At 45.5% G+C, this 57,671-nt stretch carries 54 protein-coding genes (1 of these 54 running past the window's edge); 36 read left to right on the plus strand and 18 right to left on the minus strand.

Annotation, left to right across the window (positions count from 1 at the left end; translation table 11 throughout):
- The 3 genes from I5M27_RS16830 to I5M27_RS16840 form a co-directional block, all read right to left on the minus strand.
- Positions 1-3,185: HAMP domain-containing protein (locus tag I5M27_RS16830; RefSeq protein ID WP_200507521.1), on the minus strand; the 3,185-nt coding region annotated here is incomplete at its 3' end.
- A 157-nt stretch (positions 3,186-3,342) separates the two neighbouring features.
- On the minus strand, positions 3,343-4,092 hold the full coding sequence (locus I5M27_RS16835) for a ParA family protein (RefSeq protein WP_200507522.1): 750 nt from the start codon (positions 4,090-4,092) through the stop codon (positions 3,343-3,345).
- A 224-nt stretch (positions 4,093-4,316) separates the two neighbouring features.
- A complete protein-coding gene (locus tag I5M27_RS16840) occupies positions 4,317-4,811 on the minus strand; it encodes a SixA phosphatase family protein (RefSeq protein WP_200507524.1) in 495 nt (164 codons plus the stop codon).
- 159 nt (positions 4,812-4,970) lie between these two features.
- Between I5M27_RS16840 and topA the strand changes: the two genes are divergently transcribed.
- The 7 genes from topA (at position 4,971) to I5M27_RS16875 (ending at position 12,467) form a co-directional block, all read left to right on the plus strand.
- Positions 4,971-7,424, plus strand: coding sequence for a type I DNA topoisomerase (gene topA / locus I5M27_RS16845; RefSeq protein ID WP_200507525.1), 2,454 nt, complete (start codon positions 4,971-4,973; stop codon positions 7,422-7,424).
- A gap of 244 nt (positions 7,425-7,668) precedes the next feature.
- On the plus strand, positions 7,669-8,277 hold the full coding sequence (locus I5M27_RS16850) for a hypothetical protein (protein WP_200507527.1): 609 nt from the start codon (positions 7,669-7,671) through the stop codon (positions 8,275-8,277).
- Positions 8,278-8,339: 62 nt separating this feature from the next.
- Positions 8,340-9,278 (plus strand): WG repeat-containing protein, encoded by a 939-nt coding sequence (locus tag I5M27_RS16855; protein WP_200507528.1) that lies wholly within the window; start codon positions 8,340-8,342, stop codon positions 9,276-9,278.
- 519 nt (positions 9,279-9,797) lie between these two features.
- Positions 9,798-10,685 (plus strand): DMT family transporter, encoded by an 888-nt coding sequence (locus I5M27_RS16860; protein ID WP_200507530.1) that lies wholly within the window; start codon positions 9,798-9,800, stop codon positions 10,683-10,685.
- Between the two features lie 82 nt (positions 10,686-10,767).
- Positions 10,768-11,247 carry an META domain-containing protein gene (locus tag I5M27_RS16865; protein ID WP_200507531.1) on the plus strand — a complete coding sequence of 160 codons (480 nt, stop codon included), beginning with the start codon at positions 10,768-10,770 and terminating at the stop codon, positions 11,245-11,247.
- A 196-nt stretch (positions 11,248-11,443) separates the two neighbouring features.
- Positions 11,444-12,142 (plus strand): SIR2 family NAD-dependent protein deacylase, encoded by a 699-nt coding sequence (locus tag I5M27_RS16870; protein ID WP_200507533.1) that lies wholly within the window; start codon positions 11,444-11,446, stop codon positions 12,140-12,142.
- A gap of 112 nt (positions 12,143-12,254) precedes the next feature.
- Positions 12,255-12,467 carry a KTSC domain-containing protein gene (locus I5M27_RS16875; RefSeq protein WP_200507535.1) on the plus strand — a complete coding sequence of 71 codons (213 nt, stop codon included), beginning with the start codon at positions 12,255-12,257 and terminating at the stop codon, positions 12,465-12,467.
- Between the two features lie 33 nt (positions 12,468-12,500).
- Here I5M27_RS16875 and I5M27_RS18845 read toward each other — a convergent pair whose 3' ends face one another.
- The 4 genes from I5M27_RS18845 to I5M27_RS16895 all read right to left on the minus strand — a co-directional run bounded on the left by I5M27_RS18845 (position 12,501) and on the right by I5M27_RS16895 (position 16,169).
- Complete coding sequence (locus I5M27_RS18845; protein WP_200507536.1) at positions 12,501-13,571, minus strand: acyl-CoA dehydrogenase family protein; 1,071 nt, start codon at positions 13,569-13,571, stop codon at positions 12,501-12,503.
- A gap of 94 nt (positions 13,572-13,665) precedes the next feature.
- A complete protein-coding gene (locus tag I5M27_RS16885) occupies positions 13,666-14,316 on the minus strand; it encodes a hypothetical protein (protein ID WP_200507538.1) in 651 nt (216 codons plus the stop codon).
- Between the two features lie 19 nt (positions 14,317-14,335).
- Positions 14,336-15,061 carry a VIT1/CCC1 transporter family protein gene (locus I5M27_RS16890; RefSeq protein WP_200507540.1) on the minus strand — a complete coding sequence of 242 codons (726 nt, stop codon included), beginning with the start codon at positions 15,059-15,061 and terminating at the stop codon, positions 14,336-14,338.
- Between the two features lie 25 nt (positions 15,062-15,086).
- The gene (locus I5M27_RS16895; RefSeq protein ID WP_200507542.1) at positions 15,087-16,169 is read right to left on the minus strand and encodes an o-succinylbenzoate synthase; all 1,083 of its coding nucleotides are present in this window, start codon (positions 16,167-16,169) and stop codon (positions 15,087-15,089) included.
- Between the two features lie 155 nt (positions 16,170-16,324).
- On the opposite strand from I5M27_RS16895, the gene egtB reads away from it, so the two are divergent.
- The 5 genes from egtB (at position 16,325) to I5M27_RS16920 (ending at position 21,798) form a co-directional block, all read left to right on the plus strand.
- Positions 16,325-17,590, plus strand: a complete 1,266-nt coding sequence (gene egtB, locus I5M27_RS16900; protein WP_234462577.1) for an ergothioneine biosynthesis protein EgtB — start codon at positions 16,325-16,327, stop codon at positions 17,588-17,590.
- Positions 17,591-17,602: 12 nt separating this feature from the next.
- A complete protein-coding gene (gene egtD / locus I5M27_RS16905; protein WP_200507545.1) occupies positions 17,603-18,610 on the plus strand; it encodes an L-histidine N(alpha)-methyltransferase in 1,008 nt (335 codons plus the stop codon).
- Between the two features lie 5 nt (positions 18,611-18,615).
- Positions 18,616-19,722 carry a pyridoxal phosphate-dependent aminotransferase gene (locus tag I5M27_RS16910; protein WP_200507547.1) on the plus strand — a complete coding sequence of 369 codons (1,107 nt, stop codon included), beginning with the start codon at positions 18,616-18,618 and terminating at the stop codon, positions 19,720-19,722.
- Positions 19,723-19,850: 128 nt separating this feature from the next.
- Positions 19,851-21,185, plus strand: coding sequence for an MATE family efflux transporter (locus tag I5M27_RS16915; protein WP_200507549.1), 1,335 nt, complete (start codon positions 19,851-19,853; stop codon positions 21,183-21,185).
- 61 nt (positions 21,186-21,246) lie between these two features.
- Positions 21,247-21,798 (plus strand): DUF922 domain-containing protein, encoded by a 552-nt coding sequence (locus I5M27_RS16920; RefSeq protein WP_200507550.1) that lies wholly within the window; start codon positions 21,247-21,249, stop codon positions 21,796-21,798.
- A gap of 503 nt (positions 21,799-22,301) precedes the next feature.
- Here the strand turns inward: I5M27_RS16920 and I5M27_RS16925 are convergent.
- Positions 22,302-22,784 (minus strand): YqhA family protein, encoded by a 483-nt coding sequence (locus I5M27_RS16925; RefSeq protein ID WP_200507552.1) that lies wholly within the window; start codon positions 22,782-22,784, stop codon positions 22,302-22,304.
- Between the two features lie 702 nt (positions 22,785-23,486).
- Between I5M27_RS16925 and I5M27_RS16930 the strand changes: the two genes are divergently transcribed.
- The 7 genes from I5M27_RS16930 to I5M27_RS16960 all read left to right on the plus strand — a co-directional run bounded on the left by I5M27_RS16930 (position 23,487) and on the right by I5M27_RS16960 (position 31,093).
- Complete coding sequence (locus tag I5M27_RS16930) at positions 23,487-24,344, plus strand: DUF2092 domain-containing protein (RefSeq protein ID WP_200507553.1); 858 nt, start codon at positions 23,487-23,489, stop codon at positions 24,342-24,344.
- A gap of 12 nt (positions 24,345-24,356) precedes the next feature.
- A complete protein-coding gene (locus tag I5M27_RS16935; protein ID WP_200507554.1) occupies positions 24,357-24,734 on the plus strand; it encodes a hypothetical protein in 378 nt (125 codons plus the stop codon).
- Positions 24,735-24,784: 50 nt separating this feature from the next.
- The gene (locus I5M27_RS16940) at positions 24,785-25,156 is read left to right on the plus strand and encodes a hypothetical protein (RefSeq protein ID WP_200507555.1); all 372 of its coding nucleotides are present in this window, start codon (positions 24,785-24,787) and stop codon (positions 25,154-25,156) included.
- Between the two features lie 336 nt (positions 25,157-25,492).
- Positions 25,493-26,713 carry a DcaP family trimeric outer membrane transporter gene (locus tag I5M27_RS16945; RefSeq protein WP_200507556.1) on the plus strand — a complete coding sequence of 407 codons (1,221 nt, stop codon included), beginning with the start codon at positions 25,493-25,495 and terminating at the stop codon, positions 26,711-26,713.
- A gap of 169 nt (positions 26,714-26,882) precedes the next feature.
- On the plus strand, positions 26,883-28,430 hold the full coding sequence (locus I5M27_RS16950; protein WP_234462578.1) for an aspartate ammonia-lyase: 1,548 nt from the start codon (positions 26,883-26,885) through the stop codon (positions 28,428-28,430).
- A 23-nt stretch (positions 28,431-28,453) separates the two neighbouring features.
- The gene (locus tag I5M27_RS16955; RefSeq protein ID WP_200507557.1) at positions 28,454-29,587 is read left to right on the plus strand and encodes a type II asparaginase; all 1,134 of its coding nucleotides are present in this window, start codon (positions 28,454-28,456) and stop codon (positions 29,585-29,587) included.
- 105 nt (positions 29,588-29,692) lie between these two features.
- Positions 29,693-31,093, plus strand: coding sequence for an SLC13 family permease (locus I5M27_RS16960; protein WP_200507558.1), 1,401 nt, complete (start codon positions 29,693-29,695; stop codon positions 31,091-31,093).
- 159 nt (positions 31,094-31,252) lie between these two features.
- Here I5M27_RS16960 and I5M27_RS16965 read toward each other — a convergent pair whose 3' ends face one another.
- Entirely contained in the window at positions 31,253-32,506 is a 1,254-nt protein-coding gene (locus tag I5M27_RS16965; protein WP_200507559.1) for an OprO/OprP family phosphate-selective porin, read from the minus strand.
- A gap of 646 nt (positions 32,507-33,152) precedes the next feature.
- Between I5M27_RS16965 and glsA the strand changes: the two genes are divergently transcribed.
- From glsA to I5M27_RS17000, 7 genes are all read left to right on the plus strand, one after another.
- On the plus strand, positions 33,153-34,220 hold the full coding sequence (gene glsA, locus I5M27_RS16970) for a glutaminase A (RefSeq protein ID WP_200507560.1): 1,068 nt from the start codon (positions 33,153-33,155) through the stop codon (positions 34,218-34,220).
- 93 nt (positions 34,221-34,313) lie between these two features.
- Complete coding sequence (locus tag I5M27_RS16975) at positions 34,314-35,633, plus strand: hypothetical protein (RefSeq protein WP_200507561.1); 1,320 nt, start codon at positions 34,314-34,316, stop codon at positions 35,631-35,633.
- 48 nt (positions 35,634-35,681) lie between these two features.
- On the plus strand, positions 35,682-36,836 hold the full coding sequence (locus I5M27_RS16980; protein WP_200507562.1) for an amidohydrolase family protein: 1,155 nt from the start codon (positions 35,682-35,684) through the stop codon (positions 36,834-36,836).
- Between the two features lie 63 nt (positions 36,837-36,899).
- A complete protein-coding gene (locus tag I5M27_RS16985; RefSeq protein ID WP_200507563.1) occupies positions 36,900-38,207 on the plus strand; it encodes a hypothetical protein in 1,308 nt (435 codons plus the stop codon).
- 244 nt (positions 38,208-38,451) lie between these two features.
- Positions 38,452-39,243 carry a bestrophin-like domain gene (locus I5M27_RS16990; protein WP_200507564.1) on the plus strand — a complete coding sequence of 264 codons (792 nt, stop codon included), beginning with the start codon at positions 38,452-38,454 and terminating at the stop codon, positions 39,241-39,243.
- 73 nt (positions 39,244-39,316) lie between these two features.
- The gene (locus I5M27_RS16995; RefSeq protein ID WP_200507565.1) at positions 39,317-40,108 is read left to right on the plus strand and encodes a bestrophin-like domain; all 792 of its coding nucleotides are present in this window, start codon (positions 39,317-39,319) and stop codon (positions 40,106-40,108) included.
- Between the two features lie 61 nt (positions 40,109-40,169).
- On the plus strand, positions 40,170-41,027 hold the full coding sequence (locus tag I5M27_RS17000; protein WP_234462579.1) for a bile acid:sodium symporter family protein: 858 nt from the start codon (positions 40,170-40,172) through the stop codon (positions 41,025-41,027).
- A 258-nt stretch (positions 41,028-41,285) separates the two neighbouring features.
- Here I5M27_RS17000 and I5M27_RS17005 read toward each other — a convergent pair whose 3' ends face one another.
- From I5M27_RS17005 to I5M27_RS17020, 4 genes are all read right to left on the minus strand, one after another.
- Positions 41,286-42,137: a cyanophycinase gene (locus I5M27_RS17005; RefSeq protein WP_200507567.1), complete on the minus strand. Its 852-nt coding sequence runs from the start codon at positions 42,135-42,137 to the stop codon at positions 41,286-41,288.
- 320 nt (positions 42,138-42,457) lie between these two features.
- Positions 42,458-43,225, minus strand: coding sequence for a hypothetical protein (locus I5M27_RS17010; protein WP_200507569.1), 768 nt, complete (start codon positions 43,223-43,225; stop codon positions 42,458-42,460).
- Between the two features lie 62 nt (positions 43,226-43,287).
- Positions 43,288-43,584: a Crp/Fnr family transcriptional regulator gene (locus I5M27_RS17015; protein ID WP_200507571.1), complete on the minus strand. Its 297-nt coding sequence runs from the start codon at positions 43,582-43,584 to the stop codon at positions 43,288-43,290.
- A 958-nt stretch (positions 43,585-44,542) separates the two neighbouring features.
- Positions 44,543-46,093, minus strand: a complete 1,551-nt coding sequence (locus I5M27_RS17020; protein WP_200507573.1) for an FAD-dependent oxidoreductase — start codon at positions 46,091-46,093, stop codon at positions 44,543-44,545.
- Between the two features lie 156 nt (positions 46,094-46,249).
- Here I5M27_RS17020 and I5M27_RS17025 point away from each other — a divergent pair, with 156 nt between their 5' ends.
- On the plus strand, positions 46,250-46,585 hold the full coding sequence (locus tag I5M27_RS17025) for a tRNA-binding protein (protein ID WP_200507575.1): 336 nt from the start codon (positions 46,250-46,252) through the stop codon (positions 46,583-46,585).
- Between the two features lie 10 nt (positions 46,586-46,595).
- Here I5M27_RS17025 and I5M27_RS17030 read toward each other — a convergent pair whose 3' ends face one another.
- Positions 46,596-47,066: a DUF4296 domain-containing protein gene (locus tag I5M27_RS17030; RefSeq protein WP_200507577.1), complete on the minus strand. Its 471-nt coding sequence runs from the start codon at positions 47,064-47,066 to the stop codon at positions 46,596-46,598.
- A 76-nt stretch (positions 47,067-47,142) separates the two neighbouring features.
- Between I5M27_RS17030 and I5M27_RS17035 the strand changes: the two genes are divergently transcribed.
- The 6 genes from I5M27_RS17035 to I5M27_RS17060 all read left to right on the plus strand — a co-directional run bounded on the left by I5M27_RS17035 (position 47,143) and on the right by I5M27_RS17060 (position 51,947).
- Positions 47,143-48,021 carry a DUF58 domain-containing protein gene (locus tag I5M27_RS17035; protein ID WP_200507579.1) on the plus strand — a complete coding sequence of 293 codons (879 nt, stop codon included), beginning with the start codon at positions 47,143-47,145 and terminating at the stop codon, positions 48,019-48,021.
- Positions 48,014-48,922 carry a hypothetical protein gene (locus tag I5M27_RS17040; protein ID WP_200507581.1) on the plus strand — a complete coding sequence of 303 codons (909 nt, stop codon included), beginning with the start codon at positions 48,014-48,016 and terminating at the stop codon, positions 48,920-48,922. Before I5M27_RS17035 ends, I5M27_RS17040 begins: the two co-directional genes overlap by 8 nt.
- Positions 48,912-49,955: a VWA domain-containing protein gene (locus I5M27_RS17045; RefSeq protein ID WP_317193617.1), complete on the plus strand. Its 1,044-nt coding sequence runs from the start codon at positions 48,912-48,914 to the stop codon at positions 49,953-49,955. Before I5M27_RS17040 ends, I5M27_RS17045 begins: the two co-directional genes overlap by 11 nt.
- 63 nt (positions 49,956-50,018) lie before the next feature.
- The gene (locus tag I5M27_RS17050; RefSeq protein WP_200507585.1) at positions 50,019-50,579 is read left to right on the plus strand and encodes a hypothetical protein; all 561 of its coding nucleotides are present in this window, start codon (positions 50,019-50,021) and stop codon (positions 50,577-50,579) included.
- A gap of 54 nt (positions 50,580-50,633) precedes the next feature.
- A complete protein-coding gene (locus tag I5M27_RS17055; RefSeq protein ID WP_200507587.1) occupies positions 50,634-51,317 on the plus strand; it encodes a YggS family pyridoxal phosphate-dependent enzyme in 684 nt (227 codons plus the stop codon).
- Positions 51,318-51,569: 252 nt separating this feature from the next.
- On the plus strand, positions 51,570-51,947 hold the full coding sequence (locus I5M27_RS17060; RefSeq protein WP_200507589.1) for a DUF423 domain-containing protein: 378 nt from the start codon (positions 51,570-51,572) through the stop codon (positions 51,945-51,947).
- 86 nt (positions 51,948-52,033) lie between these two features.
- On the opposite strand, the gene I5M27_RS17065 is transcribed toward I5M27_RS17060, so the two are convergent.
- The 3 genes from I5M27_RS17065 to I5M27_RS17075 form a co-directional block, all read right to left on the minus strand.
- Positions 52,034-52,573, minus strand: coding sequence for a DUF1573 domain-containing protein (locus I5M27_RS17065; RefSeq protein ID WP_200507591.1), 540 nt, complete (start codon positions 52,571-52,573; stop codon positions 52,034-52,036).
- A 100-nt stretch (positions 52,574-52,673) separates the two neighbouring features.
- A complete protein-coding gene (locus I5M27_RS17070; protein ID WP_200507593.1) occupies positions 52,674-54,077 on the minus strand; it encodes an ATP-dependent DNA helicase in 1,404 nt (467 codons plus the stop codon).
- A gap of 271 nt (positions 54,078-54,348) precedes the next feature.
- Entirely contained in the window at positions 54,349-54,801 is a 453-nt protein-coding gene (locus I5M27_RS17075; RefSeq protein WP_200507595.1) for a PaaI family thioesterase, read from the minus strand.
- Positions 54,802-54,839: 38 nt separating this feature from the next.
- Here I5M27_RS17075 and I5M27_RS17080 point away from each other — a divergent pair, with 38 nt between their 5' ends.
- The 3 genes from I5M27_RS17080 (at position 54,840) to coaD (ending at position 57,560) form a co-directional block, all read left to right on the plus strand.
- Positions 54,840-55,313: an NUDIX domain-containing protein gene (locus I5M27_RS17080; RefSeq protein ID WP_200507596.1), complete on the plus strand. Its 474-nt coding sequence runs from the start codon at positions 54,840-54,842 to the stop codon at positions 55,311-55,313.
- A 202-nt stretch (positions 55,314-55,515) separates the two neighbouring features.
- The gene (locus I5M27_RS17085) at positions 55,516-56,403 is read left to right on the plus strand and encodes a DUF3822 family protein (protein WP_200507598.1); all 888 of its coding nucleotides are present in this window, start codon (positions 55,516-55,518) and stop codon (positions 56,401-56,403) included.
- A 668-nt stretch (positions 56,404-57,071) separates the two neighbouring features.
- On the plus strand, positions 57,072-57,560 hold the full coding sequence (gene coaD, locus I5M27_RS17090; protein ID WP_200507600.1) for a pantetheine-phosphate adenylyltransferase: 489 nt from the start codon (positions 57,072-57,074) through the stop codon (positions 57,558-57,560).
- Here the strand turns inward: coaD and I5M27_RS17095 are convergent.
- Positions 57,505-57,671 carry the 3' end of an NUDIX hydrolase gene (locus I5M27_RS17095; protein WP_200507602.1) on the minus strand. Its footprint extends 514 nt past the window's final position, so only the last 167 of its 681 coding nucleotides appear in the window; the start codon falls outside the window, past its right edge — the gene reads right to left on this strand; it ends in the stop codon at positions 57,505-57,507. The genes coaD and I5M27_RS17095 overlap by 56 nt on opposite strands.

A 57,671-nucleotide genomic window follows, 5' to 3' on the forward strand; every position in this document is an offset into this window, starting at 1 on the left:
ATGATGTTGATCACATCTTTGATCTGGAGGATCTCGCCTTTTACATCTACCGTAATTTTCTGGGTTAAGTCGCCGTTGGCAATCGCAGTCGCCACTTTGGATACGTCGCGCAGCTGAACCGTTAAGTTACCGGCCATCGCGTTTACGTTATCGGTCAGGTCTTTCCAGGTACCGGCCACGCCGCTTACTTCCGCCTGGCCGCCCAGCTTACCTTCCGAACCTACCTCACGCGCAACGCGGGTTACTTCCGAAGCAAAAGAACTCAGCTGATCTACCATGATGTTGATCACATCTTTGATCTGGAGGATCTCGCCTTTTACATCTACCGTAATTTTCTGGGTTAAGTCGCCGTTAGCAATCGCAGTCGCTACTTTGGAAACGTCGCGCAGCTGAACCGTTAAGTTACCGGCCATCGCGTTTACGTTATCGGTCAGGTCCTTCCAGGTACCGGCCACGCCGCTTACTTCCGCCTGGCCGCCCAGTTTACCTTCAGTACCTACTTCGCGCGCAACGCGGGTTACTTCCGAAGCAAATGCATTCAGCTGATCCACCATGGTATTGATGGTGTTTTTCATCTGAAGCATTTCGCCTTTTACGTCTACCGTAATTTTTTTGGATAAGTCGCCGTTGGCAACCGCGGTAGTTACATCGGCAATGTTCCGCACCTGACCGGTTAAGTTGCCAGCCATGGAGTTTACGTTATCGGTTAAGCCTTTCCACACGCCGCCTACGTTTGGTACGTTTGCCTGGCCACCTAATATACCTTCGGTACCTACTTCACGGGCCACGCGGGTTACCTCACCGGCGAAGATGTTGAGGGAATCTACCATCTGGTTGATATTCTCCTTTAACTGGAGCATTTCGCCTTTTACATCTACCGTGATTTTTTTCGATAAGTCGCCGTTGGCAACTGCGGTGGTAACTTCTGCAATGTTCCGTACCTGGCCGGTTAAGTTGCCAGCCATGTAGTTTACATTATCGGTAAGGTCTTTCCATACACCAGCTACGTTTGGCACTTCGGCTTGTCCGCCTAGTTTTCCTTCGGTACCTACTTCACGGGCCACGCGGGTTACCTCACCGGCGAAAATGTTCAGGGAGTCCACCATCTGGTTGAGGATGTTCTTCAGATCGAGGATCTCGCCTTTTACTTCTACCGTCATTTTCTGGCTCAGGTCACCTTTCGCAACCGCGGTAGCCACGTTGGCAATATCGCGTACCTGCGAAGTTAAGTTAGAGGCCATGGAGTTTACGTTGTCCGTAAGTCCTTTCCACACCCCGCCTACATTTGGTACCGTAGCCTGGCCGCCGAGTTTTCCTTCAGTACCTACTTCAAGGGCCACGCGGGTTACCTCACCGGCAAAGATGTTAAGGGAATCTACCATCTGGTTGATATTCTCCTTTAACTGGAGCATTTCGCCTTTTACATCAACTGTGATTTTTTTCGATAAGTCGCCGTTAGCAATAGCAATGGCAACTTCGGCAATGTTCCGTACCTGGCCGGTAAGATTAGAAGCCATGTAATTCACGTTGTCGGTCAATGCTTTCCACACCCCGGCTACGTTTGGCACGGTTGCCTGACCACCCAGAATACCTTCGGTACCTACTTCGCGCGCTACGCGGGTTACCTCATCACCAAAGATGTTGAGCGAGTCCACCATCTGGTTGATATTCTCTTTCAGTTCAAGAAGTTCGCCTTTTACGTTCACCGTGATCTTTTGCGTTAAGTCGCCTTTGGCAACCGCAGTGGCAACGTTGGCAATATCACGCACCTGGGAGGTTAGGTTGGATGCTAAAGTATTTACGTTGTCGGTGAGCTCTTTCCAGGTACCGGCAACGTTCGGCACGTTAGCCTGCCCGCCGAGTTTTCCTTCCGTACCTACTTCACGGGCTACCCGGGTTACCTCATCACCAAAGATGTTGAGGGAATCCACCATCTGGTTGATATTCTCCTTCAGTTCCAGGAATTCACCTTTTACGTTTACCGTAATTTTCTGCGTTAAGTCACCTTTGGCAACCGCAGTGGCTACGTTGGCAATATCGCGGATCTGGGAAGTCAGATTGCTGGCCATCGTGTTTACGTTGTCGGTCAGTTCTTTCCAAACGCCGCCAATGTTCGGCACTTTGGCCTGGCCGCCGAGTTTTCCTTCGGTGCCTACTTCGCGGGCCACGCGGGTTACTTCGTCAGCAAAAATGTTCAGCGAGTCCACCATCTGGTTGATGTTCTCTTTGAGCTGAAGCATTTCGCCTTTTACGTTTACTGTAATTTTCTGCGTTAAATCGCCTTTCGCTACCGCGGTGGCAACTTCAGCAATGTTACGTACCTGGCCGGTAAGATTGGAAGCCATGTAGTTTACATTGTCAGTGAGATCTTTCCAGATACCGGCTACGTTCGGCACGGAGGCCTGACCACCCAGTTTTCCTTCGGTACCTACTTCCAGGGCCACACGGGTTACCTCGCCGGCAAAAATGTTCAGGTTATCGATGGTGCGGTTAATGGTTTCGGCCATGAGTTTGAAGTCGCCGGAAACCGGGATCTGGAAGGTTTCGTCCAGATTACCGCGGGAAATATTCTTAAGTACTTTGCCTACTTCGAGTACCGGAACCGCAATGGAATCTACCAGACCGTTGATGTTGTTGATCATGTCTTTCCAGAAACCGGAAGCATTTTCAGCCGAAGCACGGGCTTTCAGGTTTCCTTCCACCCCGGCAACTTTGGAAATACGCGATACCTCGCCCCCTACACCCCCGATCATTTCAACCATGGAGTTATAGGCTTCGGCGATCTCGGCAAAAATATCGTTGCTCTGTTTGGTTAACCGCACGGAAACGTCGCCTTTTTTAAAGGCATCGAGCGCGTAAAGCACTTTATTGAGCTGTTCGCTCATGTAAACCTCGGAGCGCGGATCCATTACCTCATTCAGTTCGAGCTCGGCTTTGGTACGGCTTTCGGCAGTAGATTTACGGTCTACGTATGGCTTGGGAAAGGGCGCTTTCTCATCGGTTTTTTTGGTTGGCGCCACAATTTCAGCAACTACTTCCGGCTCCTTTTTATCATTTAAAGGGGACGGAGGCGCGGCAGGCTTTTTCTCAGTACTGGCTGATTTTTTTGGAGTTTCCGGCGTTTCTTCACCGGTTTTACCAATCAGCTTGTCTTTGTTCAATTTCATGTTCTTACCTAAAGCCATATTATCAGGGTAAAATGTGCGGACACTTTACAATTGAATGAATTTCCTTTTTAAAGTATGTTGCCGTTATCAAAAGGCAATATACAAATTATCTACCCGAAACATGCTGCAAACAATTTAATTTATCTGCTCCGGATAATTGTAATGAAAAACGGTACTATTTTGAAGCTAAAAACTCAGCGGCCAGCGCCAGGTAATCTTTGGCACCGTTGGAACTGCGGTCGTACTCCAGAATGCTTTGCCCGAAAGAAGGTGCTTCGGCCAGTTTTACGTTCAGGCGGATGCGGTTCTCAAATACTTTTTCGCTGATGTTTTCGTGCAGGTATTCTTCTATTTCCTGGCTGAGTTTCCGGCGTTTATCGAACATTACCACCACAATTCCTTTAACCTTGAGCTTCGGGTTAAAAGCCTTCTGCACATCGGAAATCGTGTTCAGGATCTGCCCCAAACCCTGCAGGGTAAGCACTTCCATTTGCAGCGGAATCACTACTTCGTCGGAAGCAGCGAGCGCGTTTACGGTAAGTAAAGAAAGTGACGGCGGACAATCGATGAGAATATAATCGTAGCCTTTGGCTTCTTTCAGAATGGTTTTCAGGAACGTTTCCCGTTCCGGCTGATTGACCAGGGAAATTTCGATATCGACCAGTTCATTTGATCCCGGTAAAACGCTTACACCCGAACGCTCGGATTTGATCTCGTGAAACGTTTTGTTTTCCGTAAAAACATCGGCCAGTGTACCAGCCGGTTCGGTAAGGCCCAGGGAATAGGAAAGATTGGCCTGCGGATCGAGATCTACAAGCAGCACTTTTTTTCCTAACGTTGCCAGGGCACAGCCCAGATTAATAGTAGTAGTAGTTTTGCCGGTGCCGCCTTTCTGGTTGATCACCGAAATAATTTTTGCAGCCATTTAAATTTTTCTGAAAAGCGAAAACGTAAAAGTATGGCTAAAACTACCGAATCGGATGTGATTTTCGTAATTTTTTTGTAGTAAATTCATAAACCCGCTAAGCCTCAACACTTCAGACTTTTTCCGGTAAAAACAATACCATTTCCGGAAAAGGAATTCTAAAGCCTCAGGCTATACGTAAAATCAGGATTCAGAGTTTTCTTTCCCAAAGCGATACCATTTTCTTAGGCTTCGTCGGTAAGGTTTTTGGCTACGAGTTTGCCGGAATAAAAATGCAGGTCGGCCCAGTTTTCAATTTCGAAGGACAGGATCACGGCGCTGGCCGGCGGCAGGTAAGAAATGACCGTGGCCCCCAGCCGTATGGCCAACTGGGTAACCGTTGGGTTATGACCTACTATTAATAAGGAGTCTTCCTGGTGAAAGTTCTCGTGAATAAAATCGAGTACTTCGGATTCGGAGGCCCGGAATAAAACGTTTTCAGCTTCGAAGCGGCCTGAGTTCCCTAACAACACCTTTGCCAGCGCTGCTGCAGTGGCCTGGGTGCGTTTGGCAGAACTGGCCACTATCTTTTTCGGGACGATGCCTTGTTCCTGGAGCCATTCGGCGGATTTTATTGCGGCAATCCGGCCTTCTGGTGTAAGTTCGCGATCGTGATCATCCTGACCGGGAACTGGATCGTGGGTATGGGCATGGCGGACAATAATGAGGGTTTTCTTCATTCAGAATAAAAACAATTAAGAAACAAAGTTTGTTTGGAATTCATCGTAAAAATAAAATGCCCGTAAAGCCTCAAAAAGGGCGCCCGCGCTTTTATTTCGAAAAAAATATACATCTTTGAAAAAATTTGGTTTCAGTACCAAGACAATTATACAAGATAGATGGCTAAAAATTTAGTGATAGTGGAGTCTCCGGCGAAGGCCAAGACCATAGAAGGCTACCTGGGAAAGGACTTTATAGTAAAATCGAGTTTCGGGCACGTGCGCGACCTGCCAAAAGATAATCATGCAATAGATATTGAACACGGTTTTAAACCTACTTACGTAGTTTCAGCCGATAAAAAAGACGTAGTAGCCCAATTAAAAAAGCTCGCCAAGGAAGCCGAAATGGTGTGGTTAGCAAGCGATGATGACCGCGAGGGGGAAGCCATTTCGTGGCATTTATCCGAGGCTCTGAACCTGAACCAGGACAAAACCAAACGCATCGTTTTCCGGGAGATCACCAAAAGTGCGATCCTGAACGCCATTGAACATCCGCGCGATATTAATATAGACCTGGTGAATGCGCAGCAGGCCCGCCGCGTGCTGGACCGCCTGGTTGGTTTTGAACTGAGCCCGGTGCTCTGGAAAAAGATCAAAACCGGTCTTTCGGCCGGCCGGGTGCAATCGGTGGCCGTGCGTTTGGTAGTAGAAAGAGAACGGGAGATTGAGCGTTTCAAGGCCGAATCGGCTTATAAGATCACGGCACTTTTTGAAGTGGACGGCAAGAAGCTGGAAGCTGAATTGCCCCAACGCTTTAAGCAGGAAGCAGATGCCCGCGCGTTTTTAGAAAAATGCATCGGCGCCAATTATTCCATCGAAAACCTGGAGAAAAAACCGCTGAAGCGTTCGCCGGCTCCGCCTTTTACCACTTCTACCCTGCAGCAGGAAGCGAGCCGGAAACTGAGTTTTTCGGTAGCGCAAACCATGACAGTGGCCCAGAAACTCTACGAAGCCGGTAAGATCTCTTATATGCGTACCGACTCCCTGAACCTGAGCGTAGATGCCCAGCAGGCGGCGGCCGCACAAATTACCAAAGCCTTCGGTGCCCAATACGCGCAAACGCGGCATTATAAAACCAAAAGCGCCGGCGCGCAGGAAGCGCACGAAGCCATCCGCCCGACGGATTTTGGCGCCATAGAAGTGAGCGGCGACCGCAACGAACAGCGGCTTTACGAACTGATCCGCAAGCGGGCCATGGCCTCGCAGATGGCTGATGCGGAAATTGAAAAAACTACCGCAACCATTGGTATTTCTACCCAGGAAGCGAAGTTTGTGGCCACCGGCGAAGTGATAAAATTTGAAGGCTTTCTGAAAGTTTACATTGAAAGCAAAGACGAGGAAGAAGGCGGCGACGAAGATGTGAAAGGCATGTTGCCTCCGCTTGCTGTTGGTCAGGCTTTAAAACCGATCCGGATCAACGGCACGCAGCGTTTCAGCCGGCCCTTGCCGCGTTATACGGAAGCAAGTTTGGTGAAGAAACTGGAAGAAATGGGCATTGGCCGTCCTTCTACCTACGCACCTACCATTTCTACCATTCAGAAGCGCGGCTACATCGAGAAAGACAGCCGCGAGGGCAAGGAACGCGCGTTCAAGACTTTTTCACTCGAAAACGATACCATTTCCGAAGCTACCAAAACCGAGATAACCGGCGCCGAAAAAGCAAAGCTTTTCCCGACGGATATTGCCATGGTGGTGAACGATTTCCTGGTGGAGCATTTCCCGGCGATCATCGATTACCAGTTCACGGCCAAAGCGGAAGAAGAATTTGACGAGATTGCCAACGGCAAGCAGCAGTGGAATAAAATGATCGCGAATTTCTACAGCCCTTTCCACGATAAAATTACGACCAGCGAAACCATTGAACGCTCCTCGGTAAGCGGCGCCCGCGAACTGGGTTTCCACCCGGAAAGCGGCAAGAAAATTTCGGCGCGGTTAGGGCGGTTTGGCCCGTTTGTGCAGTTGGGCGAAGAAAACCCGGACACCGGCGAAAAACCACTTTACGCCAGCCTGCGCAAAGGCCAGTTCCTGGAAAGCATTACCCTGGAAGATGCGCTGGAATTATTCAAACTGCCGCGCCTGGTGGGTACTTTTGAAGAAAAGGAAATGACGGCTGCTATTGGTCGTTTCGGTCCGTTTATCAAGCACGCCAGCAAATTCTATTCGCTGCCTAAAACCCTGGACCCGTTTACCGTAACCGAACAGGAAGCCGTAGACCTGATAGAAGCAAAACGCAAAGCCGACGCTGAAAAACTGATCAAGAGTTTCCCGGAAAACCCGGAGATCCAGGTGTTGAATGGCCGTTTCGGACCATACATTTGTGTTGGCAAAAAGAACGTAAAAATTCCGAAAGGCAAAGAACCGGCTGACCTGACGCTGGAAGAATGCCTGGAGCTGGCTGCCGCCACACCGGATAAACCAGCCCGTGGCCGTTTCGGGAAGAAAGCAGAACCGGCTAAAACTGAAACTGCCGATAAGCCGGCAGCCAAGAAAAAAGCCCCGGCAAAGAAAACGGCAACCAAGAAAGCGACTACGGCTAAAACGGCTACCGCTAAAAAACCGGCAGTCAAAAAATAAGCTACAATTGATTTTTTTTAAAAACTCAGCTCCACAAAAGCTGAGTTTTTTTTGAAGTTTTAGTTGCAAATAGATAAGAAAATTAGTCAGCTTGATACTTTGTAGAACTTTGTTACATTTGAGAATGAAATCATCGTTAACCAGAAGTTTTTAAAAAACGGTATCAAAACCGGATGAAAAACCTCCGTATATAATAGGGATAAGCCGAATATTCGGTATATACAGTAGTTAGCAACCATTTAAAATGAATAAACCTTTTGAATTATTTAATCAATTTAACTTGGGGATTATTGAAGATTCTCTTGAAAACTGCATTTTAAATTTTCAAAAGCTGCTGAAAAAAGGTACTTTGTCAATACTGAGAACGAAAGAGGTAAACTTTAAGTTAGTATGCGATTCTCAAGATTTGCCCTACAATCCTAAAGACCTAAAATTTATGCTTTATGAGCCTCTTTCGAATAAAAACATCACGGTTTTCTTTTCCAATATCAATGAGGGCTGGTATACAGCAATTTATAACTACACAAGGCTTTTTCATAAGAATGCCTACTTCCCTGGTTTTACTGTAAGCTTAGGCCATCCTGAACCAGCATATTTCTTTAGATATTTCCAAAGCATAGACAATGAGGTAGAAGAAAGGGTTGTTTACTTAATTAAGGAGAATAATTGGGTATTCTTCGAGAAGTCTCATCCGCTGAATGTTGAGAATCCTGAGACGTATTTGAAAAAGAAAAAAGTAGATAGACTGAATAATGAGATAATAATTGATTACCTCCGCAGCGCAGGATATGATTTACTGGATGACTCCTTTTATAAATCAGATAAAACTGTTTATCAAATAAAGTATAGCTAACCACACCTATAGCGCATTAAAACGCGCCATAGCCCAGCCGTTAGCTTTAATTCAATAAAGGTTTGATAAAATTTTTAATAGTCATATTTTTAATTCCGTTCTGTTCTTTTGTTCAAAAAGATGATACCCTCCGGTATTTACCCCAAAATTATAGAATAAATTCTGCTGGCTTAAATAATGTATTTATATACTCATTTAAGGGTAAAAATGGCTTGTATCGTTTAGATGATAGGCCTATAACTGAAGCAAAGTATGATACTATTTATCCGTATGACCGGATGAAAGGTAAAATATTTTGGGTATATAGGAATAAAAATATTTATGGAATTTTAGACAGTTCAGGTGCAATAATAATTGATGGAATGTCCGCCAGATATGGTACTATAGTATCTACAAATTACATAACTATTGAAATTCAGAAGAAGTGGTTCCTATTGAGAAGTAATGGAACAATAGTAAATGCAGAAGGATATGATAATCAGAATCTATATTTTGACAAGTTTGGGTTCTTATATTTCTCTTTAAACAAGAAATGGGGCGTTATGAATAAAGAATTTAAAGTTATTATACCACCTACTTATCAAGAACCTGTGTATTTTGGAGAATATGGATTAGCAAGGGCCAACCAAGGTAAATACTTTGGATTTATTGATACTTCAAATAATTTTATTATTCCTCCCAGTTACAAAAAAGCTGGTTATTTTTCAGATGGTTTAGCCCCCGTTAAAGGCAAAGAAAAATGGGGTTATATAGACTTGAATAATAATGTTGTAATTCCTTTTATGTATGTTGCTGCTGGCCAATTTTCAAAAAACCTTGCACCTGCAAAAAGAAAATTAAAATATGGCTACATAAATAAGCAAAATGAAACTGTTATTCCTTTCAGTTTCTGTAAAGCTTATTGTTTTTATGACGAAGAAAAAATGGCAGTTATTAAGACATCATTTTTTAGGTGGAGAATGGTAGATAGGAAAGGAAATATTTATAAATATGAAGAATAACTTAAGCTAACCACACCTAAACGTCAGCTTCACCGCCGTTTAGCACAGTCCGATGTAAATAAAAAACTTTCATAGCTCTAAATCTAATGCTAAAGGACTCTCCCAAGGCAGGTAAATCCATTCAAATAAACTTCTATCCTTTAACCATTGGGTGAACCATAGATATAAATTGCATCCGTCCTATAGAGTGAATACGATAGGTATTCCCCTCCAATTTATTCCATGCTTTTTGTTTGCTTATTTCTGCTTTTAGAGACGCTAAAAAGTTGACATTCATTAGGGGGCTGACTTTCTTCCAGGCAAAGCATTTTCAAGATCGTCCTTAATACCCACTGCATTAGATTTGATCCGGTATCTCGAAACCAATCCTGCTAAAACAAAAAATGTGAATGGGATTTATGTTTTTCCGATGATAAGCTAAAGTTGCTTTTGCCAGCGCATACCCCAACCAATGTATAAAAGATCCGGTAAAGCCGCGCACAATTGCATACTTTTGCAGAAAGTTCTCTGCCTGCACCCATGACAAAACCGCGCCTTGCTCTATTCATTGGCATAATCTGCATTTCCATATTCCCGGTATTAGTCAAGCTTAACTATACTCCGGGACTGATTTCGGCTTTTTATCGGATGGCCATTGCAACTGCGCTGCTACTGCCCTTTGTGCTGCTGACTAGGCAGCTGCAAATTCCGCCTGCCCCGGTATTGTTCCTGGCTATACTGTCGGGTATTTTTTTCGCTTCGGATGTGGCTGTATGGAACATTGCCATCCAACGGTCTACGGCAACGCAGGCAACGCTGCTCACCAACCTCGCCCCGGTATGGGTGGGTGTCGGCTCCTTTTTGTTTCTGGAGAACAAGCCGGCGCGCAACTTCTGGCTCGGGACGATAATTGCCTTGTTTGGAATGGTGGTGTTGGTGGGTTTTGAATTTTTCCTGGCGTTGCGCTTCAATCTGGGTTTTATGCTGGGCGTGCTGTCGGGTATTTTCTATGCCGTGTATATCTTGATGAGCAAACACGTGCTGGAACGCATGTCGGTACTTTCATTTATGTCAGTCAACTTGTTTTCATCCTCCGTTTTTCTGGGGTTGGTAGCTTACCTTTTCAAAGAACCTTTCAGCGGCTTTTCGGATCAGGGCTGGCTGGTGCTGTTAGTGCAGGGTATCGTTTGTCAACTGGTGGCCTGGTTGCTGCTGAGTTACGCTACGCAACACATGCGCGCCACCCGCGTTTCCCTGAACTTGCTCAGCCAGGCCTTGTTGGCCGCTTTTCTGGCCTGGTTGTTCCTGGACGAACAAATCACACCGCGCATGATTGTTGGTGGACTGATCCTGTTATGCGGGATCGGGATCACGTTCCTTACCGGCGATCTTTCGATGCGTATGTTCTCTGGCCAGAAAAAGGCCTGACAAGGTGGTACAGAACTTGCTTCGGAAGGCCAGTTACAACAACCAACTTGCCTTCATTATTCCTTTTTAAAATTATTACTTTATGAAAAAACACCTATTCCTTGCTTCCTTTTTCGCCCTAACCCTGAGCGGGTGCAATGCAACCAAAAACGCCGACCTGGCTTCCAAAAAAGGCGCTACACAAATAACGAAGGAAGCCCAACAAGCAAGCACCATTATGGAAAAGCGTTGGAAACTAGTAGAACTGGAAGGCCAACACGTGATCATGACCAGCGATCAGCAAACAGAAGCCCATTTTGTGCTCCATACTGCGGGCAATAAAGTTACCGGAAACGGGGGGTGCAATACTATTAACGGCACTTATTCCCTCTCCGAAGGCAACAGGATCCGTTTCTCCAAAATGGCTGTAACCATGATGTACTGCCAGAATATGGAAATGGAAGGTCAGTTTTTGAAGGTATTTGAAATAGCTGACAATTATTCCCTACACGGCGACACCCTAACCCTGAACGTGGGCCGACGGGCATCGCTGGCCGTGTTCCATGCCGTTTACCTGCACTAAGTTTATGATTTGAGCCGACTATAGCGAAACAAATTCCTGGCATCTTCTCCTGAAAAGAGATCTACCGGAAAACCAAGAGTTAAGGAACAACTTTTGACTGGTTTTTTGGTAAGCTGACGAAATAAGAAAACCATTTATAGTACGCTTTGCTGTGCCTGAGGCAAACCCGTTACATATAAATAAAACGCTACCAAAAATGAAGAAAAAACTCGTGGTGCTCTCCGGCGCGGGCATTAGTGCGGAAAGCGGAATTGCTACTTTCCGCGATGCGAACGGTTTGTGGGAAGGATACGATGTAATGGAGGTGGCATCGCCGGAAGGCTGGCGGAAAAACCCGGAGCTGGTGCTGGATTTTTACAACCAGCGCCGCAAAAATGCCCATACCGTAAAACCTAACCGTGGGCACGAAATTCTGGCAGAGCTGGAAAAGGATTTTGACGTGACCGTGATCACCCAGAACGTAGACGACCTGCACGAACGCGCCGGTTCTACAAACGTTTTGCATTTGCACGGAAAGTTATTTGAAAGCCGCAGCACTCTGGATGAAAACCTGATATACCCGATAGAAGGCTGGGAACTGAACCTGGGCGATACCTGCGAAAAAGGATCACAACTCCGGCCAAATATTGTTTGGTTTGGCGAAGCTGTGCCCATGATCGAAAAGGCCGCGGAAATAACCGAAAAGGCCGATGCTTTTATTGTGGTGGGCACGTCGCTGGTAGTATACCCGGCGGCCGGACTGGTGCATTACGTACCCAAACTTGCGCCCGTTTTTGTGGTGGATGTAAATATGCCGGAACTACCCAAACGCCGGGACCTGCACCTGGTAGAAGAGAAAGCCAGCACCGGTTTAGCTAAAGTTGCGGAAATGCTTAAATACCGGTTCATAAGTTAGGTCTACTAAAAATTTAGGGCCTTAAACAAAATTTACCGGAAAGCAGGAAACCGTTTAACCGAGCATCAGTAAAATCACATACTGTCTCTTCGTTAAACCACATCCTGCTACTATGAACCGGAAATATTTACAATCTTCGAACGTATCAGCTGTTCGTTATCAGCCTTTTACCGGCCTGCTGGAAATCGCTTTTCATGACGGACAGGTTTACCAGTATTTCAAAGTGCCGGCCAAACTTTACTCCGATATGATGCACGCGTCTTCGCATGGCAATTTTTTCAATTACAATATCCGCCGGCAGTTCACGTACCGAAAGCTGGGATAATGCAAACGTTTTCCGGAGCAGCAGCGGCAGTTTTTAATCTTCGTAACTGATGAGCGTGGTGTGCTGGCAAACCGTGTGCAGATCGCGGAAAAGCTGGTTGAGCAAACTCGTTTCGGTGGCTGCCGCCATGCCCAGATAAGGAAACATTTCGTGGGCTGCCTGGCGCGCAATTTTAGCCACTTTTTTGCTCGCCCGCGATACCGTTTTTTTCATTTCTTCAGAAAGCATTTGCTGCGTTTCCATTTCCTGCCACGAAGCAGTAACGGCGGTGTAAAAGGCTTCGCGTGCCTGAAGTAGTTCTTCCCGGGCGGTCTCATACTTTTTAAGGATAAAAGCATAGCGTTCCGGGGAAGCATCCTGGCGGCGTTGCCGGTTTTGTTCGAGCGTGGCAAAAGCTTCTTCCAGAAAATGCAGGCCCACGCCTAACGCTACTACGGCAAAAGAAACTTCGGCAAACTGCCAGAACGGATACTTATAAAGCAAATAATCAGGAAACAGCAGCGGTGATTGGCTCAGGTCAAACGTTCTTTCAACCGGCACAACCGCATTTTCTGCTTTTATAGAATGGCTGCCGGTTCCCTGCATGCCAAACGTTTTCCAGTCTTCTATGATCCTAACCTGATCTGGTAAAAGCACAAAACTGCGGATGGTTTCTGCTTCGGTAGCTCCTATTTTACAATTGGCCGTGAAAATGGTGGCATGGTGCGCGCCGCTGCAAAATTGCCATTGCCCGTTCACATTGTAGCCGGCTTCCTGTTTTATTGCTGTTCCGGTTATGGCGCCGCTGCCGGCAACTACAGCATTTTCCGGCGAAAAAAGCGTTTCGGCAACTTCCTGGCTTAGATAGGCCGCAAAGAAATTCCCGCCGCAGCCAATGGTTACCAGCCAGCCAAAACTGCCATCTATCTGCGCCGCTTCTTCAAAAATTCCCAGCGCTTCGGGCAAAGCCATTTCACGGCCATTCAGGCTTTGAGGCAGGAAAAGTTTAAAAAGTTGGTGCTCATAAATGTAAGCCAGAATCTCCGGTGATAATTTCCCGGTGGCTTCTAATTGCCGGGAATACGCACGAACCTGTTGGATAATTTCTTCGCTGAAATGCTGCACGGTATTGTATTAATGAAGATGAAAGCTGGAAGCCTTTTCCGCAACCGGAAAAAGAACCTGCCAGCAGTTTTGAAGGCCTGAACCCTACCCTTTTTTAATTCGATTCGAAGGTCATCTTGCTGGAAACGGTGATCTGCTGAAAGCCGGTGAACGTTACCTGCTCCATCGTTTTGTTGTAGGTCAGGTCCAGTTCTTTGTTGCGCAGGCCATCTACGGTAAAATCGGTAAAAAGCGAACCTACCGGCAAAACCACGCCCTGGGGTACTTGCGAAAGACCGGCCATGGTTGGAAACTGCAACGCTGCGCCCAGGAAAACGCGCGCTTTCTTCTTGTCGGTATCGAGCCAGTACCAGTTATCTTCGCCCGTAGATTTTACGCCGATCAGGGTCTGAATCAGGGTATTTTCGTAAGTCAGTTTTCCTTTTTCTTTGATCATAAGCCGGTGGCCGAAACCAAAAGTGGTATCGCTGAGCAAAATGCCGTTTACGGCGGTTCTAACGTGCATGTCATAGCCATTAAAACTGGAGTGAATAACGGTTACCTGCGGCTCCACGCCCGGATTAATGACCCGGATCTCGTAATGATTTTCCATATTTCCAAGTTTCCAGTTCGCTTTCAGGCGGGCATCGCGCGAGCGCAAAGACAAAAACGGATCTTCGTCGCCTACTTTACAAGCCGAAACAATTAAACCTAACAGCAACACTAAAATTACCGGAAGCGAAAAATATCTGCGGAAACAATTCATAGGCTGAAATTAAAGAAATTTAATTTAGAACGATCTTTTCGAGCACAAAACCTACATAATACGCAATAAATGCAGCTAAGCCGCCTAACCCAACGGTTTCCAGGGTGCCCCGCAGCCGGCTTTTTCCGGTTACGATGCTTTTCAGCTGCCCGATAATGGCCAAAGCCAAACCGGTGGCGATACACGAGATCAGAAAAAGATTGCTGCGCAGGGCCGGAAAAAAGGACACCAGTAAATACGAAAGCAAAGGAATTACACCGATAGCAATGAAAGAAAAGAAGGTAACCCCGGCGGTTTTATGAGGCGTTTTATCATCTTGCATCAAGCCAAGTTCTTCGCGCATCATGGTGTCGAGCCAAAGCTCCCGGTTAGCGACAATGGTTGCTACCACCTGTTCCAGTAATTCACCTTCAAAACCCTTGGCCGCGTAGATCTGCCGGATCTCCTCAACCTCCTGATCAGGCAGGTTATCGATTTCCCAATTCTCCACGGCGCGGTGTTTGTCGTAATTATCGCGCTCGGCCTGGGTAGAAAAAAAATTCCCTACCGACATGGAGAAGCCATCGGCGATCAGATTTGCCATGCCCAGGATAATCACTACCGAAATATCGAGGTTGGCTCCCGCCGCCCCGGCTACTACGGCAAAAGTGGTTATGGCGCCATCAATTCCGCCGTACACAAATTCAGAAATATACGATTTGTCGATGCCCAAAAATCCGTGTTTCTGGTGAAATTGCGTTTCCATAATTTCTGGAATTAAAACTTCTGTTTCAGTCTGAGATCTCGGTTTGCCAGCCCAGGTTTTTGCGGTAGAAAAGATACCCTTTTTCTATAAGCAGCGGCGAAGCAATATTGTTGTGATAAAGCTGCCCCGTACCCAGACCCTGCGGAATCAGATCAGAAAAAGTAGAAGTAAACTGGGCAATGGCATTCAACCCGATATTCGATTCCAGCGCCGAAGTGATCCACCAACCAATATTGCGTTTTTCGGCCAGGTCTATCCATTTCTTGCTAGCCTCCAGGCCTCCGACCAGGGTTGGTTTTAAAATGATGAACTGCGGCCGGATCTGGTCGAGCATTTTTTCCTGCGCCGCCGGTTCCATCACCCCGATCAGTTCTTCATCCAGCGCGATCGGAACCGGACTTTCGGCGCAGATCTTTTGCATGGCTGCGTATTGGTTCGGTTTAATAGGCTGTTCCAGGGAATGAATGGAGAATTCCGAAAGCCTGCCGAGTTTTTCCAGCGCTTCTTTCGGGCTGAAAGCACCGTTGGCATCGAGCCGGATCTGTAATTTTTCGGGGCTGGCCATTTCTCTTACGGATGCCAGCATTTTCAATTCCGTTTCAAAATCGAGGCCGCCAATTTTAAGTTTCAGGCAGGTATACCCCTGCTCAAGTTTCTGGTTGATCTGCTGCTGCATGAATTTTTCGTCGCCCATCCATACCAGACCATTTATCGGGATACCGGCTTCGTCGCGCGTAAAGTCAGTATCGAAAATTATTTTCCGGCCGCCGTTTTTATAATCGAACAAAGCCGTTTCCAAGGCAAATTTCAGGGCCGGAAGCTCCTGCAATTCTTGCTCCCTGATCCAGCTTTCAGCATCTGAAAAAACGCTATGTTTTTGCGCATTAAAAGTCTGGCAAAACGCTTCGACCTTCGCTTCGAAATCGGGCCGAAAATCTACGCTCAACCCTTCGAGCGGAGCAGCCTCTCCCCAACCAGTAATTTCCGGATTTTTAGTTTCGGAAAGTTTCATGTAATAAGCTGTATGCGAAGTTAAACTGCCCCGCGAAGTACGGGCATCGAATTTGAACTGCAGGTTGTGACGGGAAAAAAGGAGTTGAAAAGCCATGAAAAACGGGAGGATTTAAGCGCTTAAAAGTAAGATAGTTTGCGCGGATTTACTACGGTTTTGAGCCTGCAGCGTTCAGGAATTGCCAAACCTTTCATCAAAAAATGAGTTTAAATAAAAACCTGAATTCACCAATTTTTTAAAACCGTATGTTTTTGCCGGTAGAAACTGCACACCACCCTCTAACCGCCCGCTTTCTGGCCGTCAGAACTCAAACCGAAGAAATTTGCCAGCCCTTGCAACCCGAAGACACGGTGGTACAACCCATTATCGATGTAAGTCCGCCTAAATGGCACCTGGCACATACCACCTGGTTTTTCGAAACGTTTGTGCTGGAACCGCACCTGCCAGGCTATAGGGTATTTCATCCCAAATACAGCTTCCTTTTTAATTCGTATTACAACAGCATCGGCAGCCGGGTTTTGCGTAACCAGCGCGGCACGGTAACCCGGCCCACCCTGCAGGAAGTTTACCAGTACCGCGCTTACGTGAACGAACACATGCAGGAGTTTTTAAGCCAAACTTCCGTCGAAAAACTAACCGAAATTAACCCGGTGCTGGAACTTGGCCTACAGCACGAACAGCAGCACCAGGAACTACTGATTACCGACATCAAATTCATTCTGAGCACCAATCCCCTGCTACCGGCTTACCTGCCAAAACCAGCCAATAAGCTAACCTCCAAAGCGGTAAAACCTGTAATGTTGCGCGTAAAAGGCGGTTTGCACGAAATTGGTTACCAGGGAAAAGACTTTTGCTTCGACAATGAATTGGGCGTGCACACGGTTTACGTAGAAGATTTCAGCATTATGAACCGGCTGGTAACCAATGCCGAATACCTGGAATTTATGCAGGCCGGCGGGTACCGGGATTTCCGGCACTGGCTCGGCGAAGGCTTTGAACTGGCCACCACCGAACACTGGGAAGCGCCGCTTTACTGGTTTCAGCACGAAGGCCGGTGGCAGCATTTCACCATGCATGGCCTGGAAGACATTGACCTGCACGCACCTGTAACGCACATCAGCTTTTACGAAGCCAACGCATACGCAACCTGGGCCGGCAAGCGTTTACTTACCGAATTTGAATGGGAAATTGCCTGTAACCAATTCCATCCGGATCCGGCAAAGGGCAATTTTCTGGAACAAAAAAAGTTTGGGGCCAGGACCGCGACACCAGGCGAAACCTGCTCGCAATTGCTGGGCGACCTTTGGGAATGGACCTACAGCGCTTACCACCCTTACCCGCATTTCAGCAAAGCGCCCGGCGCGCTGGGCGAGTATAACGGCAAATTTATGATCAACCAGATGGTGCTGCGCGGCGGTTCCTGCGCAACGCCGCAAAACCACATCCGCCCCACTTACCGCAATTTTTTTCATCCTGACAAACGCTGGCAATTTTCCGGAATCCGGCTGGCGGAATAGCTAAAACAAACTATGGAATTTATTACTAACGCTCCCCAAACCAATGCGAACGTGGAAAACGAAGGCGTAAAAAACTACGATCCGGAACTGGCCCGCGACGTGCTGGCTGGTCTGACGCAAACTCCGAAAAGCCTTTCTTCCAAATATTTTTATGATGGCGCCGGTAGTAAATTATTTCAGCAGATCATGGAACTGCCCGAGTATTACCCTACCCGAACGGAATTTAAGATCCTGGAAGAGCAGCAGGCTGAAATTGCCGGCTTTTTCGGGCTAACCGATTTTTTTCACCTGGTGGAATTAGGTGCCGGCGACGGCTTAAAAACCAAAATCCTGCTCCGGCAACTGCTGCACATGAAAGCTGATTTCGAGTATGTGCCCGTCGATATTTCCGGCGATATTCTGAAGCAACTGGAAAGCAGTTTACAAACGGAACTCCCCGCCTTAAGAACCGAAAGTTTTGCCGGCGATTATTTTAAAGCGCTGCATTGGCTGCAGCACAATAAGGAAGGCCGCAAAGTGGTTTTGTTCTTAGGTTCCAACATCGGTAATTTTGAAGACAACGGCGACCTGGAATTTTTGCAGGAGATCCGCAAATATTTAAAGCCGGAAGATAAAGTGTTGGTAGGTTTCGATCTGCGCAAAGATCCGCGCACTATCCGGCAGGCTTACGACGATGCCGCCGGGGTAACGGCCGCTTTTAACCTCAATCTGCTCAAACGCCTGAACCGCGAATTAGGCGCTGATTTTAACCTGAAACAGTTCGAACATTTCACCGATTACGATCCGCTCGAAGGCGTGGTGAAAAGTTACCTGGTAAGTAAAAAACAGCAGACGGTTACTTTTTCGGCCCTAAACCATCGCGTTTCTTTTGCTGCCTGGGAAGCCATTCACACCGAAAACTCGCATAAATATACCCCGGCTCAGATTGAGGAACTGGGTAAAAAGGCAGGTCTAAAGTCCGAACAATTCTTTACCGACGAAAAACATTATTTTGCCGATGTGCTATTCCGCGTAATGTAACCGCCATGAAAATCCTGGATCTGGCTTCGGGAGCGGCGCACTTTTTAAGCCCGCCCGCGGCAGTAGAAAACACCATTGCAGCGCTGCGGAAAAACGAAACGTTTTACGGGGAAATTGCGGGTTTGCCGACTTTGCGCGAAGCTGTTGCCAAACGGTACAAATCCGGTTACCAAGTAAACCTTTCTCCGGAAAATGTACTGATCACAGCCGGCACCAAACATGCCCTTTTCACCTTGTTTTCCGTGCTTTTAAAACCCGGCGACGAAGTGATCCTGCCTGCTCCTGCCTGGTTTGGTTTTACTGAAATTTTTAAACTGCTGCAGGTAAAACCGGTTTTGCTGGAAACTGTACCGGAAGACAATTATGCAATTCGACCAGAAAAGCTGGCAAGTCTGATCTCCGGAAAAACAAAGCTGTTCCTCTATTCGAACCCGGGCAACCCGACCGGCAAAATTTATGCAAAGCCGGAAATTGCCGGCTGGCTGCAGGTGCTGGAAAAATACCCGGAAATTAAAATTCTGAGCGATGAAATTTACGACCTGATCGTTTACGACCAGCAAAAGATTACTTCGCTTACGGAGTTTCCGGATCTGCAGCAAAAACTTATGCTGGTGAACGGGTTTTCGAAGAATTTCGGAATGAGCGGCTGGCGGATCGGCTATATTATTGCACCAATGGAAATACTGGAAAAGTGCGTGCATTTTCAGCAAACCACTATTTCCGGCGTAAACCCTTTTATCCAGGAAGGTGCGGTGGCTACTTTAGAAACCCTGCCGGATTTTTTACCGGAACGACTGCAAGCCCTGCATAAAAACCGGGAAATAATCTGCCACTGGCTCGATAAACAACCCGGAATTTCCTATTTAAAACCGCAGGCAGCGTACTACATTTTTGCAGACCTAACCCATCTTTTGAAAACCGGGAAACTGCGGCAAAAAGGCCTTACCACTTCCGAAACTTTTTGCCGGTATCTGCAGGAAGAACTTAAAATTCTGATGCAGCCCGGTGAAAAATTCAATGCGCCGGGGAATGTCCGCATTACGTTTGCCGTTCCGGAAAAAGATCTGCTGGAAGCTTTGAAGCGGTTAGAAGATTTTCTGGCGCTGGCCTAATTTCGCCCGCTTAATACGGTTAACGCAATTTTATCCAATTCAGAAAACTTGCGTAATTACCAGGAAACATAGCGTTTATTCTGGTAAATCCTGCCTACTTTTGCGCCCCCAAATCCTACCGTTTTTTTATGTACGCCCTCACTTACAAAGACCATTTCAAGGCCAATATTTTTTTAGCTTATCCGGTTGTGCTGAGCCAGTTGGGCCATATTATGGTTAACATTTTCGACAGCATGATGGTGGGCCAACTGGGCACCACCGAGCTGGCGGCTTCTTCGCTGGCCAACAGCGTTTTTGTAATTGCTATGGTTTTCGGGATGGGCATTTCTTATAGCATCACGCCGCTGGTTGCTTCGGCGGCCGGCAATAATAATCATAACCGCATGTCTTTGCTGCTGGTAAACGGCACGGTTTTATGCACGTTTTTCGGGATTATTCTGGCCGCTGCGGGTTACTTTTTTGCCCCCATGGTCGCTTACCTGAACCAACCGGTAGAAGTGGTAGAAAAAGCGGTGCCATACATCAGCATTATGTTTTTATCCCTGCTGCCGCTCATGGTATTTCAGAGTTTCAAGCAATTTGCCGAGGGTATGTCCATTACCAAACCGCCCATGCTTATTTCGATTTTTACCAACGTATTAAATGTTATACTGGTTTATGCCCTGATCTATGGGAAGTTTGGTTTGCCGGAACTAGGCATGAACGGCGCAGCAATTGCCACCTGTATTGCCCGTTTTTTAATGGCTGTTATCATGGCGTTTTACGTGATGCGTTCCGAAGATTTCAAACAATACAGCTACCATTTTAAACGCAAATATTTGTCGTTCATCCACATGCAACGTATCACAAAAATTGCGTTTCCCATTTCGGTGCAAATGATCTTCGAAGTAGGCGCTTTCAGTTTTTCGGCGGTCATGATCGGTTGGATCGGGGCCAAAGAACTGGCCGCCCACCAGATCGCGATCAGCACGGCTTCGGTTTCTTACATGATGGCCAGCGGCCTGGCGGCGGCAGGCACTATTCGGGTTGGCATGCAGGCGGGCCGTAACGATTTTTCGGAACTGCGCAGAGCCGGCAACAGCAACATGATCCTGGCCATTATCTTCATGACCTTGTGTGCGCTGCTTTTTGTTTTCCTGCAAAATGTAATTCCGCATTGGTACACCAATAATACAGAGGTAATTCAGTACGCGGCTGGTTTGCTGGTTATTGCGGGCATTTTTCAGATCTCCGATGGCGTGCAGGTGGTAGGTTTAGGCGTGTTACGCGGGCTGGAAGATGTGAAAGTACCGGGCCTGATCTCGCTGCTGGCGTATTGGGTGGTGGCTTTGCCAATGGGATATTTGCTGGGTTTTAAGTTCGGAATGGGCGTTTACGGCGTCTGGACGGGTTTGCTGGTAGGCCTTACCATTGCGGCCGTTTTGCTTTACCTGCGTTTCCGGAAATTAAGCCACACGCACTGAACATTTTTCTGCCGAAATTACGTTATAGTTTCAGGCTGAAAAAACATAGCCTTTTGCTATTATGTTATTTATCACGCATTTATCCTTCATTTTTAGCTGGTTTCTGAGCTTCGAAAATCCAGCAAAACCGGTTGTAACCGTAGCCGACGAAATTTCCTGGAAAGCCTCGCGCCGCCTGACCTGGGAGGATTTTAAAGGCAAAGCCAACGCCCAGGATCCGCTGCACGCCCTCACCGCCACCAACATCGACATGAAGGCCAAATGCGATAACGGTGAACTGAAAGTAAAGATCGAATCTACTTTTGCCCCGCACGAGTCCTGGTCGAAAAACAAGAAATCAGAACGCCTGCTTTTCCACGAACAGCTGCATTTTGATATTACCGAAATTTACGCGCGCCGCTTATTCAAAGAACTTACTTCCCTGAAAAACGCCTGCGATAATTCTGAGCAGTTAAACAAAATTGCCACCCGGGTTTTCGACGAATGGAAAAAACAGGAAGATATATACGACAAAGAAACCAACCACGGTCTGGATCAGGAAAAAATGAAAGTCTGGGCGGATAAAGTGAACGCCGAACTGAAAAGCCTGGAAGCTTACGCCGATAAAGACTAAACCCGATTGTTCTATACAAACAACTTCCCATTTACCAGCTTAAAAACCAGTATTAAGCGAATTCAAATTCTATGAAAAGGAGGCAAATTGCCTCCTTTTTTTATTCCTTAATTAATTTGTACTTAGCTTTAAACTATTTTCCGAAGGGAATCAGAATGTTGTGCCTGCTATAAATTCAAGTTATTATTGAAGTTGCTTTTTCATGCTTCATAAAAACGAGTCGGGTTACTTTTAAGGCGCAAAACAATAGCGTTTTTAAAGGTTTAAAGAGTTCTCTTCCCCCTTTTTATTAACTTTTCCCTTACTTGGCAATCAGAAAATACAAGCAATAAACGGTAGCAATTTGAATTGAAAAAGTATTGAAATTACCGGGCTAGGTGTAATACGCAACGTTCGTTTAGGCTTAAAAATACCGGCATATAATGAACTACCAATGCAATAAATAAGCGTAATAGATCTCAGATTTTAAGGGAAGTTTTGCAGGGGGAAATTTCTCTGAAACGCTATCCTTTCCGCATAAAAAACAAGCTTAACGATAAGATAAGGATAATGCTCGGTAGTACTAAAGCATTCCAACCTAAACTGCTGATCGTTATCCCTTTTACAGCGGTGGTGTTTACAATCATAGAAATGGTAAAAACTACCAGGGTTACCATAATGGTTTCCCAAAGCAGCACCTTCAACTCCTTAAAATTATCGATCTGGAGCCACGAAGGTAAATTCTCAATGTGTTGCTCTTTTACAAAGAAAAGTTTATAAATCCCTAAGCTGAATATCATAAATACAAAAGCTATCAGAAATCTGTCTAAAGCTTCCATAAAATAAATACCTATTAATATCTTTTCGCCGGTCACCAATTTCCTGAAAAATATCTGGAAACCGTGAACAGATTCAATAACGCCAGAGATCAGGAAAAAAATTGAATTGATTAAAGTGAAAATTACCGCTATTATATATACATAACGGATAAGAAGTAAATTTTTCATTTCCAGTGGACTTAAGCGATAGAAATACTTATTGACATTCGTAATTGAAATTAATTTTGAAGATTAATTAAAAGCGAAAGGCGGTGGTCATTTTCCTGATCTTAACAGCGTAGTTTTTTGCTTCAAAACCCTACCGTTTTTTGCTTTTTAATTTAGCTTACCCCTGATGCCAAAAAACCTAATGGCCGGGTGTGAAATCGGTCAATTGCAGCATTCGGATTTCCCGCCGGTATCAATGGCGTTCTACTTGTACTCCAGAGCATAACTGCAGGAGCTTCCTTTATTTCCGGAAGAATAACTGGATCTGAAGTTTCCTGATCAGCCTTCATTCCCAAAATACAATTCTGGTTTTGTTTGTTTAGTAATTATGAACGGAAGGTATTATGATGAATACCATAATTCCTCTAAAATGTTTAATTCTGAACTAAGCGCTCCTGAACAAACCTGAACGGATCATTTAGTTGCTTTAACCTTTCAAAAAAGTGATTAATAGCTGCTTTAAAAATCCTAAAAAACACTTATAACAGGATATTGTTGGCAGAGTGTAAAAAATTATTGGTGAACAACCTGTGTCTTTTAGTAGAACGCACACCCGAACCCTACCGCCGATTGTTTATAATTCAAAAACTAGAACGGATTACCTTCCTACTGAAATTTCGAAACTGCATAACTTAAAAAACACAAACTTTTAATTTCTTTAACATGAACAATCCAGATAAAAAAAAGCCGGCTGCGGCAAGATGGTTTTGGTTTTCGGTTATGCTTATTGCCATAATAAGCATAAGCTGGAAAATGCTATCGGTTTCGTATGGAAAAACCGAAACGTTAAACCTGTTCTCGGCTAAAATTCAGACTCCCAAAATTGATAAACAGGCAGATAAAATTCTGAAACAAATGAGTGACCACCTCACCGCGATGCAGCAATTTTCCTATAAATCGCAGGGTTCTTACGAGGTGGTAGACAAAGACAAAAAAAAGGAACAACTCACCTACAGTTCTGAAGTGTTTGTAAAACGGCCGAATAAATTGCGGGTAAACGCCAAAAACAACAACCGTGATGCAGCTGTGTATTATGACGGCAAACAGTTTACGGTATTAGGCAAAAATGCGAATATGTATGCCGTAGCTGAGGCCCCGCCAACGTTAGATGCCGCCCTGGATAGTGCCCGCGATAGATTCCAGATGGATCCGCCCGGCGCTGACCTGATCTACTCTAACCCTTATAAAGGCTTAATGGAAGAAGCTACCCAGGGCCAGTTAGTAGGCGAGGAAGTTATAAACGGCAAAGCCAGCAACCATTTAGCCTTTAAAAGCAAAGAAGTTGACTGGGATATCTGGATTCAGAAAGGTTCTTCTCCGGTGCCGCTCCGGTATAAGATCATCTCTAAAAATATCCCGGCCCGCCCGGAATTCATCGTGAATTTTACGGATTGGAAACAAGGAACCGGGCCTGATTTCGCTGATCAGCAATTTGTTTTTAGCCCGCCGGCCAATTCCAAAAAAATTCCTTTTATGCGCCTTGGCGATGCTCCGACTGCCAGTAATACGAAAAAGAAATAATAATGCACAGTTATGAAACGGTATAAAAAATTCGCAATACTACTGGCCGCCTTCTTCCTGATGCTGCTTGCCGCGGAAGAGATACTCTTATTAGCACAGGGCATTCGCAACCAGCGGGCCCGGATGGATGTGCGCGGCACTTCACGCCGTACTGCGCGGAGGGTAAACAGAAGACACGACTATTGGAATGGCAGCCGGGGAACTTACGGCGGTTATTATGCTGCTCCGGTTGCCGCTGCAGCCGTTGTGGGCGCTACCGCAGCGGCCGTTTACTCATTGCCCAGCGGCTGTACAGATTACAATGGCTACTATAACTGCGGCGGCACCTATTACCAACCGCAAATGCAGGGCAACGAAGTGGTTTATATTCAGGTGGAAATTGATGACTAATTGATTCCAGGCTCGAATCCGGAAACTACCCACCTTAACCAACCAAAGAAATGAAAAAAACAACTACAAACCGCATCAAGAAAATAAGTGCCTTGCTGGCCACCTTCTTTCTGATATTACTTTTTTCAGAAGAGATGCTGGTAATCGCGCAGGGCATCCGCAACCAGCAGGCCCGGATGGATGTGCGCGGAACCTCCCGTCGTACTGCCAGACGAGTAGACAGAAGGCATGACTATATGGAAGGAAATAATACCGGCTATGTAGAGCCGGCGCCTGCCGCCGCAGCTGCAGCCACGGCAGCGGTGCTTTATTCGCTGCCCGGTAATTGTGCCGATGAAAATGGGTTATACAATTGTAACGGTATTTATTATGAAGCGCAAATGGAGGGTACTACGGTAGTATACGTGCAGGTGCAGCGTTAATAAAACTGCTGCTGCACGAACCTTTAGACCCGGCCAGGTTACAAAACGCTATAGAAAACGCCCTAAAAAGTATCGCGAACCGGAAGTTAGATTAAACAAATTTATTACGTCTTCCCTACCATGCAAAGAGAATTATCGCATACCAAATTCCGAACGAAAGGCTCTTCCTTGGGTCGCTTAAATACCAACGAAGTAAAAATATGTTCCTTCAAAAAGCTCAGAATGACCGTCTTTTTTTAGCCTGACAATTAGTTTTTTTTAATTGCTTCAGTCTGAAAAAGCACTCGTGTATTACCTTCTTTCATTTAAACCGCTGTTAATAAACTGCTTAAAATCATGAAGCATTTAACAAAAATCATTGCCGTGGTATGCTGCTTTTTTGCAGTAGGCGCAAGCGCACAAGATGCCCCGCCACCGGAAAAGCAAAAGGCCATGGAAATTTATGGCTTTACCATGATGGATGCCGGCTATAATTTTGGGCAGATACAATCGGACTGGTTCGATACGATGCGGCCCACCAAATTGCCGGCCTTTAAAGACCAATATGGTGCCGATGGTCAGACTTATTTCAGTGTAAGGCAAACCCGTTTCGGGGTGAAAAATTATTTCCCAACCAGCAAAGGCGAATTAAGGACCATTTTCGAATTTGAATTGTTTGGAACCGGGGTAGATGCCGGACAAACAACTCTGCGCCTTCGCCACGCTTACGGCGAACTGGGTAAATGGGGCGCCGGCCAATACTGGAGCCCTTTTATGGACATCGACGTTTTCCCGAATTCTGTAGAATACTGGGGCCCGAACGGAATGGTTTTCTTCCGCAACGTTCAGATCCGCTACATGCCAATCCAGGGCGATACCCGGCTGACTTTTGCGTTGGAACGCCCGGGAGCTAGTGCTGACCAGGGAATTTATTCCGATCGGATCGAGCTCGACGGAATTTCACCGGATTTTTCGCTGCCCGATCTTTCGGCTGAATACCGGTATGGCAGTTCCTGGGGTTATGTAGAACTGGCCGGTATAGTACGCAAGATCGCCTGGGAAGATAAAGACACCATTTCGTTAGACTTCAGCGGTGATGCAACCGGCTGGGGTCTGAACCTGAGTTCCGGCATTAAATTCTTCAAAAAAGACATGTTGAAATTGCAGGTGGTTTACGGCGAAGGCATTCAAAACTATATGAACGATGCCCCGGTAGATATCGGGATCCAGAACCGGCCCGGTGATGCGAACCGCCCACTTGAAGGAGTGGCTTTGCCAATGCTTGGCGTTGTGGCTTTTTACGACCGTTACTGGGGCGATAAATTCAGCACCTCGATCGGCTATTCCATGCTCGATATCGACAACTCCAATGCTCAAACGCCCGATGCTTTCAAAAAAGGACAATACGCTTTGGCTAACCTCCTCTATTATCCTACAGAAAATGCATTGGTGGGTATTGAATACCAATGGGGCGCCCGCGAGAATTTTAAAGACGGCTGGGATTATGATACATCCAAGATACAGCTCACTTTCAAATACAATTTCTCCCACACTTTTTACCACGAACCTAAACCCTGATCAGCAACGGAATTTCACCCGGCATAGCTGATGGCAAAAATGGACAGCTATTCACAAAACTTTCCTGAAAGGAAATAAAAAACGCTATCCTTTTCAGGTCAAAAAGTAAGGTGAAGGTTGTTGCAGCAAGCTGCAAGGCAATTGCATTTTAATATTAAAGCCTCTAATTATGAAAATAAAATTACGTTATCCTGCGCTTGCACTTATTATAGTCAGTTCAGTCGGGAATTCCCTTTTTGCTCAGACAACCCGTACTGAAAAAGATCTGTTGGGAGAGAAACAAATTCCGGCAGATGCTTATTATGGCGTACAAACTGCCCGGGCACTCGAAAATTTCCAGGTAAGCGGCGTTCCGACCAGTTTCTACCCGGATTATGTAAAGGCTTACGCAATGGTTAAACTGGCGGCGGCCCGCGCCAATGCCGAAGATGGCAGGCTGAAGCCGGAAAAACTCGCGGCCATAGAAAAAGCATGCCTGGCTGTGATGGATGGAAAATACCACGAACATTTTTTGGTAGATCTGTATCAAGGGGGCGCCGGAACTTCGGCCAATATGAATGCCAATGAAGTACTAGCCAACATTGCCCTCGAAATGAGCGGCCATAAAAAAGGGGAATACCAGTTTATTGAGCCGCACGACGACCTGAATATGGGCCAGTCAACCAACGATGTATACCCCACCACGCTTCACGTAGCCATGCTGCTTCACAACGACAAGGTTGTAAAAGAAGCAAGGGCTTTATCGGCGGCGTTTCATAAAAAAGGCGACGAATTCAAAAACCTGTTAAAATTAGGCCGCACCGAAGGCCAGGATGCAGTACCCATGACCTTAGGCCAGGAATTTCACGCCTTTGGCTACCAGATAGATGCCGCCATCGATGCCCTGGTAAAATCGGAGGCTTACCTGTACGAAGAAAATATGGGCGCAACCGCTATTGGTACCGGGATTACTGCCTCGCCGGGTTACGCCGAAAAATGCGCCGTGCACCTGGCAAAAATTACCGGTAAACCAATGCATTTAAGTAAAGATCTGGTGGCTGCAACTTCCAGTATGCAGGGCTTTGTAATGTTTTCCGGCGCAATGAAAAACCTGGCGATAACCCTTTCTAAAATTTCCAGCGATCTGATCTTCCTGGCTTCCGGGCCGCGCACGGGCATTTTCGAGATCAACCTGCCGCCCATTCAGCCGGGGTCTTCCATTATGCCGGGCAAAGTAAACCCGGTTATGCCGGAACTGATGAACGAAATATGTTTTAAAGCCATCGGCAACGATATGACCGTGACCATGGCCTCACAGGACGGTCTGCTGCAGTTAAATGCTTACGAACCTGTGGTAGCAGTTGCAATTATGGAATCGCAGGGTTTGTTCTTTAAAGGTATTCCGTTGTTCCGGAAGCAATGCATAGAGGGTATTACGGCCAACGAAAAAGTCCTGAAGCATTACATGGAGCGCAGCGTGGGCATCGTAACCGCCCTGAACCCGGTGCTGGGTTATGACAAAACTACCGAACTGGCCAAAGAAGCTTTACAGTCAGATAAAGGAATTCTGGAACTGATAAAGGAGAAAAACCTGCTTACTGATGCCCAGATCAAAGAGCTTATGGATCCGGCAAAATTAACGGCCCCAACCCCTATTGCGGGTGCATCAGCCGCTCCTGCCGATAAAAAAGCTTCCGGCGGCAAAAAGAACAAAAAAGCGAAATCGAAAACAAAATAATCAATCTTAAAGCAATTTGCATTATGAAAAATTTTAACGCCTTTACTATTGCTTTTCTAGCTTGCGCGTTGCTTTCTGGGAATGCCGTAGCACAAACGAAACCGGTACTGGCTTCGTTTGCCCCGGCTGGCGGAACCAAAACAATAAAATCACCTTCTATAAATAAACCTGCCCTGCCTAATGTGGTAATTCTGGCAACCGGTGGCACCATTGCCGGTGCTGCAGCCTCCGGTACGCAGGCCGGCTATACTTCCGGACAGGTAACCATCGATGCGATGGTAGACGCCGTACCTGATGCCAAAAAACTGGCCAATATTAAAGGGGAACAAATCTCCAACGTGGGTTCTCAGGATATGAGTTTCGAGATTATGTTGAAACTGGCCAACCGCATTAACGAACTTACCAAATCCGGCACCGACGGCGTAGTAATTACCCACGGCACCGATACAATGGAGGAAACCGCTTATTTCCTGAACCTGGTGGTAAAAACCGATAAACCGGTAGTGCTGGTAGGTTCTATGCGTCCAAGTACTGCCATGAGCGCCGACGGCCCGTTAAATCTCTACAACGCCATTTCGGTAGCCGCCGATCCGGAAGCCAAAAATCACGGCGTAATGCTGGTTATGAACGACTGGATCCATTCGGCGCAAAGCTTTGTAAAAGTAAGCACTACTGCCGTTCAAACTTTTATGTCGCCTATGCGGGGTATAATGGGAACTTCCAATTATGGCAAAAATGAATTCTATCGCGTGCCGCACAAAAAATTCGGAAACAAAAGTGAATTTTCAGTAGATGGAGTAAAAACGTTGCCAAGAGTGGATATCGTTTATGGCTATGTAGATATGGACGGGGAAATGATTGACGCCGCCGTAAAAAATAAAGCAAAAGGTATTGTAATTGCCGGTCTGGGAAATGGAAATATGACCAAAGCTGCGCTGGAAGCAGTAAAAAGAGCCACCAAAAAAGGTGTGGTTGTGGTAAGAAGTACCCGCGTTGGAACCGGCGATGTTGGCCGCGATGTGGAAATTAAAGACGCAGAATACGGCACCATTGCCTCTCATGAACTGAACCCGCAAAAGTCCAGAATATTGCTAACACTGGCCTTGTTGAAAAACCGTAAACCGGAAGATCTGCAACGTCTCTTTGAGGAATATTAACGGATCTGGATTCCCTACTTACCTCTATTGAATTCAGCGCAAACACCAGCAGTTTTTGCGCTGAATTCAATATCGTTTTCCGGTGTATTTGCAAAGACCACGATTATGAACAAGGCAGAAAAAGATACCAAAGAGAAAAAGAAAAGCCGGAAATCCATTATTTACTTTATCGGCTGCCTTGTTTTTTCGCTCGGAATGACCTGGCTTTTGCGGGAGCCAAACTTTACCGATTCGCAGGTTTACGCGCTGTTTTTGTTGTTCTTCGCCATCAGCCTCTGGATAACCGAAGCCATTCCGCCGTTTGCGGTCGGACTTTTTATTTTGGCCTACCTTACTTATACTTTTGGTAATCCACATCTGAATTCCAATCCGGAACCGATAGATAAGTACGTGAATACCTTCTCCAGCAGGGTTATCTGGCTTTTGCTGGGCGGCTTTTTCCTGGGTGCTGCCATGTCGAAGACCAGGCTGGACATGAAACTGTTAAGGTTTGTGCTGCACCATTCAGGAACCAACCCCCGGAATATTTTAATAGTACTGATGTTCACAACAATGGTGGCTTCCATGCTGATGTCGGGTACCGCTACTACAGCCATGATCGTGGTGGCTATTATGCCGCTTCTGAATACATTGGGAAAATCGGGTATTAGCAAGGCTATGTTGCTTGGCGTTGCAATGGCATCTTCTTTGGGTGGCATGGGCACCATTATCGGTAGCCCGGCCAATGCAATGACTGTTGGTATTCTGGAAAATGAAGGCGTGAGGGTAAGTTTCCTGAGTTGGATGATTTACGGCCTGCCGGTTGCAATTGTACTTACGGCGCTCTGCTGCTGGCTTTTACTTAAAATATTTGTAAAAACAAATGATCCCCTTTCACTTGCTTTTCTGGACAATGATAAAGATAATGAAGAAGAATCGCCTTTTCAGCAACGCATTGTAATTGGGGTATTGCTGGTAACGATTCTTCTCTGGTTAACTAGTTCCTGGCACGACATTACGGTAGCCGCCGTTTCGGCAATTCCACTGGTAGTCCTTACGCTTACCCGCGTGCTTACCAGCGCCGATATGAAAGCCTTACCCTGGGATACCCTTTTTTTAGTGGCCGGTGGCCTCTCGCTCGGAGCTGCGCTGCAATCCACAGAAATTCTGCACCACTATGTGCACCAGTTTAAAGACATAGACATCAACCCCTACGTATTTATTTTGATCTTTGCGTTAGTCAGCAACATTTTTGCAGGCCTGATGAGCAACGCTGCTTCTACCATGATTTTGGTACCCTTAGGGATGACCTTGCTTGCCGGACTGGAAAAAGAAGTAGCGCTTAGTATTGCCTTGGCTGCTTCCACGGCAATTTTTTTACCCATTTCAACTACCGCCAACGCCATTGTTTACAGTACAGAATTGCTGGACCAAAAGGATTTCCGGTTGGTTGGGCTCCTGATCGGAGTGCTGGGGCCAGTTTTGGCTGTCTTATGGGTCTTGTTGGTAGGCGGAAAGCTTTTCTGAGTTATTGCCATTTCACCTTCGTTTAGTTTCTCTGGCTAATATAAGAGAAAATGGAAATTCCAGTGAGCCATTGAGCAATTTTGGTGCAGATACACTGGCTTTTTGATGCTCAGTTCATAGCATTATTAACCTTTATTTTTAGCTTATTAAATTAGCAGATTATAACTGGAACTGAACCCGTGACTGGAAGAATTGTGTGCCGCCTTGCAGGCCAAAACGGTCGAGCTCACCGTAGCCGTACGTAAATTCGAGTCTAAAATTATCAGTTAGGTGCCAGTTCATCATGGGTGTAATGCGCCAGAATTTTCCGCCGGAAATTTCCGCATCACTCAGGTCTATGTAAGACAAACGCAACACCGCTTCAAGTGCGCCAAAGCCACCATTAAATAATGGCCGGTCCGGCGAAATTCCTTTAAAAAATCCCCCGGCGGTATTGTAAGCCCGTGTTTCGCCGGTTATCATCCAGGTAGCCACAACTTCTCCGCCGTGAAACCGCGGATTCCCTTTTTCCGGAGAGTCTACATCCTGGAACCAATATTCTGAGCCAAAAAGCCAGGCCCCTTGCCGGTAGTAAATTTCACCGCCGTACATAAACGTTTGGGTGGCCCGAAACGCTTTCGTATCTACAAAATAGGGGGCTGTCCAGGCTTCCGGCCGCGACCGTAGTTGCAAGGTGTCTTTATCTACATTTCCCTTCCGGAAGTTGGCTCCCAGGTGAAAAACTTTCCGTTCTTTTTCCGATAGGATTGGCAACCACATCACCCTTAAAACCACCTGGTTGTCGTAAGAGGAAAAGGATTGGTCTTCGTTGTATTTATCTACAAAATATCCGGCATTCCAGCCAATACGGGGTTTAGGCAGAAAACCCAGATACTTTATGCCATCGCCCAGAATAGGAACGGTAGCATCGCTCATGGTAGAGCGTTCCTGGGTCCAGCCGGCGTAACCCACCATTACTTTATTCAGCGAAAAACCTTCCTTGGTCCGGCCAATAAAAAAGCTGCCCCACAATTCCGGAACCCCGATCATAATGCCCGTTTCGCGGAATAACCACGAGTTGGTAGGTTCGCTGTACATAATGCCTACTGAATAGGTAATCGGGTGTTTCATTTTTTCCGGTCCGAATCTGCCCTTAAATACAAACCGGCCGTCGCGGAATTTAACGTCTTCTTCAATATCACCAACCTGCTTTTTGTTTTCGTCGTCCTGCAAAAAAGTGCCAAAATCGTAAAGCAAACCGCCGCCTACACGCACACTGAAATAAGGCCCTCTGTATTCATTGAATTTCACGAGTTGGCGGCGTGGCGTTTCCACGTCGGCCAGGTCACCGGCTTCAATTACCCGGACTATTGAAGAATCGGGCGCAACTGCAGTGGTATCCTGGGCAAAAGAAGAAAACGGCAACTGGAGCATTATAAAAGCCAGGGAAACAATTCTGATTTGTTTTTTACAAAAGCAAGCAGCCTTTGAATAATCAGACAAAACGTATTTAAAAGTTATGTAACGCATGGCTTCGGGATGGCTGTTAAGAATCAGATAGCGTAAGCTTTGCCTAAAATATGCTATGCTTTTAAGGGGAAAAAGTATGTCCGCAGGAAAGCAAAAGCTCCATAAATTTAACAGTTAATGCCCGTATTTGTTCTGCCTGCTAACCTGTAATAAAGTAACGCCAACTTTAGCCCTTAAGCGCTTTTTCCCATCTGTAAAAAAACCAGGTTGGGTGCAGCTTAAGCTACGGTTTAAATCCTGGTATCATTTCAGCAATATTTTGATTAATGTGGTAACCGCACTTTTATTAAATATGAGTGCTTCGCAAGCTGCATTAAAAGGGAGGTTAAGAGTCCCCTTCCCGTATAATTACCTGAAATAAAAATTTTAGCTTCTAGCTATTTATAGTTAAAGAAATAGGTCGACCTGCATTTAGTAAACCAGGTTTAGTTTCCCTAAAACATTCCTTTACCTTGCTTGTTCTTTTGCTATAAAGCAGTTGGCTTATTCCTGTAAATCAATTGTATTTTCCCCGAGTTTTTAATCAGCTTTAACTTTAAAGAATAATTGTATGAAAAAAAGATATTCAGGCTTCCTGACAACGGTATTAGCCTGCTTCCTTTTCTGTTTTTCAGGTTTAAGTTTCGAAGCCAATGCCCAGAAAAAGAAATCAAAAACCAAGGACGGCACAACTGCCACCTCCGATAAAGGCAGCATCGAAGCGGCTCTGAATGAAGCCTATACCAAATACAAAGACCTGAAAGAAGGAAAAAATGCCGACTACATTCCGGAACTTGCCAAAGTACCTTCCGAGCAGTTTGCCATTGTAATTGTTACCACCGACGGCCAGGTTTTTTCCAAAGGCGACATCGATGCCTTGTTTTCCATCCAGTCGATTTCCAAAGTAATTACGCTTGCCCGCAATATAGAAGATCATGGCGCCCAGGCAATTCAGGATAAGATCGGCGTAGACCCGACCGGCGAAAAATTCAATTCGGCTGTGATCGTGGAAAATAAAAAAGGCAAGGAAATAAATCCGCTGGTAAATGCCGGAGCCATTGCTTCAACCAGCATGATCAAAGGCAAAGATTATAATGAAAAATGGAATACCATTATGCAGGTTCACAACGATTTTGCCGGCAGACAATTAGCCGTGAACGATCCCGTTTATAAAAGCGAAGCGGCCACTAACCAACACAACCAGGCCCTTGCTTCCCTTATGAATTCCTTCGAACGGATGTATTTCGATCCGCCCCAATCGGTTGATATTTATACCAAGCAATGCGCGATAAATGTAAACACCAAAGATCTGGCCCAAATGGCAGCCACCTTTGCTAACGGCGGAACCAACCCGGTAACGAAGAAAAAAGTGGTTTCCCCGCAAACAGTGGCGCATACCTTGCCGGTTATGGCAACCTGCGGCCTCTACGACGACTCCGGAATCTGGTTCTATAATGTGGGCCTGCCGGCAAAAAGCGGCGTTGGCGGTGGCATCATTGCAGTAGTTCCGGGCCAGTATGGTATTGCTGCCTTTTCACCCAGATTAGATGAAGCCGGCAACAGCGTGCGCGCTCAGAAAGCAATAACTGACATCGTAAACAAGCTGAACCTGAATCCTTACCTGGTCCAACCGAAATAAAAACCGATCATGAGTTCAGGCAAAACGGTATCCTTTTCAGGAAAAAAAGTCCCGGGCATTTCCAGCAAGAAAGCCGGGACTTTTCTTGTTTTTATGAAGCACGCATTTTCGCTTCTCCTATTAATAACGCTATGGTTTTTACCTGAAAAAGTGCAGGCGCAGGACGACATGAAAGTGGAAGCCTACGATACCCTGAACATCGAAAAAGAACCCATTCCCACGACCCAGGCCGGAGAATTCAGCCCTGGGCGAGGTTTCGATCTTTACAAAAGCAAGATGGGCAGCCTGAATATAAGCGTTTATGGTTTGATCCGGTATACCAATCACCTGCCCGCCACGCAATCTTTTACCGACCACCTGGGCAGAGAAAGAAATGTAGATACCCGCCACGATATTCAATGGCACCGTACGTTCGTTTGGGCTTCCGGCTTTTTTTATACGCCTAAACTGCGCTATACCATAAGCGTTTGGGGCTTGGCTTCTACCGGCCAAACACTGGTTTTCGGTAATATGCATTATCAGGTACACAAAGCCTTACGCATTGGGGCAGGAATTGGACCTAACCTGGGAACCAGATCACTGCAGGGACCCTGGCCGTATTTTATGGCCACCGACCGGCAAATGGCAGAAGAAGCAGTCCGCCCTGGTTTCACCGGGGGTTTCTGGCTTACCGGCGAACCCTTACCAAGATTCAATTACTGGCTTTTCCTGGGAAATAACCTTAGCACGCTGGGCATAAACAACACCCAGGAAACCCGCGATCTGACCAAAAGTGCCAGTATCTGGTGGATGCCAACCACCGGGGAATTTGGTCCGCGCGGCGGCTTCGGCGATTTTGAGCAACACGAAAAACTGGCAACCCGCTTTGGTGCTTCCTATGTATATGCCCGCGAAAACCGCTTTAACGATGTTTCCAACCCAACGCCCGCTGAAACCCAGGTCAGGCTTTCCGACGGCGTATATTTGTTCGAAACCGGTTCCCTGGCAGAAGGCGTAACCATCCGGAATGCGCGTTACCAGATCGGCGCGGTAGACCTGGGTTTAAAATTCAAAGGCTTCCATTTGCAAACTGAATTATACCTGCGCAAACTCTCCAACTTTAACGCCACCGGTCCAATTCCGGAATCTGAATCGGAGATCACCGACGATGGTTTTTATGTGCAGGCTTCCTATTCGATCATCAAGAAAAAGCTGGATATCTACGGCGCGTATTCCACGATCAGAGACCAGTTCGAACGCAATCCCTGGGAAGTGGCGGGCGGCCTGAGCTTTTTCCCTTCCGGCACCCGCAGCTGGCGCATAAATCTGCACGTTATCCGGATCGAGAAATCGCCGGCCGGCTCCACTTTTGGCTATTATACGGCCGGCCAAAGCGGTACTACGGTTTCTTTAGCTACCGATATTCTGCTGTAATAAAGCGGCATTTTTCTGCATCGATTTTCATCCTGGTTTTGCATTACTATGAAAAGCTCAGCGCAACAAAAATGGTATCTTTTCTGGCTTAAAAACTGCGGACTGATCCTGCTCTTTTTTTTCGTGGCGAATTTGGAAACGCTTGCCCAGAAGAAGAAAAAGAAAGCTTCTGCCCCACCGCCAAACTACGATTTCCACGATTCGCATTTTCACCTCACGAACTATATTCAGGAAGGCATTAGTCCGCAGAAATTCCTGGAAATTATGGGCAACCGGGTAGGCCGTTCAACCTTGTTTGGCATTCCCTTGCAGCAAATGTGGTCGTATCAGAATTCCGGAAAATTTAGCCCGACTTACTATTTGCAAACCGATGCGCCGCTCTACTATTATTCCTTTACTGACGCGCACATCGCCAGCGTGTACAACAAACTATCTACGGAAGAAAAACAACGTTTCGACCCGATGATAACCGGTTTTAACCCTTCCGATATGTACGCCAAAGCGCACATCAAACGGGCTTTGCAAACGTTTCCAGGCGTATTTTCGGGCATCGGCGAATTTACTATTCATAAAGAATTTGTTTCCTCCAAAATTCCCGGCGAAGTGGCCAGTCTTACTAATCCGGCGCTGGACAGCATTCTCGATTTTGCCGGCGAAGTAGGTTTGGCGGTAATCCTGCACAATGATATGGATATGCCTTTCGCCAAAGCCGGCGCCGAACCGGTGTACCTCACCCAAATGAAAGACCTGCTGAAACGCCACCCGAAAACTACCATTATCTGGGCGCACATCGGGTTGGGAAGAATTGTGCATCCGGCGCAAAATGCCGCTTCCGCCACGCCCGGCGAACGCAGCCCGATCTTTATGGAAATTGTGGAAGGAATTCTAAGCGATCCGGCTTATAAACACGTCAATTTTGATATTTCCTGGGATGAAGTTGCTAAATACGCGGTCAGTTCTCCCCAGGCTTTGCAGAATACCATAACCGTTTTGAACAAATATCCGGACCGTTTCCTGTTTGGTTCCGATGTGGTAGCGCCTAAAGATCCGGAAATGTATTTCGCGGTTTTTAATATGTACGAACCGCTCTGGAAAGGCCTTACGCCAGAAGCCAGCGAAAAAGTACGCAAAGGAAACTACGAACGCATTTTCAACGAAGCCCGGCAGAAAGTAAGGAATTGGGAGAAAGCAAATGTGAAATAAATCTTGACCAAGCTGGATATAAAATCTAAAAACGCTATCCCTTTAACCCGAAAAAGTAACGCCTTGAAAAGCCTTTTAAAATATTTTGTGCTACTCTTTATTCTGTTTTCAGGAGTATTGACTGTCAGGCCGGCCTTGGCCCAGATACCTTCCAACCCTGCCGAGACAGACAGCATCAAAACCGTAGCGGAGCATTTACCCGGCATGGGTTTTAGGCTGGTAACCAAAAAAGAGGGCACCCTCAATTTTGCGACTTATCTGACCTCTCGTTACCTGAACCAGCAAGGCATAAATAGCAGCTATACCGATGCTTTTGGCCGGACTTTTAATTTGCAGAAGCGCAACGACCTTCAGTTTCAAAAAGTAATGCTCTACTTCAAAGGCTGGCTGTTCGATCTGAATTTCCGGTATTTGCTTTATGGCTGGACCTCGGGTTCAAATAATGGTCAGAATGGCTCAGTTATAATTGCGGGCAACGTGCAGTATAAAATTTCTGATTTCCTGGATCTGGGAGTTGGGGTTGGGGGGCTTCCTACCTCCCGTTCTATGATCGGTAACTGGCCCCATTGGCTGCGGCAGGATGCCAGGCCCATGGGTGAAGAATTTTTCCGCGGATCTTTTACCACGGGAGTCTGGGCGCAGGGTAAAATTACCAACAGCTTGTTTTATAAAACCATGGTAGGCAACAACCTGAGCCAGATGGGAATAGATGCCGGCCAGCTCGACGATGAATTCGATACCTGGAGCACCGCCTTGCTTTGGAAAACGGAAAACTTCGGTAACCTGGCAACTTACGGTGATTTTGAAAAAGTGCAAACCCCGGCTTTTATGCTCGGTGCATCTTATACCCGCTCCGACGAAACCCGCGAATCACAGCCCGGGATCGAAGCTCCAGAAAACACCCAGCTCCGGCTTTCGGATGGTACCCGTATTTTCTTTGCCAACACCATTGCCGATAGTTCGAGCGTGCACGCAGCCAGGTACCGGATGGCTTCTTTTAACGGTGGTCTGAAATATAAAGGTATTTCCCTGGACGGGGAATATTTCCTGCGGTGGCTCACCGATTTTAAAGCCGATGGCCGGTTGCCTTTTTCAGAACTTTTCGACCACGGTTTTACAGCACAGGCTGCCTACATGCTCATCGATAAAACGCTCATGGTTTACAGTACCGGCTCATACATAAACGGCGAATACGGCAAGCCTTGGGAAATTACTGCCGGCCTGAACTGGTACCCACACAAAAACCGAACGCTGCGCATTAATTCCGAAGTAATTTCAGTAGAACGTTCGCCCGTTGGTTACCTTAGTTATCCTACGGTAGTTGGCGCCACCGGCACTGTTTTCATGATGAACTTAGAGCTATTTTACTAAAAGAACGGAAGCCAGAAAGGTCGCTGAATACTATGAACGCTTCATCAGGAAAAGGTACAAGTAAAAGACCAGTAAAACGAAATTTGAAAGATGCCTTTTAACCTAATTTTAAAAACTAACCGACGTGAACAGCCAAACGGAAATTTAAAAACGCTATGCTTTTAGACTAAAAAGTAAGGCCAAAACCTGGAATGCCCCCAGGAAGAAAAGAGGAATTAGTAATCTGTAAAAACTGGATAAAATTATGGACATAGCACATATCATCACGTCGTTGCATCCTATAATCTTGTTCGGGCTCGTAATTGTGTTCTGTATTTTATGTGCTGAAGGGGGTGCCATTGTTGCGCAATTCCGGGTAAAAAAAGGCATTAAAGAGCCTGATGCACCGCTAGGAACCGCAGTTGGCGCAATGTTGGGGCTCCTTGCTTTTATGCTAGGCTTTAATTTTTCGATCACAGCTTCCCGTTTTGCTGATAGAAAAGAATTGACAATTAGACAGGCAAATGCCATTGGAACCTGTTACCTGCGTACCAGCACCATTCCCGAAAAACAAAAACAGGAGATCCGGAAATATTTCCGCCAATATGTAGATATTCTGCTCGGTAAAGGTTACGACGAAACCCGGATAGAAGAAGCTGTTAAAAAACTGGACAAACTGCATATTCAGATCTGGCGACAAACCGCTTCGCTGGTACAGGAAAATATGGATTCTGAACTAAGATCTTTATTTACCGCCTCGGTTAACAGTGTAATTGATATAGCCGGGGAAAGAAAAACAGTTGCCCTGGTTTTCCGGATCCCGTCTATGCTCTGGACCTCGCTATTCTTACTGGCCGGTTTAAGTATGTTTTCCATTGGCTACCAGACCGGAACGTTCGGCCACCGGCGGATCCTGGATTTGCCTTTACTGGCGGCCGCTTTTGCCTTGGTAATCGTTATGATAGCCAATATGGATTCTGTCGCGGAGCATCGTTTCAAAGTAAGCCTGAAACCATTTTCCGATCTGGAAGAAATGATGCAGGAAGAAATTCCCTGAAAAAAGCGAACGCATTCTGATCTGGATTCCGGAATTCAAAACGCTATGATTAAAAAGGCAAAAACTCTGAATTATGGGTGCAGCAAACCTCATCTCTTCCATGCCTTCGTGGGCGCTGTTTGCGCTCCTTGTAATCATTGGCGTGCTGGCAACCCAGGTGGGTTTCTGGATGGGCCGCCGCCGGCACCAAACCGAAATAAAAGAATCTACCGCCCACATTAGCACCGCGGTTTCAGCCATTCTGGGACTTTTGTCTTTTATGCTCGGTTTCACTTTTTCTACCACTTCTTCGCGTTTCGCCGAAAGAAAAGGTCTGGTCATTTCTCAGGCGAACGCCATCGGAACCAGTTATTTGCGCGCGGGACTTCTGCCGGATAAGCAGAAAATAACTATCCGGAAACTGTATGCGGAATACACCGATCTTTTACTAAAAATGCCAGAAGCAACAGATATAAAACCGTTGTTCGACCGCCGCGACCACATCCATATGCTGATCTGGGAACAAGCCATTTCCCTGGAAAAAGAAAAAGACTTTCCTCCGGCAATAATATCACTTTTTATCACTTCAGTGAACCAGATTTTCGACCTTACGGAAGAACGAAATACGGTAGCCCTGGTTTTCAGGATCCCCGACGCATTGTGGAGAGCCTTATTTTTACTCAATGCCATGAGCATGTTCGCTTTCGGGTACCAGAAGGGCATAAACGGAAACCATAAAAGCTTCGGATTCCCCATACTGCCCATTGCCTACGCCATCGTAATCGTACTGATCGCCGATATGGATTCCACCAGTTTCCGCCGGTTCAAAGTAAGCCAGCAGCCGCTTATTAATCTGCAGAAAATGATCAGAATGAGTACGCCTTAAAAACAAAAAAACGCTATGCTTTTAGCTCCCAAAAGTAACTCCTTTTATTAATCCGGTTTAGATGAATTTCGTTGAAATAATTAAGCTCGCTCTAAAAACAAGCCTTTTTCTTACAGCTTTGGGCTTCGGGTTAAAAGCATCGCCTGGTGCGGCTTTTTATTTGTTCCGAAACCCCGCCCAATTGCTGCGTTCAGTTTTGGCAATGAATATTATTATGCCATTGGTGGGCATTTCGATGGCTCTGATTTTAGACCTGCTCCTACTGGTAAAAGTTGCCTTAATTGCTATTTCTGTTTCACCGCTGGCTCCCATTTTTCCTAAAAAACCCTTACGGGCCGGTGGCCGGGAAGAATACATAATCGGGTTAATGATGGCGGTTTCTTTGTTTTCCATAATCCTGATCCCGATCACGATGGAACTTATTGAGAAAATAGCTCACAAACCCATTTCCATTTCTAGTAAAGCCATTTTAATCACTGTATTGGTAACCGTAATTATACCTCTGGCCTTCGGTATCGCCATCCGGCATTTTATACCCGTTCTCTCCGAAAAGATCACAAATGTGGTGGCCCGGATAGCACAGGTTATATTGATCATTACCGTAATACCAGTGCTTTTCAAGGTTTTACCGTCCATTTTACAATTGATTGGCAACGGTACAGTTTTAGCCATTGCAGCTTTTGTAGGGATTGGGGTTTTAGTTGGTCATATACTTGGAGGCCCGGCCGGAGAAGACCGAACCGTACTTGCACTTGCAACAGCAACGCGACATCCGGCGATCGCCATTACGCTGGCCAGCGCCAATTTACCCGACCACAAACTTGTACCCGCAACCATTTTATTATACCTGCTCATTAATGCTGTTGTGGTAATACCATACCTGAAATGGCTGCAAAAAGCAAAAACTGAAATGTATTAAATTATCGTGAGCGCAAACGAAAGCTGGTCCAACAGGAATTAATTTCACAAAGCATACTTAGGCAATAAAAATATTCCGGAGAATTTCAGGCACATCCTGGCTGGTGTTAATTAAAGCGAAAAAAACACTATCCTTTTCACGCTAAAAAGTAAAAAATAATGCACCGGGAGAAAACCTGAAATTAGTTTAGCGCTACAAAAAAGCAGCGTTTTTCAGGCCGGGTGCGGAAAGATATTGACTGAAGGTAAAAATATAATATCAATAAAAATTTGCTTCTTTAAATTCAAAAATCTCCCCTTTTGGCAGCACATGAACAATTATGCGTTGGAGGCTTAAATGGTTGCCGTTCAGAATCTCGGCATAATTATTTTTCTTTAGTTCACGTCCGTCTATAACCACCACCATACCGGAACCAATTGTTTCAACTTTATTATTTCCGGTAACCAGAATAGCCGTGTCTTCGCCCAGCCCAATACCAATGTGGTCGGGAAAGGCTGCTACCGCTTCAAGCAATCGGGAAAAACGGCTCCGGACAATAAAATGCGTATCCAGAATCATCTGGTACAGAAAACCCAGCCCTGTGCCCGTCTGCACAGAACCCTTTATCAACGGTATTTCTTCAAAACTGCCCATTATCATTACCTGACTCATACACATAGCTCCGGCACTGGTTCCTGCAATCAGAAAATTTTCTTCATCGTGGTACCTCTCCTGCATAATACGCAGAGCTTTAGAACCAATAAAAAAACTAACCAGCCGGTTTTGGTCCCCGCCACTGATCATTACCGCGTGTGCTTGTTTCAGGCGGTCCAGAAATTCCTGTTTATTGGCATCTTCTTTATTTTTAATATGCATGATCCCTACATCGGGCACATCCAGGTTTTTAAAAGCTTCCTGATACATTACCCCAACTTCCTCCGGAATCAGCGAAGCGCTGGTTATTACTTCTATTTTAGGATTGTCAATATTTATTTCTTTTATAATCCGCTTCAAAACGCCCTCCGAAAGAAATATATTTTTCCGCTGAAGCTCTTCTTCCGACATTGTTTCATAATTGCCTTTGTCTTCGTGACCGCCAATAATTATCAGTTTGCCTTTTGCGTTTTTCATAATTTCTTCCAGGAAAAATGTGCTCAATATTGTAATAGAACAACCGCCCATTCCTATTGTTTTTGCCGGAAATAAGTAAAAAGAATTTAGCAGCCAGGTTAACTTAATTGGTTTCAGTTCGCCGAACAGGATACACGAAAACAAAACGGTTTTAAACGTTATGAGCAGACAGCTTCTAACCTGAAAACCATAAATTCTGATCGAATTTTATTAAATGGAAGGCTCGAAAATGCTATGTAAACCAACTGAAAAAGTCTCGACGGGAATTGTATTTCTGCAGCCTCGTACCCATTTTAAGCAACACCTAATCGGGTACAGTTTTATTTCATGAATAATATTTTCAGTTCCTCTGCTTTCCTGCGCCCGGCCTTATAATTTGGATCCAGGCTTATAGCTTTCTCCAAATATGTTAATGACTGTTCCCTGTATTTTTTTCCCTGATGCTGGTTTGCCCAGGCCCAATAGGTAAAACTAATAATCTTCCAATCTGCATACTCCGGATCTTTGGTTTGCTTATTTATTATCGCCTGAAAATCCTGGTTCGCAGATCTCCTTTTTGCAAAGAAAAACCACGGTAGATTTTCAGCTACGCTTCCCCTTAAAAACTCAGGCAGATAACTAAATCTGGCATACTTTTCCACCGCGTCTTCGAATAAAGAAAATGCTTCGCCAAGTAATTGCAGCTTTTTTGTTTCTGCACTAACCAAAGCTAAAGCGGATGCTCTGTATGAAGCAATAAAAGGCAATAACTCCGGGGTAGTTGAAGGGGAATTGAACAGTTCGGTTAATTGCTCGAAGCTCTTTTTGGCATAACCTTTATAGGTTGTCTTTGAAAAGAAAGCTAAATTCAAAGCGGTTTCGTGGTAAACAATGCCCAGGCGTACTTTATTAATTTCGCTAGGGTTTTGCTGGAATTGATGCTCTGCATTATTGAGTTTTATTTTCAGTTCAGCAGTATCAATAATCTCCATCACGTCGCTCAATACGTGCTCGTAAATTTTAACTTTAGAAACATCTAATTCCCTGGCTTTTAAGGTGGTAGTAATTGCCATGGTAATTAAAATTAATACGAATAGTTTGTGTCTCATTTTTCTTGGTTTTATGAGATACAAAAATGCAGTTACCAGGCGCCTTGAAACGATGACTTAAGTTAAGATTTTTGCTTTTGATGGATCCTGTTCCGGATGCGGCTCAAACTTTCCGGACTAATGCCCAGAAAATTCGCAATGTATTTCTGAGGAACGCGCTGAAAAAGCTCCGGTTGTTTTTTAATAAGATTCAGAAATCTTTCTTCCGGCTTTTCTGAAGCAAGCGACATTGCAATTTCAGTTGCGCGCTGTGCCACCTGCTCCGCCATTAGTCGCCCGAAAGTTTCATATTTATTACATTCTTTATAAAGCTTATATAAATTTTGTTTCCGGATCAGGAAAACTGCGGAATTTTCCATTGCCTGCAAATTTATTTTGCTGATTGTATCTAGAGTAAAGCTTTGGAAATCTGTAACCCAGGAATTGTTAAACGAAATATCGCAGGTTCTTTCTACTCCGTCTTTTATGTGAAAATGCCTGATTGTTCCTGCTGAAACAAAAGCAATAAAATTGCAGCTTGTATTGTCCTGCAATAAGAATTCTTTCTTCTTTAAATGCTTACTTTCAAAATACTTTTCGATTAGCTCAAGCTCTGTTTCGGAAAGAGAAACAAATTGTTTACAATACTTTTTTAGCTCGTCGAACATTACGTTATTTAAAAATTACTGCTAAGAAATAAAACAGATGCTATGGTAAATTAAGCTATATAATTTGGTATGGCTTGATCTATTAAAGGAAACGGAACGGATCAAGGCCCCTTCATATTCCAAGTTATTGCAATATCAAATAAATCTACCTCCTTTTGCAAAACCATGTAGCTTTAACTGAAGAATAATTGCATTATGAATTCAGCTTTGACGGCAGGTTGGATCTAAAATAACGCGTCACGCAGCATGCAGATTCTAAAGCCCACTTGCTAAATTCAGGAATGTAAAATGATGAATTGCTAAAACAAAGATGAAAAATTCAAGTTTGAAGAAGCCGAAAATTTAAAAAGTTCAGCAATGAAAAAGACTTTCCTGCCGGCACTTTTTCAGCACAAAATACTACCGTTTGGTAAACCGTTACTGATAATTAAATTCCAATAGTAATCTGACAAAAAAACACTTTTATTGGTCATCACCATTTAAGGCTGTATCTGATCTGGTTAATACTAATTACTCTTCCGGTTTTATGCTACCTCATTCATGAGATCTCTACTTAAAGGTCAGAAAAATCGCCAGGCTTTAAACAAAAAAAAACTGCTTCCAGATATTCAGAAGCAGTTTTATTTATGATTACAATAGTTTTTCAAACGTTTAGCTGTTTCCAGGAACCTTACTTTTCGGCCGGACCCAGATCGCTTAAAGCCGGCCCGTTCATTACTTTGCCCAAAGCATCGAAACGCGAACCATGACACGGACAGTCCCAGGATTTTTCTACGTTGTTCCAATGCACAATACAACCAAGGTGCGGACAAACGGCAGAATGCTCATGATGGTTACCGTCCTTATCGCAGTAAACCGCCACTTTCTGCATGCCTTTCCGGATCACGCAACCTGTTTCCGGCAATAAACTGTCGGCCGTCGGTGCATCGCCGGGCGTAACCCAATCAGTGTATTGCTGGGCCACGTTCAGGTTTTCCTTCATAAATTCGCCGGCCGTGGTTACGTTCAGCGAAATGCGGCCCGGGTCATACAAGGTTTCCCAGGGGTTATCCCGTTTCATGATCAGGTCGGTTATCAGCATGCCGGCAATGGTAGCGTGCGTCATGCCGTGGCCCGAATCGCCGGTGGCAATATACACGTTTTCTGAATCGCCGGGATTGCGGCCAATAAAGGCCAGATAATCTACGGGCTCCATTACCTGGCCCGACCAGCGGTAAGCTTCCGACTCTATAATGTTGAAATGCTGCCGGGCCCAGGCATCCAGGCAATTAAAGCGTTCCTCCGGATTTTCTTCCTGCCCGGTTTTATGATCTTCGCCGCCAACGATCAATAGGTCCTTTTCAACTTTTCCCTCGCTGGCCTTGCCCCGCATGGTCCGGATGTAATGGTACGGATCAGAATTATCCCAGTACAAACCTTCCGGAACAGAATTATGAGGAACATTATAGGCCAGCACGTAAGTGCGGTAAGCTGCCTGTTTGGTATGCATCGTAACCCAGTCGTTTACCGGTGTATTGGTACAAACCACCAAATTATTGGCCGTAACGGTGTGTTTGTTAAGCGTTTGCACGCGAGCCACCAAACCACTTTCAAAACTATGCGCCTGCGAATCGGTAAAAATATGGCCGCCGTTATCCAGAATGATCTGCGCCAGCGCGGCCAGGTATTTCATCGGGTGGAACTGTCCCTGATCCGGGAAACACAACACCGGCCCTTTGGAAAGCGTTTGAATAGGATTGTGCTGGAGCTTAATAACTTCGGTATAACCAATTTTATGCGTGGCTTCCAGCTCTTTGTCCAGTTCCTCTTCTTTGTCCGAAGGCAGCAGAAACAAATAGCCTTTGGTGCGTTGAAAATCGCAGTCGATATTTTCTTGCTTTACAATTTCCTCAATTTTATCAATGGCCGCGGCGTGGCTTTCGGCGGCCAGCATTGCGCCTTTTACCCCGTGCACCTGAATAATTTTCTCGTAGCGGTCGTCTAAGGCGTCGGAAAGATGCGCGGTGGTGCGGCCGGTTTCGCCGCCGCCAATGGGGCCTTTGTCCAGCACTACCACTTTTTTTCCTTCTTTCTGAAGCAGATAAGCCGTGGTTATACCCGCCAGGCCGGCGCCTACAATGCACACATCACAGGTAATATCGTTTTCAAGCGGTTTGGTGGCAGGCATTTTCACTTCGGGCATCCAGCACGAAACCGTATTGCCGGTATCAGATTTTAACATAGTTTTACGTTGGTTTGAGATTGGTTTCCGGAAACACACCGGGCAGATTTTTCAGACTTTTAACGACCGCTGCCGCCTTAGGTTACCTGCTGCAAAAACGCTAGGGTTTCAGGCCAGAAAAGTCTGCAGCCATTACAACTGAAAACTTACCTGAATATGAATACAATTTCCTGGGAAGATTTTGAGAAAATAGATATCAGAGTGGGCACCATTATCGAAGCCCGTGAATTTCCGGAGGCCCGAAAACCCGCCTACCAGCTTTGGATAGACTTAGGGGAACTGGGCATAAAAAAGTCAAGCGCGCAGATCACGCAGCTTTATACGTTGGAAGAATTAGCAGGAAAGCAGGTAGTCTGCGTGGTGAACTTTGCGCCGCGGCAGATCGGAAAATTTATGTCGGAAGTGTTGGTTACCGGTTTTCCGGATCAGCATGGCGCGATTGTATTGGCCGGACCCGAAAGAGACGTACCGAACGGAAGCCGGTTGATATAAAGGCGGTTGCTTATTTTATAGTATCTATACTTTTAAGCCGCTCTCTACGGGCCTTTACCTTTTCCAAAAGTTTATTTTTGATGGTATCAGGCATTTTTTTGGCGTTGGCCGAATCCGGTTTTGCGCTATCGGGCTTCATTCCGGTATTCCCGCCTTTGGAAGTAAACTGCACTTCGCGCATGGTAAGCGTATCTATCAAACTTTCATAAATTTTATCCAGATCGTTCAGGTTATTAAGATAATAGGTGTAGGTTTTATCGAATTGCTTTTCCGGAACGCCGTATTTTTTCAAAACTTCGGCCTGCAACCGGTTAAAAACCACTTTGGCTGTATCCGGGCTCAGCCGCATATTTTCCACCTGCGCTTCGGCAATATGAATATCTGCTAAAATACTGGTTAACTTGGCCGGCGGCAGCAAACCGGCCGGAAGTTTCTTCTTTTCTTCCGCGCAGCTGAACAGACCAAAGAGGCTAAATATCAAAAAAAGCTTTCTCACGAATGTAAAATAGCAGAATTAATTCTAATTTTAAAAACGCTAAGCCGTACCCGAATTTTAAATGAAAGAAATCCTACAGAAGCTGCAAAAGTTTGAACTCCGCATCCGCAAGGTGATTGACACCCAGATGCAGGGCGACTTTCATTCAGTTTTTAAGGGTACCGGCCTGGAGTTCGACGAAGTACGCGCCTACCAGTACGGCGACGACGTGCGCACTATCGATTGGAACGTTTCGGCTAAAGGGCACGGCACGTTCGTGAAAACCTACAAAGAAGAAAAAGAGCAGTCCGTTTTTTTAATTCTGGATGTAAGCGGTTCCCAGAATATCGGCCCGGAAAAACAGCAGAAAATAAACATTGGCAAGGAAATTTGCGGTATCCTGGCTTTAACCGCGGCGCGGCAAACGGCTTCCATTGGTTTGATCTGCGTTTCGGATCAGCGCGAAAAATTTGTAAGACCCGGCAAAGGCATTGAGCACGCGTATTCGCTCATTAAAACGCTTTTTGAACTCAAGCCGGCTTCTACCCGAACCAACCTGGCTTCGGGCATAAAAACTGCGCTCAGCGTAATAAAACGCCGCAGCATGATCCTGCTCATTTCCGATTTTATAGATCGTAACTACGAAAAGGAAGTAACCATGCTGGCCCGCAAACACGATCTTATTGTGGTGCAGCTCATGGATCAGAAAGAACAGAATTTCCCGAAGCTGGGCATTATTCCGTTGCGCGATGCCGAATCGGGGCAGGTTTCCTGGGTGAATACTTCGTCGGAAGCGTTCCGGGAAAAATACCTGCATGACCTGACCCGGAACCGCGAAAACCTGCAATTGCTCTGCCGCCGGCACAAAGCCGATTATTTAGCCATCGATACTTCGGCCGATTACGTGCTGCAATTGGTAAATTTGTTTAAGATCAGGAAAAAGACCCGGAAAAGTGCGTAGAGTTTTTGTCTTGATTTGCATAGCGTTTTCAACTGCCGCGGCGCAGGTTCCCGAAAAACCGGCCGGCTATTTTCTGCAGGAAAAAGTCAAGATCGGCGAACCGGTAAAGTTTGCGTTGGTGTTTAAACACCAACCCGAAACCGAAGTAGTTTTTCCGGATTCTGCTTTCCGCTTTGCGCCTTTCGAATTCATTTCCAAGGAAGTTTATCCCACCCAAACGGTAAATAATAAGAGTACCGACAGCGTGGTTTATTTGCTGCGAACGTTTGACATTGAGCCGCTGCAAAAACTGAACCTGCCGGTTTTAATTCTGCACCAAAACGATACGCTGAAAGTTTTCGGCAACCCGGCTACCATTAAATTGCAGGAAGTGGTAAAGCAAATTCCGCAGCCGCTCGCTTTTCAGGAAAATACCGAATTGCAAACCATAGAACCACGCTTTAATTACCCGAACCTGATCCTGGGTTTAGTGCTTTTGGCTTTGCTTTTCGGGGGCATTTGGTTTGTGTTCCGGAAAAAGATCCTGATGCGTTACCGGCTTTACGTGCTGAAAAAAAATCACCGGAATTTTATTTACCGCTACAACACCTACATCGATCGTTTCCATAAGTCGGCTTCCCTTACGGATATGGAAAAAGCCATTACACTCTGGAAAAACTATTTAACCGGGCTGGAAGACACGGCCATTAACAGCTTCACCACCAAAGAGATTGTGAGTTACTACGACAACGACGAAGACGTAACCACGGCCCTGAAACTGTTCGACCGCGCCATTTACGGCAATATTCTCTCCGATAAAATTTCCGATACGCTAACGGCTTTTTATTTGCTTCACCACTTTGCCGACCGCCGTTACGACATTATAAAAGAAAAAACCCGCGATGCTGCAAATGCCCGATAATTTTACGGATTGGTTTGCCTGGCGCTGGTTCAGTCCGGCCACCTTGCTTGGTTATGACTGGGCTCGCCCGTTCTTTTTGTATGCCATTATTCCGGTAGCTATTTTTTTGCTGGTCTGGAGTCTGGTGAAACTGAAAGTGCGCCGCAAAACCGACGTAGCCTTTTTCGAAAGCAAACCGATCCGCAACTGGACCAGCTACCTCCGTTTCCTGCCCGATGCATTTTTTGGTTTAAGTTTGATCCTGACCTTTCTGGCCCTGGCGCGTCCGCAAAAAACGAGTGAGCAGGTAGAACAATACGCCGAAGGCATTGATATTATGCTGATCCTGGATACTTCGGGTTCTATGGAACTGAAAGATTTTAAACCCAACCGCCTGGAAGCCGCCAAAAAAGTAGCGCTGGAATTCATCAACGGTCGTTTTCAGGATAGAATTGGCCTGGTAGTTTTTGCCGGCGACGCATATTCATTAGTGCCTTTAACCACCGATTACGACCTGCTGCGCACCAACTTACAAAGCGTAAAACTGGGCATGATCCCCAACGATGGCACCGCCATTGGCAGCGCGCTGGCCGTAACCATAAATCGGATGCGCGACTCCAATGCCAAATCGAGAATTGCGATCTTAATATCCGACGGGGAAAATACGGCTGGAAATTTAGACCCCAGCATTGCCGCAAAAATGGCCCAGGCTTTCGGCATGAAGATCTATACCATTGGCGTAGGCGCGGAAGGCACCGTTCCGTACGGCACCGATGTTTTCGGAAATACCACCTACGTAGAAACCCGCCTGGATGAAAGCAACCTGCGCGAAATTGCCGAAATTGGCAACGGCTATTTTTACCGCGCCGAAAACCAGAATGCCCTGCAGGAAATTTTCCGCACCATCAACAAACTCGAAAAAGTAGCTATCAAAGAAACCCGCTACCGCGATACCAGAGAATTTTACCAGGTGTATTTGCGGTTTGCTGTCGTGTTTTTCTTAATGTGGCTGTTTACCAAGAACTCGTTTTTAACGAATGCGCTGGAGGATTGATTAATGTGCTAATTCTTTAATGTGCTAATGTAAAAATGTTCTTAAAATTCATTAAAACTCAAAATGGTTTTATTTAATACCGTAAGGCATAATCTTCATCTTAAGACTGTATTTGTAATAATTCTTGTTTCTATGTCTGGATGTGATTTGCCAATGAGTAGTTATGAACTTCATGATAATTTGAAAGAATTTGGATTAACGCTAAAAGAGGAACCAAACTTCAGGGTAAATAGCAAATACGCAACCCATATTGATTATTACGAAAATGTAGAGTTAAAGCTTTCAGACGCTGAATTAGCAAATCTCCAGACTCAGATAAAAAATTCGAATGGCTTCACTAATTTAAAAAATTATGAAAAAGGCCTTCAAGAGTTCAGAGAAACCGATTGGAAATCTTATAACACTTTCGATAAAAATCACCTCACAGAAAATGAGAAAACTTTATATCCGGAAGCAATTGATATGGCCTATTACCATGAAGCACATTTGGGCAAGTGGGTAGAAAGAATTGATGCAAATTCAAAACTTTTCGAATATTATAATACGTGGGGAGGTGAAAGCGGAGCAACAGTCACCATAATTCCTAGCAAAAAAAAACTTTTCTATTACCTGCAGGATGATTAATTATTATTTAATTTTCAATCATTCTCTCATCCACTCATTCAATCATTCAAACTCATGACCATAGCCGAATCGGTAGCCTTTTTCAACCAAAAACTCGAAGGAACGAATTGCCGCTTGGTGGCCGTTTCTAAAACCCATCCGGAAAGTTTAATCCAGGAAGCGTATGATGCCGGCCAACGCATTTTCGGGGAAAATAAAGCCCAGGAAATGACTGCTAAACACGAAAACCTGCCGCAGGATATTGAGTGGCACATGATCGGGCATTTGCAGACGAACAAGGTAAAATACATCGCGCCTTTCGTGCACACCATTCAGAGCGTAGATAGCTTAAAGCTGTTGCAGGAAATTGAAAAACAAGCCGCCAAAAACAACCGCGTCATTAACTGTCTACTGCAAATTTATATTGCCGACGAAGAAAGTAAATTCGGGTTAAGCGAAGCCGAGGCTATAGAAATTCTGGAAAGCGAAAGCTATAAAAATATGCAGCACGTGCAGATTTCCGGGGTTATGGGCATTGCCACGAACACCAAAAACCAACAGCAGCTTCGCAAAGAATTCACCGCGCTTAAAAATACCTTCGAAAAACTGAAGCAGAATTTTTTCCCGGAAAATGATACCGTTTTCAAAGAAATTTCCATGGGTATGAGCTCCGATTACGAATTGGCGATAGAATGTGGAAGCACGTTTATTCGGGTAGGAAGCGCTATCTTTGGGAATCGGGATTACGGGAAAATGTAAAAATATTGGAATTAGAAAATGTGTGAATTAGAAAATAATAACCCACTCCTAACCCCTCCGAGGAAGGAAATTATCGGATAATTTGATCGTCGAATTTATTTTAAAAGGAATGTTCCAATTCCCCTCCTCGGAGGGGTTAGGGGTGGGTAAATTTAACTCAAACCACGGAAAACGCTATGCATTTTCACTAAAAAATTCCTTCCGCTTTCAAAATAAACCAACAACCACCAACGAACAACCAACAACTAAATTATGAATCAGAAATTAACCTTAATAGCCGGTAGTTTATTTGGCGCTTTATCCGTGATGATCGGCGCTTTTGGCGCCCATGCGCTGCGCAACCTGCTTACCCAAACCAACCGCCTCGAAACCTTCGAAACGGCCGTTAAATACCAGTTCTACCATGCGTTGGCCCTGATTTTAATTGGTTTACTGGCTTTTCATTTGCAGCATGCCGGTTTGCGTTGGGCGGCCATTTGCTTTACGCTCGGCATCCTGATCTTTTCCGGTTCGCTTTATATTCTTTGCCTGACGGGTATAACCTGGCTGGGCGCCATCACGCCAATTGGCGGCACCTTCATGATCATCGGCTGGTTCAGCTTGCTTTATGCCGTGGCTAAGTCGCTGTAAAAAAACGGTAGGCAAAATGCCTTAAAAAGTAAAAGCGCCCCGCAAACTGAATTGCGGGGCGCTTTATGTTTTATTTCAAACCAAGATTATTTCTTCGTTTTGGATTTCGTTTTACCGTTAGAGGTTTTTACTTTAGTTTCAGCCGTAGCATTCGTAGCAGCCGTTACTGCCGGACCTTCTGCAGGTTTTACCAAAGCAGCACCACCTGCTGGTTTTTCCTGGATGTTAGTGATGATCGTAACCTGCGCCGGACCTTCTACGGAGTTAGACTGTACAGTAATCACTTTGTTTTGCTGACCTAATTTACCGGTGCTGTTAAATACCGCTTTTATCTGACCAGATTTACCCGGTGCGATCGGCTCTTTCGGCCACTCCGGCGTGGTGCAGCCGCAGGTTACATCTACGCGGGAAATTACCAGTGGTGTAGTGCCGGTATTTTTAAATTTGAAAACGTGTTCCACCACATCGCCCTGGTGAATGTTACCAAAATCGTGGCTTTTCTCGGCAAATGTAATTACCGGACCGGCCGTGATAGATTTCGCAGCTTTGGCATCAGAAACAGTTTGAGCTGTTGCTGCACCAAAGGAAAGCGACGTTGCAACAGCCAGAATAAATAATTTTTTCATACCGATTTGATCAAGTTAAAGTTAATAAAGCAAATATATACTTATTGGGGAGATTCCAATAATCCTGCCACATAAATTTATAAACGTAAAAGACCTTAAATCAGGACAAAAGTTCCGAATAAAAATTCACCAGGTACAATTCTTCCGACGACCGGGTTACGGCTGTATAAAGCCAGCGGGTAAATTCCGGGGTTATCATTTCTTCTTTCAGATACCCGTGATCTACAAAAACCGCCTGCCACTGCCCGCCCTGCGCTTTATGACAGGTTAAGGCATACGCAAATTTCACCTGAAGGGCATTTAAATACGGGTTCTTTTTCATTTGCTGGCTCCGCTCCCGCTTTGTGCCCAGGTCCGAATAATCTTTCAGCACCTCGGCGTAAAGCTCTTTATTTTTGTCCGCAGGCAAGGCCGGCGCTTCAGAATAAAGTGTATCGAGCATGATCTTTACCTCCACTTCTTCTTCGTTGGGGTTATCTACAAAACGTAGACGCACGTCGGCAAACCGGAAACCGTACATTTCTTCGTAGCGGATGATCTTGGTAATTTCCACGAAATCGCCGTTGGCCATAAACCCGATCTCCGAATCTTTGGGCAGCCAGTGGTAATTATTTTTCACGATCATCAGGTAATCGCCCGCCGAAATTTCGTCTTCATGAAAAAAGATCTGCCGCCGGATGTGCTGGTTATACAAGTTCGCATTCTTGTTCGAACGACAGATTACCGTAGTATTTTCGATCCCGAATTTATCGTAAGCGTAGCGCAAACCGTCTTCCAGGCGCTCGCCCGTCATGCGGTAAATATCTTTGTAGCCGCCGGTTTTAATTTTCAGGTTTGCCTTTTCAGCTGAAAGTTGTTCGCGCAGGTTTGTGGCGTTCATTAAAATTCCCGAAGCTTCGGCTTGGCGCATCACCTGTTTCATTTCCACCTCAAAAACCTGGCACCGGAAATTAGATGTTAAATAAGCCCCATTCAGCGATGGACTCAAAGCCTGACCCACCGGCGGCAGCTGCGCCGTATCGCCCACCAGCATCAGCTTGTTGTTCTTTTTTTCGAACACGTAATGCATCAGGTCCTGCAGCAAGCCATTCTCCCCGAAACCACTTTCATCGGAAAGCATGGAAGCCTCATCGACTATAAAAATGGTATCGGTAATTTTATTGGGCTGGCGCGTAAAAGACAAGCCTTCGGAATACGGATTAGCCGTTTGGCGATAAATTTTCTTGTGAATGGTAGACGCCGGCTTGCCCGAATAATTAGACATTACTTTGGCCGCGCGGCCGGTGGGTGCCAGCAACACATATTTATACCCGAACCGGTTCAGAATTTTAACCAGCGCGCCTAAAACCGTAGTTTTACCCGTTCCCGCAAATCCTTTCAGCAGAAAAACATCCTTGTTTTCGGCTTTACTCATCAGAAAGTCGTCGAGCTTTTTAAACAGCCGCACCTGGTCAGAAGTCGGTTCAAACGGAAAATTCTGGCGTATTAAGTCTTCTGGGCGCATTAGTTGGTATCAGGTAATAAGTATCAGGTATGAGGAAAAAAACGGTAGGTAAAACAACTAAAAAAGTCGGGATCATGGGTTACGTAGGGTGTAAACCTAAACGTAGCTCTTTCACAAAATTTTATTCCGCTTGGTAAATTTAAAAATATGTAAATCGGTATCGGCAAAAAAACTACCCCTACCTGTTCTCCAGCAACAGATTACCACAGGTCTTAAACCGTGAAACTCCGGAGAAATAAATCAACAATTTAACAATCGGCCATTTAACAATTTAGCGTTTAATATCTTCGGGCGTAAGCGTGGCCATGGTTGCGGAAGCTTTAGCAATTAAAACCGGTTCGTTTTCACCGGAAATGCTGTAAACTTCGGCTTCGCAAAAGTTAAGTTTGCGCCCCTGTTTCAACACCCAGCCTTTGGCAAAAAGTTTCTCACCGAGGCCCGGATTTAAATAAGAAGTTTTTAATTCTACCGTAACCACGTGGTGATCTTTAGGCACCAGGCTTACGGCTGCAAAACCGGCCACAATATCGGCTACAGTAGCAATTACGCCGCCGTGCACAAAGCCTTTGTGTTGTTTATGGGCATCCTGCAAAACCAGTTCGCCTTCTATTTTTCCTTCTGAAATTTCGGTAATTTTAAAACCAAGCAGCTGCATAAAGAACTGCCGCTCCAGTTTTTCGTTAATGGTATTTTTAAAATCCGGGTTATACGTTTTTACGTTCATAGCCCGAAATTAACGACCTGAAATCCGGCAAGCAAACCATGGAAGAAACAAATAAATTTTACGAAGGCAAACTGCGGGTACGCGTATGCGGTATTAATCTCCGGAACAAGTCGCTGCTGCTGGTTTGCCACAAAGGTTTGCTGCCCGGCCGCGATTTCTGGGCGCCACCGGGCGGCGGTTTGCATTACGGCGAAAGCGTACAATCCTGCCTGAAACGCGAATTCCTGGAAGAAACCGGCCTGATCGTAAACCCGGGAAGATTTCTTTTCATTAACGAATTTCTGCAAGCTCCCCTGCACGCCATCGAATTATTTTTTGAAGTGGAAGTAACCGGCGGCGAACTAAAACCAGGCACAGATCCCGAACTTTCAAAAGAAAACCAGATGATTGCCGAAGTTGCCTACAAAAACCTGTCAGAATTAAGCAAGATCCCGCTTGCAGAAAAACACAGCATCTTCCACCAACTCGTAGATCTGGACGACCTTTTTATTCCGGATAACCGGTTTATTTGACATGTTAGATTTGAAAATTTGGAGATTTGGAGATTTGAAAATCCTATTGAACTACGCTGGCGGTTAACACTTGCGCGAGCAGAGATGGTTTTGAGAACTCAATATCTTCAAATCTCCAAATTTTCAAATTTTCAAATCTTCAAATACTTTTAGTCTTTTTCAATAATTTTGCGGTTTTTTGAAGGAAGATTAATCCAGAACGTTGAGCACTGCAACTACCCATTACCGGCAGGTACTTAAAATTACCGACGAAGCCCTGTTAACCGGCCAAACCGGCCCGTTGAATTTATACTGCAGCCTGAGCACGCGGCATATCCGTTTGGCCGTGGCCGATGCGCAGCGCAACAAGATCCTGTCGCTCGAAGATTACGAACTTTCTACCATTTTCAGCCAGCTGCAACTTACCGAACAATTAAACCTACTGGCCGACGAAAATGAATCCCTGACCAAAACGCACTGGAATGAGATCCGGGTGGCCATTAAAAATCAGAATTTCACCTACATTCCGGAAACCCTTTTCGATCCTTCGGCCGCGCAGCATTACCTGAACCTGCACGCCGAACCTGACGAATTTCACGAAGAAATATTAACCTACCGGCATCCGAAAATAGAAGCCGTTAGCATTTTTACCATCGACAGTTATTTAATAAAATGGTTTGAAGAAACCTTTACGCGCAAAAAGCTGCGTTTCATGCACCAGACCAGCCCGCTGATAGAAGGCATTTTAAACGAACACCAGCGGAGCCTGCAAAAGAAAACCTATCTGTACATTGAGCAAAACAACCTGAGCATTTTACTTGCGCAGGATGGCCGCCTGGAGTTCTGCAACCAATTTTATTACGCTTCGGCAGAAGATTTTATTTATTTCACGCTGCTGGTCATGCAGGAGCAAAAACTCAATCCCGATCAGGATCCAGTTACGGTTTGGGGCGACCTTACCCACGATTCAGCTTTATTTACCATTTTAAGAAAATACATCCGGAACGTAACACTGGGCAAGAAACCGCAAAACATGACCTTCAGCTACAAATTCGACGACGTTTTTGACCACCGCTTTTTCGATCTCTACAACCTGCACCTTTGCGAGTAATATAATTGTTAATTGTTGATTGATTTTAACCGGTATGGTTTCAGGCTTAAAAAGTCTGGATCAGGATTAAAGAGTTGTCTGAATTGATATTTGTAGGATTAAGGGATTAAAGGATTATTGTCCTCAAAATTACCAATCGAACGCGCCAGCGGAGTACGATCAACGAAAGCGATGAAAAGCAAGCAAAATTTGCGCTTACGGCAGCAAATTATGCCGCCTGCAGGAGCAGAAAAGTTTTCTATCAAGGCACTTTTCAGTTTTCTATGAAATGCAAGAAGTTATCAGGGTGCGCTTTTGTCAAGCGCACTGTTTGAGCGGTCAGCGCCTGTCCCGCAGGCTTGCGGGAAGTTTGCGCTTGCCCCCGGAAATGCTTCGGGACGTGCCGCTTGATTTTCGTTGGTTCTTTTTGTATCAAGCGGCACATCCCGAACCCTTTCGGGGACAAAAAGAACACTAAAGTAAGAGAAGAACTACTAAGGCAATTGATCAATAAGATAAAGCTAACGACCAAAAAACGGTATCTTTTTGAGCTGAAAAACTCAGTAGCAAACTAAACTACCACCTTGATAAGATCCCTCCTATCGCCGGGATAAAACGGTATGTTTTTCAGCTAAAAAACCATTAACTTACCCTGCTAAAAAAGCAAAAAATTAACAAACCACCTCTAAATGAAAAGAATAGCAATTTTTCCCGGCTCTTTCGATCCCTTCACCAACGGCCATTTAGACGTGGTACAGCGCGGAACCGAACTTTTCGACGAAATAATAATAGCCATCGGCAACAACAGCAATAAAAAACGCGCCTGGGAAGTAGAGCAAATGGTAGCGATTATTGAAGATATTTTTAAAGATCAGCCCCATATTTCGGTGCAATCCTACAAAGGCCTTACCGCCGATTTTGCACGAAATGTTGGTGCAAAATTTTTGCTGCGCGGTTTACGCAATACCACAGATTTTGAGTACGAGAACACCATTGCCCAGGCCAACCGCCACGTTAATAAAGATCTGGAAACAGTGTTTTTAATTACTTCGCCGCACCTTGCCGCCATAAGTTCTTCCATTATCCGGGAGATTCATTCTTACGGCGGCAACGTGAACGACTTTATTCCTTTCCGGCTTTCAGACTTTTCAGGTAATAATTCATCACAAATTCAATAGAACCGTAGGCGTCTTTCAGCACTTCTTTTACTTCTTCGGGCGTCATCCAGCGTACTTCTTCAATAAATTCTTCGGCCTGGGGCTTCATCAGGCTGTCGTCGGTGCAGGCCA

It is taken from the genome of Adhaeribacter terrigena (assembly GCF_016623615.1).
GTDB lineage: Bacteria > Bacteroidota > Bacteroidia > Cytophagales > Hymenobacteraceae > Adhaeribacter_A > Adhaeribacter_A terrigena.

What these genes read in the sequence shown, in the direction of transcription:
- I5M27_RS16940 (WP_200507555.1), top strand. Translation starts at nt 24,785, where the DNA reads ATGAAAAAAACAACTACAAACCGCATCAAGAAAATAAGTGCCTTGCTG.
- I5M27_RS16890 (WP_200507540.1), bottom strand. Translation starts at nt 15,061, where the DNA reads ATGGAAACGCAATTTCACCAGAAACACGGATTTTTGGGCATCGACAAA.
- I5M27_RS16995 (WP_200507565.1), top strand. Translation starts at nt 39,317, where the DNA reads ATGGGTGCAGCAAACCTCATCTCTTCCATGCCTTCGTGGGCGCTGTTT.
- I5M27_RS16935 (WP_200507554.1), top strand. Translation starts at nt 24,357, where the DNA reads ATGAAACGGTATAAAAAATTCGCAATACTACTGGCCGCCTTCTTCCTG.
- I5M27_RS16990 (WP_200507564.1), top strand. Translation starts at nt 38,452, where the DNA reads ATGGACATAGCACATATCATCACGTCGTTGCATCCTATAATCTTGTTC.
- topA (WP_200507525.1), top strand. Translation starts at nt 4,971, where the DNA reads ATGGCTAAAAATTTAGTGATAGTGGAGTCTCCGGCGAAGGCCAAGACC.
- egtD (WP_200507545.1), top strand. Translation starts at nt 17,603, where the DNA reads ATGGAATTTATTACTAACGCTCCCCAAACCAATGCGAACGTGGAAAAC.
- I5M27_RS17020 (WP_200507573.1), bottom strand. Translation starts at nt 46,093, where the DNA reads ATGTTAAAATCTGATACCGGCAATACGGTTTCGTGCTGGATGCCCGAA.
- I5M27_RS16840 (WP_200507524.1), bottom strand. Translation starts at nt 4,811, where the DNA reads ATGAAGAAAACCCTCATTATTGTCCGCCATGCCCATACCCACGATCCA.
- I5M27_RS16930 (WP_200507553.1), top strand. Translation starts at nt 23,487, where the DNA reads ATGAACAATCCAGATAAAAAAAAGCCGGCTGCGGCAAGATGGTTTTGG.
- I5M27_RS17025 (WP_200507575.1), top strand. Translation starts at nt 46,250, where the DNA reads ATGAATACAATTTCCTGGGAAGATTTTGAGAAAATAGATATCAGAGTG.
- I5M27_RS17065 (WP_200507591.1), bottom strand. Translation starts at nt 52,573, where the DNA reads ATGAAAAAATTATTTATTCTGGCTGTTGCAACGTCGCTTTCCTTTGGT.
- I5M27_RS17080 (WP_200507596.1), top strand. Translation starts at nt 54,840, where the DNA reads ATGGAAGAAACAAATAAATTTTACGAAGGCAAACTGCGGGTACGCGTA.
- I5M27_RS17045 (WP_317193617.1), top strand. Translation starts at nt 48,912, where the DNA reads ATGCCCGATAATTTTACGGATTGGTTTGCCTGGCGCTGGTTCAGTCCG.
- I5M27_RS16975 (WP_200507561.1), top strand. Translation starts at nt 34,314, where the DNA reads ATGAAGCACGCATTTTCGCTTCTCCTATTAATAACGCTATGGTTTTTA.
- I5M27_RS16895 (WP_200507542.1), bottom strand. Translation starts at nt 16,169, where the DNA reads ATGGCTTTTCAACTCCTTTTTTCCCGTCACAACCTGCAGTTCAAATTC.
- I5M27_RS16835 (WP_200507522.1), bottom strand. Translation starts at nt 4,092, where the DNA reads ATGGCTGCAAAAATTATTTCGGTGATCAACCAGAAAGGCGGCACCGGC.
- I5M27_RS16955 (WP_200507557.1), top strand. Translation starts at nt 28,454, where the DNA reads ATGAAAAATTTTAACGCCTTTACTATTGCTTTTCTAGCTTGCGCGTTG.
- I5M27_RS16925 (WP_200507552.1), bottom strand. Translation starts at nt 22,784, where the DNA reads ATGAAAAATTTACTTCTTATCCGTTATGTATATATAATAGCGGTAATT.
- I5M27_RS16980 (WP_200507562.1), top strand. Translation starts at nt 35,682, where the DNA reads ATGAAAAGCTCAGCGCAACAAAAATGGTATCTTTTCTGGCTTAAAAAC.
- I5M27_RS16915 (WP_200507549.1), top strand. Translation starts at nt 19,851, where the DNA reads ATGTACGCCCTCACTTACAAAGACCATTTCAAGGCCAATATTTTTTTA.
- I5M27_RS16870 (WP_200507533.1), top strand. Translation starts at nt 11,444, where the DNA reads ATGAAGAAAAAACTCGTGGTGCTCTCCGGCGCGGGCATTAGTGCGGAA.
- I5M27_RS16950 (WP_234462578.1), top strand. Translation starts at nt 26,883, where the DNA reads ATGAAAATAAAATTACGTTATCCTGCGCTTGCACTTATTATAGTCAGT.
- I5M27_RS17005 (WP_200507567.1), bottom strand. Translation starts at nt 42,137, where the DNA reads ATGAAAAACGCAAAAGGCAAACTGATAATTATTGGCGGTCACGAAGAC.
- I5M27_RS17050 (WP_200507585.1), top strand. Translation starts at nt 50,019, where the DNA reads ATGGTTTTATTTAATACCGTAAGGCATAATCTTCATCTTAAGACTGTA.
- I5M27_RS16965 (WP_200507559.1), bottom strand. Translation starts at nt 32,506, where the DNA reads ATGCTCCAGTTGCCGTTTTCTTCTTTTGCCCAGGATACCACTGCAGTT.
- I5M27_RS17010 (WP_200507569.1), bottom strand. Translation starts at nt 43,225, where the DNA reads ATGAGACACAAACTATTCGTATTAATTTTAATTACCATGGCAATTACT.
- I5M27_RS16865 (WP_200507531.1), top strand. Translation starts at nt 10,768, where the DNA reads ATGAAAAAACACCTATTCCTTGCTTCCTTTTTCGCCCTAACCCTGAGC.
- I5M27_RS17000 (WP_234462579.1), top strand. Translation starts at nt 40,170, where the DNA reads ATGAATTTCGTTGAAATAATTAAGCTCGCTCTAAAAACAAGCCTTTTT.
- I5M27_RS16910 (WP_200507547.1), top strand. Translation starts at nt 18,616, where the DNA reads ATGAAAATCCTGGATCTGGCTTCGGGAGCGGCGCACTTTTTAAGCCCG.
- I5M27_RS16920 (WP_200507550.1), top strand. Translation starts at nt 21,247, where the DNA reads ATGTTATTTATCACGCATTTATCCTTCATTTTTAGCTGGTTTCTGAGC.
- I5M27_RS16875 (WP_200507535.1), top strand. Translation starts at nt 12,255, where the DNA reads ATGAACCGGAAATATTTACAATCTTCGAACGTATCAGCTGTTCGTTAT.
- I5M27_RS17055 (WP_200507587.1), top strand. Translation starts at nt 50,634, where the DNA reads ATGACCATAGCCGAATCGGTAGCCTTTTTCAACCAAAAACTCGAAGGA.
- I5M27_RS17035 (WP_200507579.1), top strand. Translation starts at nt 47,143, where the DNA reads ATGAAAGAAATCCTACAGAAGCTGCAAAAGTTTGAACTCCGCATCCGC.
- I5M27_RS17075 (WP_200507595.1), bottom strand. Translation starts at nt 54,801, where the DNA reads ATGAACGTAAAAACGTATAACCCGGATTTTAAAAATACCATTAACGAA.
- coaD (WP_200507600.1), top strand. Translation starts at nt 57,072, where the DNA reads ATGAAAAGAATAGCAATTTTTCCCGGCTCTTTCGATCCCTTCACCAAC.
- I5M27_RS17015 (WP_200507571.1), bottom strand. Translation starts at nt 43,584, where the DNA reads ATGGAAAATTCCGCAGTTTTCCTGATCCGGAAACAAAATTTATATAAG.
- I5M27_RS16860 (WP_200507530.1), top strand. Translation starts at nt 9,798, where the DNA reads ATGACAAAACCGCGCCTTGCTCTATTCATTGGCATAATCTGCATTTCC.
- I5M27_RS16960 (WP_200507558.1), top strand. Translation starts at nt 29,693, where the DNA reads ATGAACAAGGCAGAAAAAGATACCAAAGAGAAAAAGAAAAGCCGGAAA.
- I5M27_RS17060 (WP_200507589.1), top strand. Translation starts at nt 51,570, where the DNA reads ATGAATCAGAAATTAACCTTAATAGCCGGTAGTTTATTTGGCGCTTTA.
- I5M27_RS17070 (WP_200507593.1), bottom strand. Translation starts at nt 54,077, where the DNA reads ATGCGCCCAGAAGACTTAATACGCCAGAATTTTCCGTTTGAACCGACT.
- glsA (WP_200507560.1), top strand. Translation starts at nt 33,153, where the DNA reads ATGAAAAAAAGATATTCAGGCTTCCTGACAACGGTATTAGCCTGCTTC.
- I5M27_RS16885 (WP_200507538.1), bottom strand. Translation starts at nt 14,316, where the DNA reads ATGAATTGTTTCCGCAGATATTTTTCGCTTCCGGTAATTTTAGTGTTG.
- I5M27_RS16850 (WP_200507527.1), top strand. Translation starts at nt 7,669, where the DNA reads ATGAATAAACCTTTTGAATTATTTAATCAATTTAACTTGGGGATTATT.
- I5M27_RS16945 (WP_200507556.1), top strand. Translation starts at nt 25,493, where the DNA reads ATGAAGCATTTAACAAAAATCATTGCCGTGGTATGCTGCTTTTTTGCA.